Raw genomic sequence first — 57,671 nt, 5'->3', positions numbered from 1 at the left:
CATACGGTTAAAATTATCAGAATGTGGACACATTACGAATGACTTATGGTATAAAAACGCTATTTAGGACTTGAGTATAATTATCGGCAGAAAAGGGAACATTGTGAAAGACAAACGAATATATCAAATATGAGGCTTAAACAGGGAACCAGGATGGTTCCTGTTTAATGACCTCGCCAATGCTTTACCGCAGCTGACCGGCTAGCTTCCTGCCTGTACCGCTGCAGATAAGGCAGCGGAAAACAGAAAGGGGGCCAGGATTGGTCGTCAAATTCAAGACCGGTTATCAGACAAAAGGATTCTCTTATATGGGGCGCTTCAAAGTTCCCTGCAATATTCATGTCCCAAGATAATCCGGCTTCACAAATGATGAATCAGACCGGATAAAAAATGAACTCTTATTTTTTCCGGTATAAAATTATTAAAGGAGATTGCATTATGAAGAACATCAGGTTTTATGCGGTTCTATTGGCGATGATGGTTGTTTGTGAAGGGGCAGCGTTCGGTTCACCCAGGGCTTACTTCGAGATGCCAATGTATAATGCAGGCAGCATTTCTCAGGGTACAATGATTATGCATGATTTTGTTGTCATGAACAAAGGCGATCAGCCGCTTACACTTGCTGCAAAGGACTGCGGCTGCGGAGGCGTCAAGGCAAAAACTCCCTATTCCATTGAACCGGGCAAATCGGATGTTATAAAGGTGAGCATCCCGACAGCAAACATTAGGGGGAATTATAAAAGGGAAATAAAAATCGAGACAAACGACCCGAATAACAAGGAAGTTGTAATCACGATAACTGCCATCATAAACGAAATACTTTCTATAACGCCGCCATATATAGATTTCGGCAGGCCCATTACCGGTTCGAAGTTAACAAGGGAGTTTATAATCGCGAACAGCGGCAAGGATAATATCACACTACTGGGTATAAGTGTGAATCCTGTAGGCGCCGGGTCAATAAATCCCGCCTTTAAAAAAACGGTCTTAAAACCCAATGAAAAAAAGAGATTTGAACTCAACCTGACGCCACCTAACAAATCCGGATATTTCCAGGGTCAGGTTATTGTTAATACCGATATCAAGAATCTTAAAGAAAAGCGGATATTCTTCGGGGTCGAAATTGATGCAAATTGACTGTCACGTGAAGTTATCAAAGGACGCTGATTGGAACAATCAACGTCCTTTTAATTTTAATAGTTATCCCTGGTTCAATCCTTAGAAATAATAGTGAGCACCTATGCCTACGTTAATCCCGTACATGTCAATTTTGGCATCGACATCAGAATCATCAACACTGGCCTTGCCATTGTTCAGCATGTAGCCGACTTCAAAATTGAAGCCAACCTCTGGTACTGCATCAAAATTGAACTCTGAGCCTATGAATGGCCCGTATGTCCATAAAGAACCTTTTCCGCTGCCTGCATCGGCATCTACCTTGAAACTCGCATAGTTGACGTTTGCACCGGCATAGAAATTACTGTTCTTGTTCTGAACAAATGCATACATGGCTTTCAGTTCTCCTGCCCATATATTCGCCTTTGTTTCCGTGCTTTGGCCATCATCAGGATAATTATTAACTTTAAGCTTTGCATTACCCTGTAAGAGATCTGCCTCCATCCCCAGAGGACCTGTCCAAACCCGTGCGCTGAGTCCGTTCAGAAGCGGACCTGCGTACATGCTCTCGAATCCAAGACCAACCTTCCAATCCTTTCCGATCTCAGCAGCCTGCGCGCAGCTGGCAAAACCTAAGATCATCAGCGCCACAACTATACCTGTTACCTGTAGTTTCTTCATAACTCCTCCTTTGGTTTGTTTATTACTATTTACCGTATTCGGAATTTCAAAATTAAAACTTTAAAAAATTTCATAAAATGTTGATATTCTTTCAGATACAATTACAGTAATATTATTCAGTGGTTACGTGCAGGGCATTTAGCACTTTTATAGATTAGTTTATTTTAATGGATTATACAGGCAGGCCGTGCTTTTTCACCCACTTCTCGAAAGGCGGGAAAGTGGGCCTGATGAACGTTCGCCTGTCGATATCACCGGTTATCGGGTATGCGCCGAACTGCTTAACCGCCTCGACCGCGGCATGGACATTTTCAACCGGCGTATCCACGGAAACCATGTTGATGAGAATGCCGAATCTGCCTTTTCCCGCGCCTTCCCTGATAATCCTGCGCACCCTCCCGGCGATCTCTTCCGGAGAACCTTCCCTTAAGATATCGTACTGTACATTCAGCATAAGGCAGACCTTTTTCTCATCAGCAAACGAGCGGACAAGCGGGATCCCGATCTTCTCATAGTCCTCATGCCAGACCAGCAGGTAATATGGCCGCATAAAATTGAGGTTATTTCCCGAAAGCATCATATCCATCTTGATATCGAGCACCTCACGGGGATCTTTCACATGACTCTCGCCCCATGTACCCGTGTCTATAACGGTGCATTGAGGCGTCGATGTCGCCCTTATGACCTTCTCGACATAGGGAAGGCAGAACTCACGGATCATTGCCGGGGATACAATTGGAGGGCTCGCCTGTGCATCGGACATCGCTACCATGGAGGCACCCGTCAGGCTGACCATGGTCTCTATCCAGGGGACAACGACTTCCATGCCGAGAAACTCCATGAGATCATGCACGAAGCGCGGGTCCCTGTACATATCGACAATGAGCTTTCTAAGCCCGCGGATCAGCACCGCCAGTGTAAACGGTGCACAGCTGTAACATATGGGCGGCATACCCATGATTTCCTTGAAGCGTCCGTAGGCCTCAAGTACAAAGGGCATGCGGCCGCTCTTTCCAGGAATGGGCGGTTTGAGGGAACCAAGGTCCTTTTTCTCTTTTATCAGGGGGTCATGGGTATCGACGAAAGGCTCCCTCTGCTCATCCCAGACCAGCCTCTGTCCTAGCGCCTCGGCCTCGATGTTGTAAAAGTCAAACACCGGGGACCATGAATCAACCCCGAAATACCTTACCGTATTGTATGAGGCATTGATGAAGGGGACCGGCTCGCTGAAAAATTTCCTGCCGGACAGCCCGTTCAGCCTCATGGCATACAGATAAGGCTGTAGCAACACAGGCACCCTGTCAGGCGTACCGTAGATCGCGGCAATAAGACGTTCATAACCGTCCAGACTTCCAAGTTTTATACCTTTCCCGTACAGGATTCCCTTGGTAAGTTTCCACATGACATTGGCCACTGTGTTCCCCCAGAAATTTTTTTCAAAAAACACGTTTTCTTATATTTGAAGTTTGCACAGGATTGAACAGGATGCAATAAGGCTCTTGAGATAATAATCAGTTCGTCCGTGACATAGATAGCTTATGAAAGCCAGAACAGCAATTGTGTGACAACCTGTACGATTACGGGAACAGGAATTCCCGGTTAATGTTTTTTGAGCGCCCGGCTTTAAAACCGGGCGCTGATTCTGGAAGGCTCAACCAAGCCTTTTTGCCAGTTCCTTGAGCTGCTTTGCCAGCCTTTCAGGCAGACGGTCGCCGAATTTAGCATAGTGTTGTTCAATATCAGGAATTTCAGCCTTCCATGCATCAACATCCACTCTCAGGAGTTCCCTGAGGTCTTCGCCAGAGATAGCAAGACCGCTCAGGTCGAGGTCTTCCGGTTTCGGCATGAGACCTATCGGGGTCTCAACAGCTCCGACCTTGCCGTCTACCCGTTCGCACATCCATTTGAGTACCCTGCTGTTCTCGCCGAAGCCCGGCCACAGCCATTTTCCTTCCGCTGTCTTTCTGAACCAGTTCACATAGAATATGCGGGGCGCCTTTGCACCAAGCTTATCACCCATGTCAAGCCAGTGCTGGAAATAGTCGCCCATATTATATCCGCAGAACGGCTGCATGGCGAACGGGTCGCGCCTTAAATTTCCGACAGCGCCGATATTTGCCGCTGTTGTCTCGGATGATGCAGTCGAGCCGAGGAATACGCCGTGGTCCCAGTTGTAAGCCTCATTGACAAGCGGCACCACGCTGCCGCGCCTTCCGCCGAATATCATGATATCGATTGCAACACCTTCCGGCTTTTCCCAGTCGGGACAGATTACAGGACACTGCCCTGCGGGTGCGGTGAACCTGGCGTTAGGGTGGGCTGCCACGGCCTTTTCATCATTAGGCCAGTCATTTCCCTTCCAGTCTATAGCATGAACAGGTGCCGGTGCATCGATACCTTCCCACCAGATATCCCCGTCATCGGTAAGGGCACAGTTGGTGAATATGGTGTTTTCCTTGATTGAATCCATCGCAGCCGGATTGGAACTGTATGAAGTGCCGGGAGCAACACCGAAAAATCCTGATTCCGGATTAATGGCATATGGCCTGCCGTCAGGTCCCATCTTTATCCATGCGATGTCGTCGCCTACGCACTCGCATTTCCAGCCCGGGATCGTAGGCGTCAGCATTGCAAGGTTCGTCTTGCCGCAGGCCGACGGAAACGCCGCGGATATGTGATAGCGCTTCCCTTCAGGGTTAGTAAGCCTCAATATAAGCATGTGCTCGGCCATCCAGCCTTCGCGTCTGGCCATTGCCGAAGCTATGCGGAGCGCGAGGCATTTTTTGCCGAGAAGCGCATTCCCGCCGTAACCGCTGCCGTAGGACCATATCAGGTTCTCCTCCGGGAAATGGCTTATGTATTTTTTATCGAGAGGCGCGCACGGCCATGACGCGTCCTTCTGGCCAGGTTCAAGAGGGGCGCCAACAGAGTGCATGCAGGGTATGAATTCCCCGTTAGATCCTAGCTTCTCTATGACCTTTGTACCGACCCTTGTCATTATATGCATGTTGCATACAACATAGGGGCTGTCTGTAATTTCAATGCCTATTTTTGCAATCTGGGAATCGACAGGCCCCATGGAAAACGGGATAATGTACATCGTCCTGCCCTTCATGCATCCTGTATACAAGCCTGTCATTATTTTTTTAAGTTCGTCAGGGGCCATCCAGATATTGCTCGGGCCTGCGTCTTCCTGTTTTGTCGTGCTTATATAGGTCCTCGATTCAAGCCTTGCCACGTCGCTCGGATGCGAACGGAACAGAAAGCTGTTCGGCCTTTTCTTAAGAGGCGTAGCCTGGCCGGCATCTACCATTTCCTTCATGAGACGGTCATATTCCTCTTTAGTGCCGTCACACCAGTGGATGCCATCCGGCCTGCACATCTCCGCCATTTCCTTAACCCATGCGTTCAGTTTTTCATGACCCACCGAATAACTCATTTTTATTCCCCCTTTCTTGTGTACTCAGCCGGACACTATACCCAGAAATCATGGATGTTATCAACTAAATTCAGGAGGGATAACCGGTCATTTATCAAGCATCAAGTGGCGGGTAAAATTGCAGAATCAGGTCGGTATTGATATTTCTCCGATGCCTTCAGCTCTGCTTTGAACCCGCCACTTTCAGGCTATCACTGAACATTCTTTATAAGCTGCGAATAGAACTGTATCATCCTCAGATAATTTTTTGCCTCAATGCTTTCGTTTGTACCATGAATCATATCAAGCTGTTTTTTATCCATATAAACAGGAAGGAACCGATAGGTGTCGGGTGAAATTCTGCTGAAATGCTTGGCGTCAGAGCCCCCCAGCATCAGATATGGCGTGATGGCTGTTTCTTCCTTGTCATCAAGCGTCTGCCTTACGGTCTTGACAATCGCAAAGAACCCTGCCGAAGATGTGCTTGAAACAGGAGATGCCTCGAAATTGGGCGTCATTGCAGTTACCTTAACTTCAGGGTCGTCAATCACTTTCTTAACTTTTTCTACAACTCCGGCCACTGTGTCCCCGGGGAAAAGTCTGAAGTTTACGACTGCGGTAGCTTTTGTCGGAAGCACGTTAGATTTTGAGCTGCCCGAAGCCTGTGTCGCGGCTATGGTCGTATGGATCGAAGCGGCGGTGTCAGGTGATTTTGACATCATGGATTTTACCAGAGGTCCGGTAAGCCATGTGTTTGTAACCACGAACCTGTTCAGACCGGGCATTTTCGGCGCAACGGGTTTTATTGTCTTTTCAAGCATGGAGAGGCTTTCAGGAAATGAATAATTTTCAAGCCTGGTGATGGCCCGGGCGATCTTGCCAAGTGCTGTATGCCTTGGAGGCATGGAGGAATGGCCGCCTTTGTCATCTACCTCAAGAAGCATATTAAGGCTGCCTTTTTCAGAGATGCCGATCAATGCAATCGGGGTCTTTACTCCTGCAATACCGTCGGTCTTTACGCAGCCCCCTTCATCTATCACGAATTCCGGTGTGACGCCCTTTGCCTTCAAGAATTCAACAGTCTTTGCCGCACCGTTCATGCCGCCGATTTCTTCGTCATGGCCGAAAGCAAGGTATATCGTCCTTTTGGGAATCAACCCGGCCCGAAGAAGCGTTTCCACGGATTCCATTATAGCAACCATACTGTGTTTGTTATCGAGAGTACCGCGGCCCCATATAATGCCGTCGACAAAATTGCCGCTGAACGGTGGCTGCTTCCAGTCTTTAAGCGTGTTTTCATCGACGGGCACGACATCATAATGCGCCATGAGCACTACGGGCCTGAGTGAAGGATCACTCCCCTGCCATGTATAAAGCAGGCTGTAGCCGTTGATCATATCGAGTTTAAGATTTTTATTTATCAACGGAAATGCGCTTTTGATAAAAGCCAGATATCCGTCAAAGGGTGCATAATCGATCATCGACGGATCATCATAAGAAATTGTCTTGAATTTTATTGCGCTGCAGAGTCTTCCTATTGCTGCATCCTCATTTATGGATACAGGTTCGGCCTTTTGAACCGGGATGCTTTTCGGTGCATGTGAACACCCGCAAACAAGCAGTATAATTATAATGAGTGCTATCCTGAGTTCTGTCTTCATAAAACCTCCTTTTTAAGTAAGTGTTGATTATCGAATAATTTAAGAATCAGGTCAATTGCTTACCTGTTGATCCTAATCAACAAGGAATGGAGTGTACCAATTGTCTATAAAGAAGGCTTATGTTAGTATAATTGTTATGCTCAATGAAATAACGGACAATAATATCGATGAACTCTCAAGGAACAGGCTGGTGGTCCTTTTTACTTCCCCGTGGTGTTCGGGCTGCAAGAAGGTGGAACCTTTCATGGAACACCTTTCTTTGACATATCCCGAAATTGTTTTCGGAGGAATGGACATAAGCAAAAACACAAAAACCCCGTCAAAAATGGGTGTGTTGAGCCTGCCTACGGTTATCGCATTCAAAGATGGGACCGAGTTTGAACGCATTGCAGGAGAGCCCACAAAACATGAAATGGAAAGGCTCCTGAAGGACCTGGCATGATTGATGGGTTTATAAATAATATAGATATTCATCTTCGCTCTTCAATGCTGATGTCATATCTGGCTGTCTACCTGGGAGGGTTTCTTGTAAGCCTTACGCCATGCGTTTACCCTGTAATACCCATAACCGTTGCATATGTAGGAGGCAGCGGCACAGGACGCGGCGAAGCAGTAATCAAGACATCAGTATATATACTCGGCATGGCGATCACATACACCGTGCTCGGCGCAATAGCGGCATTCACGGGAACCTTCTTCGGCAAGATACAGTCAAACCCATGGACATATTTTATACTGGCGAATGTTTTCATACTATTCGGGCTTTCCATGCTGGGCGTTTATACTTTTTACATACCCGGAATAAAGATGACAGGCACCCACGGCAAAAAGGTGGGCATCATCGGCGGGCTGTTCATGGGAATAGTCTCGGGGCTCGTGATAGGCCCGTGCACAGCGCCTGTTCTCGGAGTCGTTCTGGGTTATGTGGCGGCCAGGCAGAATGTCGTCTATGGCATGAGCCTCCTGTTCGTATTTGCAATCGGCATGGGGACAATACTGTTTTTTGTAGGCATTTTTACCGGGCTTATGAAAAGTCTTCCAAAACCCGGTAATTGGATGGTATGGGTACAGAAGATTTTCGGTCTGGTAATGCTCGGGATAGGTGAATATTTTCTGTTCATGGCAGGCAGGCTTTCAATATAAAAGGAGACCTAATGAAATGAAAAAAAGGCTTATTGTAACTCTGGCAACCTTATTCCTGATGTCCTTCATGGCAGCATCCGTTTTTGCAGCCAATAATCCGAAAGCGCCTGATTTCACGCTTCAGGATATGAACGGAAAGAGTGTTTCACTGAACAGCTTCAAGGGTAAAAACGTGCTTCTTTATTTCACGACCACATGGTGCCCCTACTGCAAGAAGGAAGTACCCGAGCTGAAGGAAATGCACAAGAAATATAAGGGCAAGCTGGAAATAATGGCGATTGACATGAATGAGAGCAAGGCAAAGGTCTCATCCTACATAGAGAAATACCAGATACCTTATACGACCCTGCTTGATTCCGATGGCAGCGTCGGTATTGACTACAGCGTAAGGGGAGTACCCACAAAAATACTCATTGGAAAGGATGGCCGGGTATTCTGCTACATGTGCAGAGACCTGCCCAATCAGATCGAAGAGCTGCTCAGGAAGAAGTGACCTGACGGATCAGTCCTTCAGCAACCTTCACGGCTTCCACCCCGTCTTTTGCATATGCCGCATTGATTGATGCGGCATATTCGGCTGTCACAACCGCACCACCAACCATGAACGGACAGATAATACCCCGGTCACGAGCAAGCTCAATGACTTCTTTCATTACTGTCATGGTGGTGGTCATCAATGCAGATAAGCCTACAATATCAGGCCTGTATTCATTTATCGCCTTGATGATAGCCTCACTCGGAATATCCTTGCCCAGGTCAATCACCTCAAACCCGTTGTTTCTGAGCAGAAGAACGACAATATTCTTTCCGATGTCGTGTATGTCTCCCTTTACGGTCGCCATGAGAATACGGCCTTTACTGGCGTTTGATGCCTGATCAAGCATGGGTTCAAGAAAGGCAAATCCCTTCTGCATGGTTTCGGCGCTGGCGATAAGCTGAGGCAGAAAATATGTGCCCTTTTCGTACAGGTCGCCAACCTGTCTGATTGCAGGGATCATGACATCGTTTACAAGACTGCCTGCATCAGACCCTGCTGAAAGCGCCTTTTCAATAAACATTGCCACATCATCCCTGTCGCCGTCCAGAATAGCCCTGGCCACCTGACGGGAAGGGGACAGAACGTCGGCCTTCTCAGGTACATTGTTCCGGGAAGAGGCATATCTGGATATGTAGAACCTGGCCCCTTTGTCGCGCCCGGTCAGGACATCAGAAGAAAGCTTAATCGCCATCAGCTCTTCACTTGACGGATTTGCAATCGCCATGCTCAAGCCCCTGGAAACGGCCATTGCAAGAAATGATGCATTTATCCACCTGCGCTCGGGCAGGCCGAACGAGACATTTGACAGCCCCAGCAAGGTACGGACATGATAAACATCAGTACACCATTCTATTGTATCGAGAGTCACCCTGGGAGCATCCTGCTCTGCCGAGACGGTCATGGTGAGGGCATCAACAACGATATCATCTTTTGTGAACCCATAAGACTGTGCCTCGCCGAAGATAGCTTCCACAACCGCTTTTCTATCATCAAGCGTCCTCGGGATACCGCTGTCGGTGAGCGGCAGCAGTATGAACATGGCCCCGTATTTCGCCGCCACGGGTAGTAACGCCCTGATCTTGGCCTCTTCACCTGAAATCGAATTTATCAGGGCCCTGCCCGGATAAAGCCTTAATGCAGCTTCGATTGCCTCGGGTTTCGAGCTGTCAATTACAAGCGGCAGGTCAGTGATGGATGAAAGCAGCCCTACCACCGATTTCATGACGGCAGGTTCATCAATCCCCGGGACGCCTACATTGACATCGAGAAGGTCTGCTCCGGCATCATTCTGTTCACGGGCAAACTGCCGAACCATGCTGAGACTGCCCTGCTTCAATTCGGCCTGCAGCATCTTTTTCCCTGTAGGGTTGATGCGCTCACCGATGATGGCAACCGGTCTTTCATTATCAAGTATTATATGGGACCTGGCCGAACTGAGCGCAGAAATAGCATTAATGAGAGGAGGTCTGGGAACCGTATCCTTTTCAGCCTCCGCAACAGCCTTTATATGTTCAGGGGTCGTGCCGCAGCAGCCTCCCAGCATATTGATGCCTGCCTCGGTAAAGGCCCTTCCGAATGACCCGAACTCGGACGCATCCATGTCGAAAACGGTCTTGCCGTTAACCAATTTCGGCAAACCCGCATTGGGTTTAGCCACAAGGGGCACCTTGGCGAAAGGCTTCATCATGGCGATTATCGGAAGCATCTGCTCCGGACCGGATGAGCAATTGCATCCGACTGCATCGGCGCCAAGGGCCTGAAGGGTTATCAGTGCAGTAACAGGATCTGTTCCGCCCAGGGTCTTTCCGCCCGGTTCATAGGTCATGGTCACTATCGTAAAGGCGTCGGTGAGCTCTTTTACAGCAATAAGCGCTGCCCTTGCCTCCTGTATGTCCAACATGGTTTCGATAACAAAAAGGTCAACGCCGCCGTCAATAAGACCTTGAGCCTGCTCCTTGAATATATCCACTGCATCTTCGAAAAGAAGGCTGCCGAATGGTTCCACAAACAGGCCGGTCGGGGCGATGTCGCCGGCTACGAAAATATCGTTGCCGATGGCGCTCCTGGCAATCTCCGCCAGTTTCTTATTTGTATTATATACATCGGTTATGCCGTATTGCTTCAGTTTAGGTCTGCTTCCCCCGAAGGTAAATGTATAAATGACATCGGCGCCTGCTTTGACATATTCTGAGTGAACCCTTTTCAATTCTCCGGGATTTTCAAGCCCCCATGCCTCGGGACAGACCCCTGCCGGCATACCTCTTGATTGAAGAAGGACACCGTTTGAACCGTCAAGTATGACGACTTTCTTTTTGATCAGTTCATTAATTGCATTCTTTTTGTCCATCAAACTCTCCGGTCCTATGAAATGACCGCTGAAAGATAACCCACTACAGAAGACCTGTCGCCGGTTATATCGGCGGATGTTGCATATTTCAGGACGTTAACGTCCGTCCTTCCTTTTGCCTTTGCATAAAGCATGGCGGCCATGATCGGGCCCCCGCCGCATGCTTCACTCCTGCCCGAATCAATTGCATCGCTTAAGCCTTCGATATCATACCCGCTGATAAGTTTTGCCAAATTTTTGTCCATTACGTGAGCGCGTTCGGCATGATGGAAGTGCGAAAGGTCGGAGCTTGCTACAACAAGCGTTTCTTCAGGGTCCGGAATAGCCTTTTCGAGAGCTTCTGAAAGTTCCCTGCACATTGGTAGAGACTGCTCTCCCATAATCAGGGGACACAAGCTGAACTCTCCTAGAACATGCTTGAGGAAAGGCAGCTGGATTTCCAGTGCGTGCTCTGTAACATGAGGAGATCTTTCATCACGGATATACCGTGAAGAATTCATGAGCGAACTGCAAAGTTCTGTATCTATGTCAATCCTTCCCAGAGGCGTCTCGAAGCCGCCCATCGCCCAGACAGAGACAAACGGGAAAAATGCCTTGTGCGACGGGCTTATTACCACAACATTTTTATACCTATGGCCTGATACGGCCTTGTAGGCATACCCGGCGACAGGCCCTGAGTACATGTACCCTGCATGGGGACATATGATTACTGCAGGTTTTTTTACTGACGGACTTATACTGGCATTATCCAAATATTTCCTTATATCCCTTGTAAGCACTTCCGGAGTCCCCGGGTACCATGACCCTGCAATGGCAGTTTTTCTTATATTATCTTCCATGGCCGTCCTCCTTTTTCGAATATGCGCGCAACGTTATGCGCAAAAACAACATCGAGTCAAGGTTGAGGTTTTTAAAAGGGTTCCGGCATGTATGGAAATATCATTATAAGTGCCGAACGGTGCGGATTTCTGAAACGAAAATGCAGCAGGCTTTTTCTGCCTGCTGCATCATGGATATTATAAGAGTTCTGAAAAAAACTACCTCTTGGAGTACTGAGGTCTCTTTCTCGCCTTGTGCAGACCGTATTTCTTTCTTTCGACCATTCTGGGGTCGCGTGTAAGGAAACCCGCCGCCTTGAGTGCAGGCTTGAGCTTTTCAGGGTCGAATTCGGAAAGTGCCCTTGAAATTCCGTGGCGGACAGCGCCTGCCTGGCCTGATATTCCGCCGCCGGCAACTGTCGCATATGTATCGAACTGTCCGGAGGTCTGCGTAACATCATAAGCCTGCAGTGCGATCAGCTTTAACGATTCCCTGTCGAAATACTCGTCAATCGCCCTGCCATTGACTGTAAACAAGCCTTTTCCCGGCTTGATCCACACGCGGGCTGCTGCATTCTTCCTTCTTCCCGTTGCGTATATTTTCTGTATCTGTGCCATATGTTCCCCTCTTTACAGATTAATCGCTTTTGGCATCTGGGCCTCGTGCGGATGGTTGGAGCCTGTATAAACCTTCAGTTTCTTGAACATGGATTTGCCGAGGCTGTTTTTTGGCAGCATGCCTCTTACCGCATGCTTCAGTATTTCTTCGGGATTTTTCGCCATAATGCTTTTAGCCGAAGCCGCTTTGATTCCGCCCATATAACCGCTATGGCGGTAATATGTCTTCTGCTCGAGCTTGTTTCCGGTCAGCTTTACCTTCTCCGCATTGATGACAACTACAAAATCACCGGTATCTACATGCGGGGTAAAAACCGGTTTGTTTTTTCCGCGGAGAATGGAGGCTATCTCAACCGCAACCTTGCCTACCACCTTATCGGCGGCATCAATTAGGACCCAGTTTCTTTCGGCCTCTTCCTTTTTTGCTATAAACGTCTTCATGTATACACTCCTTGGCCTGAATAGAGGCTCGGATATAACCGAAGCAAATTCCCGTGTCAAGAGCAGATACGCACTATTTTAAAGGATAATGTTCCGGCCTGAAAATAAACGCTTTTATTACTTAGATAAAGAAGTATCCGGATTATAAATAATTCTGTTATCAATTATATCTATCACAGAGTTCCCTTTATCCTTGATATCCGCATACGGGTCAGGTTTCGCCGCCTTCATTTCAGCCGCCACCCCCGGTTTGAGCATCCATCCTTCGATTTTTATGCGTCCGTAATCGTCCTTTGTTTCAAGTATGGTTACCATGACATCTTTCTGGAGTGTTGCGATTTCCTTTTTATCTCCGGGGATATTGAACACATTTGTCTTTTTTCCCACTACCAGATTATATGGCGGCTGCTGGGAAGAAATCCCCTGAACAGGCACCCATCCACCTGTGCTTATCTGCAGATATTTGTCTTTTTCCCCTGAAACCCATACCATCAGTTCCTTTGCCAGAACGGTTGTCTTTGTCCCGTCAGGTTTGTCAAAAACAGCAGTGTTGACACCGAGCTGAAGCATATAACCAGATGGCTTGCTTTCAGGGACACCCTGCTGCGGATCCGCAGCATATCCGGCTGCCGCCAATACTGAAAAGCATATTGATATTAATAGAATTTTTTTAATCATCCGGCGCCTCCTGTTTTGTCTTTATAACTTATCGGTACTTGGATATAGACCATTATATCAAAATCATCTATTGAACACTTACAAATAATTTTTCAGTGAGGACGTTCTCATGAATGATGTTCTTGCAGTTATTGGAAAATTCAGAATCCTTCCGATTGTGGCAATAAAAAATGCAAAAGATGCCATCCCTCTTGCGGATGCGCTTATTGCCGGCGGGCTGCCTCTGGTCGAGGTCACGTTCAGGACCGATGCTGCAGAAGAGGCGATCAGAGCAATTGCCGCAAGAGGCGACATGCTTGTTGGTGCGGGAACAGTCATCACCGTGAATCAGGCCGAAAAAGCGATCGCAGCAGGGGCACAATTCCTGGTCTCCCCCGGGTTTGACGCTGAAATCGTCAGGTTCTCACTTGAGAAGGGAATCCCCATTACTCCCGGAATATGCACGCCCAGCGAAGTGATGGCCGCAATGAAACTTGGGCTGACCACGCTTAAGTTCTTCCCGGCCGAAGCCTATGGAGGACTCAAGACCTTAAAGGCCATCAGCGCCCCGCTCGCTTCGGTCAAATTCATCCCGACAGGCGGTGTGAACACAAAGAACCTTGCCGAATATCTTGCCTTCCCCAAGGTGCTTGCCTGCGGCGGCACATGGCTTGCGACTTCCGAGATGATAGAACAGGAAAGGTTTGAAGAAATAACCGGTTTTTGCGAAGAGGCCGTCCTTATTGCGGCAACTGTTTAAGGAGACAGTATGTTGAAAATAAAATCCGCAGAGACGTGTACATTTGATGAGGTATCGCTGGGTGAGGTCATGCTCAGGCTTGACCCTGGCGAAGGCCGGATTCATACGACCCGCAGTTTCAGGGTCTGGGAAGGAGGCGGCGAATATAATGTGGCACGCGGCCTCAGACGCTGTTTCGGAATGCGCACTGCCGTTGTCACCGCGTTTGCTGAAAATGCCGTTGGACGTCTCATTGAAGACTTCATCCTCCAGGGCGGTGTGGATACCCGCTTCATCAAATGGATACCCTTTGATGGAGTCGGCCGCAATGTCAGGAACGGGCTTAACTTCACCGAGCGGGGCTTCGGGATAAGAGGTGCTTTGGGTGTTTCCGACAGGGGAAATTCCGCTACAGCCCAGATGAAAAAAGGCGACATTGATTTTGAAAACATCTTCGGCACGATGGGTGTTCGCTGGCTGCATACGGGCGGCATCTTTGCCGCACTTTCGGACACGACGGCAGGTGTTATCGAGGAGGCCTTCAATGCCGCTAAAAAGCACGGCACTATAATTTCATATGACCTAAACTACCGGCCGTCTTTATGGAAATCCATCGGCGGAAAAGATGCTGCACAGAAGGTGAATCGGCAGCTGGCAAAATATGTGGACGTGATGATAGGCAATGAAGAGGATTTCACGGCCTGCCTCGGCTTCAAGGTAGAAGGCGTGGATGAGGGTCTTTCTGCACTTGATACTGCAGGATACAAAAAAATGATCGATGATGTCGTAAAGGAATTCCCTGATATCAAGGTTGTGGCGACCACACTGCGCACAGTGAAGTCGGCGAGTGTCAATGACTGGGGTGCTATATGCTGGGCAGAAGGTAAGTTCTATGAGGCACAGCATAGAGAAAACCTTGAAATCATGGACCGGGTCGGAGGCGGCGACAGCTTTGCCTCCGGGCTCATCTACGGCCTCATGACCAAGGGAGACCCGGCCTATGCCGTCGAATGCGGTGCTGCCCACGGGGCGCTGGCAATGACCACTCCCGGCGACACCTCTATGGCAACGCTGGCAGAGGTAGAGAAGATAATGAAGGGGGGAGGGGCAAGGGTCGAAAGGTAATGATACAGGACGCCAGAACTTCCCATACTTTTGTCGCTTAACGAATAAGCTGTTGAGCGAAACCTTTTTATTTCTTTGATTCCGCTTACCAGCTTAATAGCTCATCAGCTATATGTTGAATTGATTCTATAATCATCAGATGAAATCGAGTAAATCTTATAATAGAATTGACATGTAATATTTTTTTCTGCAAATTGGTAAGACCAATTTAACCGGGATAAGGTGAAATCATGCATAAGGGTTACATATTAGGAGTAGTCCTTGCAATATTGAGCGGTGTCCTCAACCAATTCGGACAGCTTTTGCAGAAAAAGGCCGTGAACAACCTGCCTGAGGAGATCAGGAAATCAAAATTCATGAGGACTCTGCTCAGGAATCCCATGTGGATCACCGGACTGGTGATGTCTATCGGAGCGGGAACCGCCTGTTTCATGATCGCGCAGGATTACATCGGGCCTGCTCTGGTGCCGGGTCTTATGGCGTCAGGGCTTATCGTGCTGGCGCTGGGTTCGGTCTGGATGAACGGTGAAAGTCTTGATACATTCGAGATCACCGGGATTTTTCTCATGATTATCGGCATCACCCTTCTCGGTTTCAGCAGGCTTGAGATAAATGGTGAAACGGTCATTGCGAGCCTTGAAACAAATTCGGCGCTCATGCGTATTGCAGTTTTCAGCCTGAGCCTTACCACGCTCTGGGTCATATTTCATTTCATATCGCTTAAGTCAGGAGGAAGGAAGGGCATTGTAATGGGTTTTTCAAACGGCTTTCCGTTCGCCATTTCAAACCTCTGGATAGCCCCGCTTGTAGCCGTTATATTCCTGGTGCTCGAAGGCAAGGGTTCGACTTCTCAGATAGTAATCTTTATAACGGCAAGCATCATCCTTGTAGGAACAAATGTAATAGGCATGTGGCAGACCCAGGAATGTTTCCGCTACGGACAGGCCAGCAATATCATACCTGTCCAGCAGGTCCCTGTTCAGATCGCACCCGTGCTTGTATATTTCTATGTATTTGCGCTCAGAGCGCCCGATTCCGCATCTGTCGCATATATGCTCTCAGGCGTTTTGCTTATTATAATCAGCGGGTTCCTGCTCGGGCGGAGGCAGGAAGAGGCGGCTGCAGAAACAGATATTATCCAGGAAACAGGAGAATAAAAAATGGAAAAGCTCATCATTACGGCTACAACGGCAAATTCATGGATTCACCCTGATGTCAGGAACTGGTCCGACAACGATGAGGACCTTATAAAAGACGCCATAGAATGCGCAGAGGCAGGCGCTTCCATTCTGCATGTCCATCTGCCAAGAAGTCCTCAGGCTACATACATCGTCGATAAGATACGCGCCAAGACCGACGCCATCATTCAGGCCGGCATGTCCAGCTTTCCCATAGAAGAGCGCCAGACCGATTTTGACTGCAAACCGGATATGATGTCCATCATACTCAATCATCATGCCGAGGAATTTACGGCGGTCACGGTCGACAAGCTTCACCCTTTGACCGAACTCGAGGCATATGCTCTCAAATGCAAGGAATATAGCATCAAACCTGAATGGGAAGTATGGCATACAGGGTCCTACTGGAACTTGAACTGGCTTTTTAAAAAAGGCCTTCTCAACCCCCCGCACATCATAACAATGTTCTTCGGCTGGCCCGGAGGTACATGGTGTCCGCCCGAGGTCGAAAGCTATCAGTACCTTATGCGATTCAAGCCCGATGGCTGCCTGCATACCGTCAGTACAATGGGCGAAGAACAGACCAAGATGGCTGCGCTAGCAATAAGCACGGGGGGCAATATCCGGATCGGCACCGAAGACAACCCCTTCATGGAAGATGGCCGTCCTGCGAAAAACAACGCCGAGCTCATCGAAAGGGCGGTCTGGCTGTCTAAAAAGATGGGAAGACCTGTAGCAAATGCAGCAGAAGCAAGAAAGATAACGGGTATATCGAAATGAAACTGGAAGGCAAGGTTGCAATAATCACCGGTGCAGCGGCAGGCATAGGCGAGGCGACAGCCTTACTGTTTGCCAGGGAAGGCGCAAAGGTCGTCTTAAGCGACATCGTGCCCTGCAATGGGGTTGAAACAATAAACGCCTCCGGCGGCGAGGCCGTGTATGTCAAATGCGACGTGTCCAGAGAGGAAGACGTCAAACGCCTTATTGATGAAACCATAGCCGGATTCGGCCGTTTGGATATCCTGCATAACAACGCGGGCATTGTAGTTGCGGGCAGTGTAGATACTTCCTCAATCGATGACTTTGACAGGACAATGGCAATCAATGTACGAGGCACATGGCTCTGTTCTCTTTATGCAATACCGCATCTGAAAAAAACAAAAGGCGTCATCATCAACTGCTCCTCATCGGTTGCCATAAGAGGCGTTACCAGCCGTGCCGCATATTCGGCATCCAAAGGCGCAGTGCTTTCGCTAACAAAAGCGATGGCGATGGACCACGTATCGGAAGGCATCCGGGTTAATGCAATCCTGCCAGGGACTACGGATACCCCTTCTCTTGCAGTACGCCTGGCTCAGACAGGCAATGCCGACGAGGCAAGAAAACAGATTACTGCCCGCCAGCCGATGGGCAGACTCGGCAAATCCGAAGAGATAGCCGAGGGCATACTACTGCTCGCCACAAACGAGTTCTGTACAGGCACATGCCTTTCAATAGACGGCGGGATGACGATTTGAGAATAATGCAGGATTATCAATCATCCATTCCGCCTGGCAGGAAGAGATAAAGAAAAAGGAGGAATTCTTCATGGCTTTCAAGGCGGGAATTATAGGAGCGGGCAATGCCGGCAACTGGCATGCGAATTCAGTGAAGAAGATACCTGAGCTTGCTGAGGTTGCAGCAATTGCCGACCTTGACGATAAATGCCTCAAAAGAGTGGGCAGGAAGAACCCCGGTGCCGACTTGTGCACGGACTACCATGATATCCTCAAGAGACCTGACATAGACTGTATCCACATATGTCTGCCGCATCACCTGCATGCAAAGATATGCGTCGAAGCCTTTGAAGCCGGCAAGCATGTACTGTGCGAGAAGCCGATAGCAAACACCCTTGAAGAGGCCGATGCAATGATAGCCGCAGGCAGGAAGGCTGGGAAGATCCTCATGATCGCCGAGAACCAGCTGTTCCTTCCGGCACACCGGAAGATGAAGGAACTGATCGATGCCGGCGTCATAGGCCTGCCGAAACTCGTAAGGACCTATGAGGGCGGCTCGGAAGTAAACAATATGAGCGACCCAACATGCTGGAAGGGCAAAGTGGAGGAGTCAGGCGGAGGGGCCTGGATAGACAGCGGTATACACAGGGTCGGTGTCGTTCTTTATCTCATAGGGGACATTGACAGCATCAGCGGAAGGGCCGCACGGTGCATGCCCGAGATGAACTGCACAGCCGACGACAACTGCTCTTTCTCGGTCGGTTTCGAAAAGGGCGCTATTGGAAGCATAGACTGCAGCTTCACCGTCGCCAGCGAATGGAACAACACTATCGAGATTTACGGCACAAAAGGCACCATCCTGGAAGACCACAACCGGGAACAGCCTCTTAAGCTGTTTTCAACACTTCCCGGACCTGACCAGGGCAAATGGGTCTGCCCGGAAGTGGAGCACAGGCCATATCCGGGATATTACCCGCTCACATTCGAACTCGAGGTGAAGCATTTCTATGAATGCGTTTCAGAGGGCAGGGAACCGTTCGTGACAGGCGAATTCGGCAAGAAGGCGCTTGAGGTGATCCTGCTTGGCTATGAAGCATCTGAGACCGGCAGGACCATATACAGAAATAAAAACTGAGGAGGTTTATATGGCAGGATTAGATGAACTCAAAAAGGGATTGTCAAAATGGAAGGCGATAGCCGAAGACCCTGAGATGGCTGAGCATTTCAAAGGCTACAACAAGACCATGCAGCTAATCTTTCCTGATGTGAACGTAGGACTTCAGATGGTATTCAGGGGTTCCGATGTCGATATAGTGGAAGGCATCAGGGAAGATGCCGATATGAGCCTTTCCCTTGATTCGGAAATGTTCATGGGCATTATAAACGGTGAAATCGATCCTATCGATGCATTCATGGAAGGAAAGTTGAAACCCACAGGTTCGATGGAAGATCTGGAAAAACTGCAGGTGCTGATGGATATTGAGCTATAGCGATGCATCAGAAACCTTTTTATCTCCCTATCTCCCACCCCTTTTTCCCTCAAGGGAAAGAGGGCCGCAGATTTATTTTAATCCGCATGAAATACGGATTAAAATAAATGCATAACCTCCTCCTGCGATAAGGAGGGGTAAGAGAGAGGCCGAGGTTATAACGGAGGTTAAGATGGAAACAGATGATACCACAAAACCGGTTCCAATAGGTTTTTCCGCCGACAAAGCTTCAAAAGTTCTTTCGAACTACGGAATAGACGTGCTTGTGGCTGCGACGCCGGTAAATATCTTTTATACTACCGGTATGCCGACGCTTCATGTAGCGCCGAATCCGATACTTTATGTGCTGTCGAACCAGTTCCCAACGATGGCCATCATAAGGAAGGACGGCATCGAATTCGCCGCCACCTGGATGGTCTATCAGAGCACAAAGAGGTGGACATGGCTCGACGAAGTTGCAGGAACCGTAAGCCCCCAGCAGACTCTTGAAGAGATCGGCAAAAAGATCGAGGAATGGGGGTTAGGCGCAGGCGCGATAGGCATAGAAAGCCAGATGCCTCGATACCAGGCAGATTTTCTGCGCCAGCGTTTCCCTCAGGCAGCTTTCATTGATGCCGACAGGGCCTTTCTCGATATGAGATTTCTCAAGACCGGTGAAGAAATAGCCAGAATAAAGGAATCAACCCGCATTGCGGAAAAGGCGATAATGGCGGTGATTGACACGGCCAGAGACGGCATCACGGATGTCGAACTGCTGAAGATTGCGAAGAGGACCGTGGTTGAAGAGGGTGCCGAAGGATGGGATCACATGACAATGGGATTGGGTGCATCCGACCCGGAGGCGCCAGGCGTTGGCTATACGGTCAGCCCGGGACAGTTCAACCGTATCGATATAGGTGCGGTCTACAAAGGTTATGTTTCTGATATAAGCAGACAGTTCGTTGTTGGAAGCATCCCTGAAAACGGCACGGAACACATGGAGCGCATGATAAAGGTGCAGGAGTTTCTGGAGGCGAATCTCAAGCCAGGCGTCAAGGCCCTTGAGCTGTACAAGGAGGCCAAGGCCTATGCAAAGTCGCTCAAGAAACTAGGAATGACTTTCATCACTGCACACAGCATCGGCCTTGAATGCGAAGAGGCGCACATCTTCAGCCCCATGCGTCAGCTAGACATAGAGTTTGAAGAAAACATGGTGCTCGATCTTGAGGTCTGGCAGTCATTTCCTGCATCCAATCTGGTCGGCGCGGAAGACTGCTATCGCGTAACGGCAAGCGGCGTGGAAAGGATTTCCACTCTGGATAAAGGGATATTTGTAAAATAAAGGAGAATAGAACTTATGAGGGTAAAAGATAAGGTCACAATCCTTACAGGCGCCGGGTCGGGCATCGGAAGAGCGACCGCCATACTGTTCGCCAGAGAAGGGGCAATCGTATATGCATCCGATATAGACGAGGCTGGTCTGAACGAAACGTTTGACATGATCGGTGAAGGCAAGGAAAACGTCCACATATCCAGGGTCGATGTCACGAAATATGCGGGAATAAAAAAGCATATCGATGACGTGGCAGCAAAGCACGGCCGCATAGATGTGCTCATCGCAAATGCCGGAGTCGTAAGGGTAGGACAGGTTGAGGACTTTTCCGAAGAAGACTATGACCTCCTTCTCAACGTCAATATGAAGGGGACGTTCTTTTCATGCAAGGCGGCCATTCCCTATTTCAAGAATCAAAAGTCAGGCACCATCATAACACTTGCATCTGTTGCATCACACATAGGCCAGAACAATCATGCGAACTACTGCTCTACAAAGCACGGCGTGCTGGGATTCACAAAGGCCCTCGCCCTTGACATGGCGCCATACGGCGTGAGGGTAAACAGCGTGAGCCCGGGTGCCACCGACACCCCGATGCTGAGGAGCGATGTGGCGAAAGAGGCATCGCAGAGGGGTATAAGCTTCGAGCAAGTAAAAAAGGAATTCGAAGAGCAGGGTGTGCTCACCCGTTGGGCAGACCCCATGGAAATCGCCACGGGGATCTTGTTTCTTGCAACGGATGACGCATCTTACATGACCGGCTCCGACCTTCGCATTGACGGAGGCTGGACTACAAGATAGTTAATTCCCATGCCGCAGGATAAAGACACCATCAGCTCAATAATTGCCGAGGCAAGAAAACATCAGCAGGAGCGCGAGAAGACCTACCGCGAACGCGCTCTGAAGCTTTTCCCTCATGTCTGCGGCCGATGCGGCCGCGAGTTCGAGGGCAAAAAGCTCAAGGAGCTCACGGTCCACCACAAGGACCATAACCATGACAACAATCCGCCGGATGGGAGCAACTGGGAACTCCTTTGCATCTACTGTCATGACAACGAGCATTCGATACTTTCCGGCGAAGGCGAATACGGAAGCCAGACCAAGGACAGGTCTGCCGGTAGTTCCACAACATTCAAGGCCTTTGCCGGACTCGACAAACTGCTGAAAAACGGAAAATAGGAAAGCTTATTTCTTGCCAGGATATCGATAACCTGGATTGTATTTTCCTTTTTTAAAAAGTGACCATAAAAAGAACTCGATCCCTTCTCTGACTGAACCTATGCCCTGGTTAATAAAAATCCTCTTAAGCCCGAAAGGATTGAACGTCCCGTAGTAAATCTTGTCGAATTCCTTCAGGGCCTTTTCATATGGCTCAAGAGATCGGCATACGTGAGTTTCCGTTACAAGCCCGGCAAGTCTGGTGACAATCGTATCAAGGGCAAGATTTCCGAGCCCCGTTGAGGCGCCTGATCGCGGGTGCCTTCCGAATACCCCGTGGGCTATTGCCCGTTCGGCAAAATTAAGCCCTTCCGGCAGGTTTTCAAGATGCACCAGGGAAGGATCGATCGCCATCATCATCGACGTCTCCCACATGGCGGCGTGATCACCCAGATAGTCGATGTCGCCTGCAAAGACAAACTCAGGCAGTCCCAGTACATAAAAGCCGCTATGCTTTTTCGACAGCCGCCTCGACATTCCCTTTAGGTGCCTGATCTGGGTTGGCGGGTAGTGGCCGGAAAGAAAAACAGCCAATTCAAATCCCATGTCCTTGAGCTGCACGGCCAGGTCTTCAAGCATCCTGCGCATGAGGCATCTCGGAAATCTGAATGTATAGGGAAAATTGAGCGGGTCATAAGCCCCCCACTGGATAACCGGGAAGACCACACCGCCCGTCTTTTCAGCCGCGCGCTCACAGATGAATTCAGCCTTGATGCTGTCGAGCCCGAGCACATTCTGCTCGCCGTGCCATTCAAGTGCGCCGAGCGGAACATAGGCAAAAGGCGCCCTTTCGATGGCTTCCTTCATATCCTGAGGTGTCGCCCTCATATAACGGATAAAAGCCTCTGGCATGACCGCCTCCTTTGAATAAAACTTGAATGCTTCGGACTGTATTATACAGTTACGGCATCTCTTTTCAATTCGGTTTCGGCAAAAGCCTCATTTGATGTTTAAGGAATTATATGCTAATCCTGCAATCCGAATAATCGACAAGGAGCGGATAATGCCTGGAATCTCACTTCCAAAATATAAATTCTCAGAGGAGATAGCTCACAGCATAACTCACGGCATCGGCATTGTGCTGGCAATAGCTGCGCTCGCCATACTGACTGGATTTGCTGCCGTCTTCGGCACTGCCCGGCATATTGTGGGATGCAGCATATTCGGTGCCACTTTGATTATACTTTATACAGCATCCACCCTTTATCACGCCGTTCAGAACAAGAAGGCGAAAAAGGTTTTCAGGGTATTCGACCATTCGGCGATTTTCCTTCTCATTGCAGGTACATATACCCCTTTCACGCTCGTAACGCTTAAGGGCGGCCAGGGCTGGGCGCTCTTTGGCATCATATGGGGACTGGCCGTACTCGGTGTCCTGCTTCAGACCCTGACAAAGATGAAATTCGAGATACTGAGCCTCATACTCTATGTTGCGATGGGATGGATAGGGGTGGTTGCATTCAAGCCCATGTTCGCAATCCTTCCGACTTCCGGCATCATATTCCTTGTCGCAGGCGGCCTTTCATATACCTTCGGCGTAATCTTTTATGCCTGGGAGAGATTGCCTTTCAACCATGCGATATGGCATATGTTCGTATTAGGCGGAAGTGTGTCCCATTTTTTTGCGGTGCTGTTCGCGGTGATACCAAGACTGGCGTAACCAGACCGCTAAGCTTGTCCCTTGCAGGCTGAAACCATTAATTAATATGTCCGCGGTTTTATACGATACAATCGGCAGGAATTATTCCGTCCACCGCAGGGCGGATTACAGGATTGCGGATTGCCTCATTAATTATCTGAACATCCCTGAAAACTCCATAATCGCCGATATCGGCGCAGGTTCAGGAAATTACTCGAATGCACTGGCGGAACGCGGATTTTTTGTGAAGGCAATCGAGCCCTCGGATATAATGAAAAACCAGTCCGTAAAGAAAGATAACGTTGAATGGATAAAGGGTGCAGCTGAAAACATACCTTTAGAGGATGCATCAGTCGATGCAGTTGTCAGCATAATGGCCAGCCATCATTTCACTTCTCTTTCGGAGGCGCTGGCAGAGATGAACCGCATATGCCCGGACGGGCCCATATTATGGTTTACCTTTGATCCGCGTGAAGCCGATAATCCCTGGATAGCCGATTACTTCCCTAAGATATGGGCGGACGCCATGAGGATATTCCCGTCTCTCAATGAACTTAAAGACTTATTTTCAAAAGCAACTCATAAAACAGTCAGGATACATTCATTCAAACTGCCGCCGGATCTGGATGACAAGTTCCTGGCTGCCTGCTGGAGAAAACCGTCAGCTTATCTGAACGAAGATGCAAGACAAGCAATGTCGGGCTTTGCAGTTGCCGATCCGGTTCAGGTTGGACATGGCATTGAGAAACTCAAAAATGACCTTATTGATGGCACTTGGACACAAAAATATGGATATGTACTTAATTTTGAAGAAATAGACTGGGGTTATCGGTTCATTATTGCCGGAAAAGCGCATAATTAAGAATACATTTCGCTTAATTCTTGCACATGTTAACCGCGTGTGGCAATCAGGGCATTCATGAATCAAAGCCCTGCAACTGTTGTAATCCATGATGCATCATGCGGGAAATGGCTCAGGTTCTTGAACCCCTTAATGATTTTAAAAGCGGAAACTGAAAACGATGTGCTCCCTGTCCTTAATGAAATCCAGACCGAAACCGAGGGCGGGCGATACGCAGCGGGCTTTGTCAGTTATGAAGCATCTCCTGCCTTTGACAGTGTACTCAAGGTTAAAGAGGGAAGCGGTTTTCCCCTTGCTTGGTTCTGCATTTACGAAGAAGTTGAGAAAATTGAATTTCCATTAATAACCGGCACCGGATGCAAGAGACATGACAATAACCATTCAGGATGGCTGCCTTCGGTTTCTAAAGAAAAATATTCAAATGCGCTCGAAAGGATAAAGGATTATATACGCGAAGGAGAAACATACCAGGTCAATTACACAATGAGGCTCAAAAGTATTTATAAAGACGATCCATGGCAATTCTTCCTTGAAATCAACAACGCCCAGAAGTGCAGTTACGGGGCATATATCGACACACCAGAATGGACCGTCTGTTCGGCTTCACCCGAGATGTTCTTCGAATATGATAAAGGGGTACTGTCAAGCAGGCCCATGAAAGGCACTGTCAAACGCGGGCTTACGGATAAAGATGACAGGGGAAAGGCTTTATGGCTCAAATCATCAGAGAAGAACAGGGCGGAAAACCTGATGATTGTGGATATGGTCAGAAACGATCTTGGCAGAATAGCGGCCACCGGGACAGTAAAAGCGGAATCACTGTTCGAGATCGAAAAATACCCTACCCTCTGGCAGATGACTTCAACCCTCAGTTGCCTGACAGACGCCGGATTAACAGGAATTTTCTCAGCCCTTTTCCCGCCAGCCTCTATAACCGGAGCTCCGAAGGCCCGGACCATGGAGATAATCGAAGAACTGGAGGACAGTCCCCGAAAACTTTATACGGGAACGATAGGCTTCATTACACCTGAAAGAAGGATGCAGTTTAATGTGGCAATCAGGACGGTAATAATTGATAAAGAAGAAAACTCCGCCGAATATGGAGTAGGCGGTGGAATCATATGGGACTCGGAAATTGAAAACGAATATGAGGAATGTGCTGTGAAAGCGAAAGTGCTGACCCATAAACAACCGGATTTCAGGCTGTTGGAATCGATACTGTTCACGCCAGAGGACGGGTATTTTCTACTTGATGAACATATGTCAAGGATATGCGCATCGGCCGGATATTTTTCTTTTCCTTTTTCAGGGGAAAATGCCCTTGCAATGCTTGAAGAATATTCCCGAAGTCTTGAGAAAAAGCCCTGCAAGGTAAAGATGCTTCTGGCTCATGACGGGGGGATCGAAATATATTCCGAACCAATCAAGCCCGTCGCCCCCATCAGGGTCGCCCTGGCGGAATCACCTGTCGATTCCGGCAATGTGTTCCTTTATCATAAGACAACAAACCGCATGTTTTATGAAGATGCAAAATCCTCCCGGCCCGGTTTTGACGACGTCATCTTATATAACGAGCGCGGAGAGGTTACCGAGGGAAGCTCTTCCAACATAGTCATCGAACTGGATGGAAAGCTTTTCACACCACCTGTTTCCTGCGGGCTTCTGGGCGGCACATTCAGAAGTTCACTAATAAAAGCAGGTGTAATTTCCGAAAGGATTATCAGTATCGACATCCTTAACGAATGCAAGCGTATATATTTCATCAACTCGGTAAGAAAATGGCGGGATGCAAGCTTGGAAAAAATCATGAATAAAGACGGAGGCGCCCATGAAAGCACGTGATATTATGGTTCCCGTTACGCTTTACCTGAAGCCAGGTCAGGAGATACGGGATTTTGTAATAATGCTGAGAACCCACCGCGGACAGGACAGGACATCTTCATCGAAGAGCCTTCCCGTGCTCAATGAAAAAGGAGAATTCGCAGGCATAGTTTCGATAAAAGATGTATTGAGGGCTGTTTACCCGTCATATTTTTCTCTGTCCGACCTGGGTTCGTTCACCTGGGACGGCATGCTTGAGACACTTGCGAAAGAGGCCTCGGGGAAAAAGATATCAGAGATAATGAATCCCCCTGCTACCGCTGTAAAAGAAGATGACCCTCTCATGGAATGCGTTGACCACATCCTCAGGTATTCTATTTCGACCCTGCCGGTTGTCGATGAGGACGGCAGACTAAAGGGCATGATATATGAATCAGACATTTTTTTTACTATCGCCGATGCGATTGCGGGAAATACCGGGGAATAGGATATGGGGGATACGTTATCCGTTTCTGATGCAGTAAGGTTCACGCCTGCATTTATCACTGCAACCCTCATCTTTGTTTTGGCATATGTATTGATAGTCTCGGAAAGGATTCACAAGACCATTATTGCTCTCACTGGTGCCGCCATAATGATAGGACTCGGCATTATAACCCAGGAAGAGGCCTTCAATTCCATCGAGTTCGGTGTGGACTGGAACGTCATATTTCTGCTGTTCGCCATGATGGTTATTATAAACATAATGAGGCCGACAGGCGTTTTCGAATACATCGCAATCAAAAGCGCAAAACTTGCAAGGGGAAGACCTTTCAGGATAATGGCCATATTCTCAATCGTGACAGCCGTTCTTTCCGCCTTTCTCGATAATGTAACCACCGTGCTGCTGATCGCACCGGTTACCCTTCTCATATGCCAGGCGCTTGAGATTGACGCCGTGCCCTATCTAATTACTGAGGCGGTAGCCTCGAATATAGGGGGCACGGCAACTCTTATCGGAGACCCGCCTAACATAATGATCGCATCGAAAGCTGACCTGACATTTATAGATTTTATCTTCAACCTCTCGCCTGTAGTAATCGTCATACTCGCAGTCTATATTCTTACCCTCTGGCTCGTTTTCGGCAAAAGGCTCTCTGTCAGAGAAGAGCTCAGGCTGAGGGTCATGGCCATGGATGAAAATGAGGCCATCAGGGATAAAAGGCTTCTTATAAAGTCTCTGGTTGTGATTATCCTTACTATGACCGGGTTTGTCTTTCACGGTATGCTTCATATGGAGCCCGCCACAATCGCCCTGTCCGGGGCAGCACTGCTGCTTCTTATTTCCGGGACTGAAAACCCCCACAAATTATTCGCCGAGGTGGAGTGGAGCACCTTATTTTTCTTTATCGGTCTCTTTATAATAATCGGGGCCATCGTAAAGGTGGGGCTCATCAAATGGCTGTCGGTAAAGCTTCTTATGCTGACACAGGGCAACCTTTTCGGGACCAGCATGGCGGTTCTCTGGTTCTCTGCATTCGCCTCGGCTTTTGTGGACAACATCCCTTATGTGGCAACCATGAACCCGCTTATAATAAACATGGCGAAACAGCTCTGGCCAGACCTCACCGGCACGGCCCTGCTTCATAATCCCGGTCTCATGCCCGTATGGTGGTCTCTTGCGCTCGGCGCATGCCTCGGCGGCAACGGCACTGCAATAGGCGCTTCCGCAAACGTCATCGTCGTCGGCATCGCTGAAAAGATGGGCAGGCCAATCTCTTTTGCACGATTTATGCTCTATGGCATGCCCCTCATGATCGAGTCCGTGATCATATCAATGCTTTATATCTGGCTCAGGTATTATGTCTTTCAATAAGAGCTCTTCCGTGCCACATGCCTTTAAACAGAAGTGTTACTTTATATCCTTTATAGCCTGTCTCAGATCGAGTTTGCCCTCATATATGGCTTTGCCTGTTATCGCGCCGAAAAGGCCTTTTATCCTGTTGAGTTCTATCAGGTCTTCAATGCTCGATACGCCGCCCGATGCTATAACCGGCGTGTTAACCGATGATGCGAGATTTTCCGTCGCTTCGACATTCGGGCCTGTCAGCATGCCATCGCGGCTGATGTCGGTATAGACAATAAAAGCGGGGTTCAGATCCTCGTATTCCTGTGCTACGTCAAGGGCGTCCCTTCCTGAAGTCTCGGTCCAGCCCGCCGTGGCGACCTTGCCGTCCCTGGCGTCTATTCCGAGGCCTGCTTTACCGGGATATGCTCTCAGTATTTTTTTCGCTTCCCCGGGTTCCCTGATAATGACCGTCCCCAGAATGACATATGAAACTCCCAGCCTGAACGCCTCATCGGCATCGGCCAGAGTCCTTATCCCGCCGCCCAGCTCAACTTCCACATTCACCGCATCGCATACGGCCTTTATCGAATCGGCATTTATGCGTTTTCCTTCAAGCGAGCCGTCGAGGTCGACAACATGAATGCGACTGGCGCCGGCCTCTTCAAAAGACCTTGCTATTTTTGCAACCGACTCGCTGTATATGGTGACCGCATTGAAATCGCCCTTTTTTAGCCGGACTACCTTTCCGTGGTGCAGATCAATTGCAGGTATGACGATCATTCCTTGCACTCCTTGAGCCACCAGCTGTCAAACAGCGTATTGTACATGAGAATATACTTCTTTCCCAACACCTTTATCTTCCAGTATTCGCTGGGATAATCCTCAGGGTCTTTGTGCGCTGAAACCCAGCGGTCAATTATGTCCTCGACCTCGGCCATAACACCGTCCAGTTCAACCTTGACCGGCCAGCCCGGGTGCCTGTCGGAATCTTTTGTGCTGACCCTCGTATGCGAATATCTTAAAGGACTTCCTTGGTTGATGGCACATCCTCCCCGGTGATCGCCGCCGCATCCCTTATCGCCCTTGCAAAGGCCTTGAAACAGCACTCGGCCAGATGATGCGCGTTGCCGGATGAGATCACGCTCATATGCATGGTGATGCCTGCATTGAAAACGAGCGCCCTGAAAAACTCCGGAACAAGGTCAAGCTCCATGTCACCCACCTGCCCGAAAAAGTCCTCATCGCCGTGTATCATGAAATAGGGCCTGCCCGAGAGGTCGAGCGATACCTCGACCAGCGCCTCGTCCATGGGGAGTTTTGCAAAACCGTACCTGTTTATGCCTTTCTTGTCTCCGAGCGCATCCTTTATAGCCTGCCCGAGCACGATGCCGATGTCCTCGACCGTATGGTGCATATCCACCTGGATATCCCCCTGCGCCTTTACATTGATCCCCATGCCCGAATGTCTGGCAAAGGAATCGAGCATGTGAGTGAGAAACCCGGCCGGAATGTCGATCTGGCATTTCCCTCCGTCAAGGTTCACGGTTACTGCAATATCCGTCTCTTTTGTGCTTCTTTTTACTGTCGCCTTTCTCATCATGCCCCCTTTAAGGCTGTTTTAAAGACATCGATCGCCTTATCTATCTTATCGGCATCGGCGCCGCCCTGGGCAAAGAGTGCCTTTCCACCTCCGCGGCCTCCGACCTCGGCCAGAATTGTCTTCATTATTGCACCTGCATCGAGCTTTCCCGAAAGGTCATTCGTGAGCATAATCATGAATGTTGACTTATCCCCTGTGGACGCAGCGAGGAATACGACACCGGATTTAACACGCTCCTTTATCCTGTCTCCCACTTCTCTCAACTGCGAGATATCCCCGGCAGAAATCCTCTTTATAACCGCCCTAAAGGCACCAATGCTCAACTCTTCTTCGTCGCCCGCACCTGTGCCGGTTGCGATTTTCACGTTAAGCTCTTTAATCTTCGTATCCTGCTCCCTGAGACGCGACTGCAGGAGAGCTATCCTGTCCGGAATATCCGCAGGGGCGCACTTGAGCGCATCCGCAGAATTTTTCACCAGGCTGTCCAGCTCCCTCAGATGTCCGAGCGCTGCAAATCCGGCAAAGGCCTCTATCCTCCTGAGCCCAGCCGACACGCTCGATTCCGACACTATCTTCACAAGGCCGATCTCACCGGTAGTTTTGACATGCGTGCCGCCGCAGAGTTCCACGGAAACATCCTCTCCCATTGAAACCACTCGCACTTCATCCGCATACTTTTCAGTGAACAGCGCCATGGCGCCTTTTGACATGGCGTCTTCCCTGGCCATGAGATTCGTGCATACCGGAAGGTCGGCCATTACAAACCCGTTCACTATATCCTCGATCCTTTTGATCTCGTCATTCTCAAGGGCGGCGAAATGCGTGAAGTCGAACCTTAGCCTTTCTTCGCTTACATATGACCCGCTCTGATGCGCGTGCGTCCCGAGAACGTCCCGGATCGCCTTCTGCAGCAGGTGAGTCGCGCTGTGATGTCGTGCAATAGCCTTTCTTCTTGCAGAATCGACAACAAGCCTTATACCGGCACCGCTGTTAACGGAGCCTTTAATAACCTTAACCTTGTGAAGAAATACGTTGTCCTTCTTGAGCGTATCGATGACTGCGGCCTCAAAGCCCTCGTTCTCTATAATGCCCGTATCGCCCACCTGGCCGCCTGATTCTCCGTAGAACGGGGTTTTCCCGGTTATCAAAAAGCCCGTCTGACCGGCCGACAACGTCTCAAGGGGTTCCATGTCCTCGGGTGACAGGATCAATGTCACAGTCGAATCTTCAATCAGGGCTTCATAACCCGAAAACAGGGTCTTTTCCATTGCGCCGAATATGTTTTTCCCTGCACCCGCATCCGCAAACGAACTTCCTGCGCGGGCCTTTTCGCGTTGCATTTCCATCTGTACTTCAAATCCGTCCCTATCTATACCGAAGCCTTTTCTCCTTGCAATGTCCTCTGTGAGATCGACGGGAAAACCGAAGGTATCATAGAGTTTGAAAACCGTTGAGCCGTCGATAAAATCCCCCGGCTTAAGACCGGTCATCGTATCAGACAGAAGCGCGAGCCCCTTATCCAGTGTAACAAGGAAGCGTTCCTCTTCATTGGTAATGACCTTGTCGATAAAATCCCTTCGCTGAGCAAGGTCGGGGTATGTTTTTCCGAATTCTTCAACCACTTTCATGGCAACCTTATGCAGAAATGCGCCTTCTATGCCCAGGAATCTGCCGTGGCGCGATGCGCGTCTGATTATGCGCCTTAATACATATCCGCGGCCTTCATTGGATGGCAGTATTCCGTCACATATAAGAAATGCGCAGGCCCTTGCATGATCTGCAATGACCCTTATGGATGTATCCATTTCCTGATCTGACCCGTATTCCCTTCCGGCTAGAGTTGAGGCGAAACCGATGATGGGCATGAAGAGGTCAGTCATATAGTTGCTGGGTACTCCCTGAAGTATAGCCGTTATCCTCTCAAGCCCCATACCCGTATCTATGCTGGGTTTTGGAAGAGGCGTCATCACGCCGTCCGCATCCCTGTTATACTGCATGAAAACCAGGTTCCATATCTCGAGGAATCTGTCGCAGCCGCATTCAACATTGCATTCCGGCCTGCCGCATCCTACCGTCGGACCCTGATCGTACAGTATCTCTGAGCATGGCCCGCACGGCCCGAGATCACCCATGGACCAGAAATTATCCTTATCACCCAGTCTGACTATTCTTTCTTCGGGTACTCCTATCTTGTCGCGCCAGATTCCATATGCCTCGTCGTCAGTGTTGTGAACACTCACGATAAGCCTTGAGGCATCGAGTTCATAGACGTTTATCAGGAGATCCCAGGCGTAAACGATTGCGCCTTCCTTGAAATAATCTCCGAAGGAAAAATTGCCCAGCATTTCGAAGAATGTATGATGCCTGGCCGTATAGCCGACGTTTTCCAGATCATTGTGCTTGCCGCCCGCCCTCACGCATTTCTGTGCGGAAGCGGCCCTATTGTAAGGCCTGGTTTCACTGCCCAGAAAAACAGGTTTGAACTGGTTCATGCCTGCATTGGTGAACAAAAGGCTCGGGTCGTCTCCCGGCGGCACCAGTGATGAACTCTTGATAATCGTATGACCTTTTTCCTCGAAATATTTTAAAAACTTATCCCTTACTTCTGAACCTTTCATGTTTCTACTCCGTAAAATCCCGTTGTTTTATAAATGCTGTCAAAGGAGAATCCGCGGCTGGCAAGCACCTTGACAAGGTCTTTCCGGCGGTCTTTCATCTTCTCTTTATAACATTTAATTCTTTTTTCCTCGGAAAGCATATCCGGAATTGCCGCAATGGCCCTCTCGGCCATATCTTCGGGTATACCTTCACGAACAAGCTGATACCTTATGTAGTAATTTCCGTAAAGCCTTTCGGCAAGGAGCTGTGCGCGACGGTTTGAATATGCCGCATCGTCGATGTATCCAAGCTCATTTATGCGTTTTAGCGCAGAAGAAATTATCCTTTCGTCAGCGCCCCGGGCTGAAAGTTTTTTTTTAATTCAAACGAACTGACAGCCCGCCTGGACAGAATATTCAGGCAGTAGCTTACAGCCTCTTCCTTCGTATCAAAGCTTTTCATGCCCCCCGTCCTGATTGGGCGCCTCATCTTCCGTCTGAGCCATACCGCCTATTTCGAAGGCATCCCACTTGCCGTCGCTTGTTCCCATGACGCCTTTCATTCGGAGAGCAAAGTCGTTCGGGTTTGTCGAGTATCTCACCGCATCATGATAGTGAACCAGGTCGTTCTTGACGAGAGTCATAAGAGACTGATCGAACGTCTGCATCCCGTAGTTAATATGGCCCTGGGCAATGGCATCCGGAATCTCGTTGGTCCTGTGCTCTTCCGTTATGCACTCCCTTATGAGCGATGTCGATACTAGAACCTCGACTGCGGGTACCATTCCCTGGCTGCTTTTCTTGGGAAGGAGCCTCTGTGAAATGATCGCCTTCAGAACGCCCGCTATCTGAAGCCTTATCTGCTGATGCTGATGCGGCGGATAGACAGTTATTATGCGCATGATGCTTTCAACCGCATCGAGCGTATGCAGTGTGGACATGACAAGATGGCCCGTTTCGGCCGCGGTCAATGCGATTTCAATGGTTTCCTTGTCGCGCATTTCTCCGACCAGTATTACATCGGGATCCTGCCTGAGTGCCGCTCTCAGGGCCATCGAAAACGAGTTCGTATCCGTGCCCACTTCCCTCTGGTTAATTATGGACTTCCTGTCCTTGTGCAGAAACTCTATCGGGTCCTCAATCGTCAGGATATGGCAGTTCCGGTTCGTGTTGATATGGTTCACCATTGCCGCGAGCGTCGTCGATTTACCCGAACCCGTGGTGCCTGTCACCAGGATCAGCCCCTTCTGCTCCATGCTTATCTTCTTTATGATTTCCGGAAGGTTGAGTTCGTCTATCAGGGGGGCGTTGGTTGGCACTATCCTGAACACCATGCCGAGGTGGTCCCTCTGGCGGAAGCAGTTCACCCTGAACCTTGCTATTTCCTCAAGGCTGTATGCAAGATCGATCTCGTTTGTCGTGTCGAATTTTGCCCTCTGGTAGGGATTCAGGATCGAATCGATAATGGATGACAGCATCTCGTTTGTCATCCTGGGATAGTCTCTCAGCGGGATAAGCGCGCCGAATTTTCTTGTGACAGGCGGCAGGCCCACCTTGAGGTGAATATCGGATGCATTCATCTGAACTGCCGTGTTCAGTATCTCATCAATATTTATGCCAAGGAACGGATCGCCGCCTTTCATATCACTCCTCGCTTAATGTTGATGGTGAAGGTGCAGCCGTCGCCAGCTTTGCCTTGATTGCTTCCCTTATATCGTCGTACACTGCGGGATTGTCTTTAAGGAAAGTCTTAGCCATTTCCCGGCCCTGTCCCAGCCTTTGTTTATTGAAGCTGAACCATGCGCCGCTTTTTTCCACTATGCCAAGTTCGGCCCCGACATCCAGCGCCTCACCGTGAGCTGATATGCCTTCCCCGAACATGATGTCGAATTCGACTTCCTTGAAGGGGGGCGCCATTTTGTTCTTTACCACCTTTACCCTTGTCCGGTTTCCAACCACCTGGCTGCCGTCCTTTATCGGCCCTACATTCTTTATCTGGAGCCTGACCGAGGCATAGAACTTGAGAGCATTGCCGCCCGTCGTAGTTTCCGGGTTGCCGTACAGGACGCCTATCTTCTGTCTTGTCTGGTTTATGAATATCGCTGTTGTGTTGGTTTTGGATATCGCACCCGAGAGTTTCCTGAGAGCCTGAGACATCAGCCTTGCCTGAAGCCCCATATGCGCGTCTCCCATGTCGCCCTCGATTTCAGCCCGTGGAACAAGCGCTGCAACCGAGTCGATCACGACTATGTCTACCGCGTTTGAGCGCACCAGCGTCTCGGCAATATCAAGGGCCTGTTCGCCTGAATCAGGCTGCGACACGAGCATATCGTCGATATTGACGCCCAGAGCCTTTGCATAGTTTATGTCAAGCGCATGCTCGGCGTCTATGAATGCCGCCGTGCCCCCCGCCGCCTGGGCCGAAGCGATGCATTGAAGCGCAAGTGTTGTCTTTCCCGATGATTCGGCGCCGTATATTTCGGTCACGCGGCCCCTTGGAATCCCGCCTATGACAAGTGCCCTGTGGTCGAGCAGTATGGAGCCTGTTGAAATTACCGGTACCGCCTGTACGGTATCTGATCCGAGGCGCATTATCGTACCTTTGCCGAATGAACGTTCTATTCGTGAGATCGCATCTTCAAGCGCCCGTTTTCTTCCGTCTTCCATGTCATCCTCCCGGTCTGCCCGTGAAAGGGCTTGAATGAAGCAGGGTATATCTTGCCCCCTGCGGCGTCAGATCACTCTTATAAAAATGCATTCCATTTATTATGAAAGTAATCTTCTCTATCCTTACGTCAAGGTTTATCATAGAAGGTTCCCTTAGTCTAGCAAGGGTAACGTGTGCAGTGAAGGGCCTGCCCTCTTTTGTAATGCCGTAATCCAACGCCATATTGTCTATTGATGCAGCGAGATTTCGTAATCTTGAAATGTCGGCTTCGATTCCCGCCCATACCACGCGGGCCTTTTTCGGTGACGGGAAGGCCCCCAGTCCGCCAAGGCTCATTTCAAACGGCTGACACGGTTCAGATAATTCATCGAGCTTTTTCGCCATGTCCTCGATATTTTTCTCATCGATATCGCCAAGGAATTTCATTGTGATATGCATGGCTTCAGGACTCACCCACCTTGCATCCATGGTTTTTCTTAGCGTTGCGGAGACTTTTAAAAGCTCTTTTTTAACTGCTTCAGACAAAGGCAGAGCTATGAAGGCCCGTATCATAAATATATGACCTCAGCATATAGAGCGCCACCTTGGCGCTTATGAGCTTATTTCCAGGACGATCGAAGAAGAAATTGAATTTCCTTATAACCCTTTCATTCATACTGCCTGCCGCTATCCATACTGTTCCGACCGGTTTTTCCGGCGTTCCGCCGTCAGGACCTGCAATGCCTGTTGTCGCTACACCTACATCCGCTCCGGTAAGCTTTAAAATGCCCGACAGCATCTCGCCTGCAACCTGTTCGCTGACTGCGCCGTATTCGTTGATCATGTTTTCAGGCACTCCGAGAATGCCTGTTTTAATGTCATTGCTGTAAGCCGTTACCGAGCCGAGAAAATATTTCGAACTTCCCGGTACATATGTGACAAGGTGGCCGATAAGGCCGCCTGTGCAGGATTCGGCCGCAGCGAATTTGAGCCCTTTCGATTCGAGCAGCCTGCCAACGGTCGTAGTCAGGTCAGCCTCCTCCAGGGCATGTCTTCCGAGTATGTCCCTGATTTCCTTTTCAAGCTCTACCGGCGCCACAACAGTTATCTCCATGTCCTTCGGCAGATAGCCGCAGCGTTCAGCCAGTGGGCCGATCTGTTTTGCTATTTCCTGCTCCCTCATGCCGAATACCGGTATGTTTACAGTTGGCAGTGTCACATCCGGCATTCCTTCAAGGATTAAATCGATCATGGCGTATGCCTCGCGCGGAACTCCGGGGAAAAACACCACGCGCTTATCTTTGAATTTAAGGTCGATACCTTTTGCCGATCCCGCCGGATTATGGATCTGGCCTGTGCTTATGATATCAGGGATTACACCAACCGCCTTTCTGGTCGTGTCGTCGGGCGTTTCGCCGAGACCGCCCGTAACAATAACCAGGTCGGCTTTGATGTCAGCAACAGTCCCGGCAAGGTCCGCCGGGCTGTCGCCCAGAATCCTGATCTCGGAAACAGGTATTCCTTTTGCCAGCAGCTTGACTGCAAACGGCTGGACAATTGCGTCCTGACGTTTGCCCGTGATTATTTCCGAGCCCGTGATTATCAGCGCCGCTTTCATATGACTACCTTCTTATCCTGCGGATTATCTTCATGCAGGCTGCCGTTAAAACGCCCGCAGCAACATCGTCGGCCATTATCCCGAGTCCGCCTTTGACCTTCCTGTCGAGTATTCCTACTATTCCCGGCTTGATGATATCAAAAGCGCGGAATATCAGGAAAGCAAGTGCGATTTCTTTGGGGTCTCTGGTTCTTGAAACAAGACCGACAAGCATGCCTGCTACTTCGTCAATAACCGCTTCCGGCGGGTCCTCTCCGTATTCCTTCTCCGCCTCAGTGCAGGCCCAGACCCCTGCCGCCACGATCTTGCCGATAGAAAAAAGATACAGCGGCAATGAAAGTTTTCTAAGCAGAAGATATAAGGGAATTGCAGCCAGAGAGGCGATTGTCCCGGATGCCTTGGGGGCAAACCCCACCCCAAAAAAAGTGACTATATGCTTTTGGATTTTATTCATTTTAACAAGATAGCATGCTAAAACAGCGTGATCAAATATTCTTTATTATTGCCAATACCGCGCATGTTAAGATAAATTTGTTTATTATCCGCACCATGCGGTCAACATAAGGAGCAGATCATGGCAGAATGCACTATCAGGGAATTCGGTTCGCACACAGGCGAAGAAGTCACCATAAAAGGCTGGGTCTACAACCGCCGTTCGAGCGGCAAACTTTCGTTCCTTCTCATGAGAGACGGTACGGGCATCTGTCAGGTGATAGCCGAAAGGGAAACATTCGGCGATTTCTACGAGGAAATAAAAAAACTCCCGATCGAATCGTCGGTAATCGTGACGGGCAAGCCTGTAAAGGAAGAACGCGCCGCAGGCGGGTATGATTTTGTCGCAAGCGGCATTCAGATAGTTCAAAAATCCGAGGAGTTCCCGATCACGAAAAAAGAGCATGGCCCCGACTTCCTGCTCACGAACCGCCACCTCTGGGTGCGATCGCCAAGGCAGATAGCAATATTAAGAATCAGGAACGTCCTTGTCCACCATGTCAGAGAATATTTCTTCAAGAACAACTTTACCCTGATCGACACGCCGATATTCACAACGACCTGCGGAGAGGATTCGACAAACCTTTTCTCGGTGGAATATTTCGACATGGGGAAAGCCTATCTCTCACAGACAGGACAGCTATATCTGGAAGCCTGCATCGCTTCATTCGGCAAAACCTACTGCTTCGGCCCGACATTCAGGGCGGAAAAATCTAAGACACGCCGCCACCTGACCGAATTCTGGATGGTCGAGGCAGAAGTGGCGTTCAACGACCACAAAATGAACATGGCGCTTCAGGAAGATTTTGTCTCATACATAGTCCAGAACACGATCCGCGACTGCGAAGCCGAACTGAAATCATTGGGACGCGACCTCGAACCACTTAAAAAGATCACTCCTCCATTCGTTCACCTCATGTATGATGAAGCGGTTGAAATCCTTTCCAGAAACGGCTCAGAAATAACATGGGGAACAGACCTGGGCGGAGGGGACGAGACCATACTCACGAAGATGTATGACAAGCCGATATTCGTGGAATGCTACCCAAAGGCGGCCAAGGCCTTTTACATGAAGCAGCACCCCGAGAGGCCCGAGATCGTACTCTGCGCTGACCTGCTCGCACCCGAAGGCTATGGCGAGATCATAGGCGGCTCCCAGCGCGAGGAGAACATCGACGTGCTGCTTGCTGCAATAAAGGCACAGGGTCTCGACCCCGGGAGATACGCCTGGTACATAGACCTGAGGCGTTATGGCAGCGTCCCGCACTCCGGCTTCGGCCTAGGCATAGAAAGGACGGTCACGTGGATATGCGGGCTTGAGCATCTGCGGGAAACTATACCTTTCCCGAGGATGATGTATAGAGCCTACCCCTAGACAGGTCGACAGAATTTCGCATCCCGTTGTCGCTTCCTCGGTTCGTCGTTGCGACGTACGCTTATGTACGTCTCTCTCCTCGCCTTCGTCGCTCCCTGGCCTGCATAATTCTGACGCCCTGTCGTTTATTTATGATGATTGATCAGGGAGTTTTGACCTCAATGCATTGATATTGATATTTAAAAATGATGGTACTATTAACGGGCAATAAAGACCTGAAAAAGTTGTTAAAAGTAAAACAATGAAACTAAATATGAGACGATATATTTATACAATCCTCATTACAGTGATGTTCCTTGTGATGAATACCAGCGCAGCAAATGCTGAAGAAAAGACCTGGACTGTCGACTATCAGAAGGATTACCACAGCGAGGCCGATCTAACAGGCCGCTTTGTTATAAAGGACGATGATCTGTTCAAACCGTACCTGATAACAGGAGGAAATCTCCAATGGGATACCCTGCCGAAAGCAAATGGCAAAGAGCCTTCCATTAAAGATATTTACCGCTACGACGTGGGCGTAAATTTTGGCGCCGGCGTTTCATGGAATGTCTCGAAAGGCGTTTCCTTATATGCAGAACCGTACCTGAAATACACATTTTTTGAAAATGACATCAACCCTTCCACGGACACTAAAACCGGTGAGAAAGTCGATAAGAATCTGAAATTCGGAATCCATTACGGATTCTGATTTCTTGATATAGAGTTAATTTGTCTTTAAAAGAAGCTCTTTGCCATGCCTTACAGTTCAGCTGGAATTAACAGGTATGAACATCTTCACAAGAAATCATATTCACCACCAAGGACACGAAGAGCACGAAGGTAATAAATGTTAAAAGGTATAATCGGTTTTCTATTAATCCTTACAGGCTTTACTTCGTTACTTTCGTGCTCTTCGTGGTAAACAATTATTTTGATATATGGCTTTGAAAAACATTTTCTAGCATACAGTTATGATGGAATCCGGATTCCTGTAAGAAAAAGAAGTTATTTTCAAAATCCAAATCATACCCTCAGCCGGGTGCGGGAAATGATTTCCAGCTTGCTGTCTTCCGGCAGATCGTCGAAATAGGCGCAGTAGCCCGCCACCCTCACCACAAGCCCGGGATACTTTCCGGGATGTAATCTTGCGTCTTCGAGCTTTTCCGCATCAAGCACATTGAGCTGCATTTCCATGCCGCCCTGCGAGAAGAACCCTTTTACAAGCGACGACAGGATGTCTACTCCCTTTTCGCCCGAGAGCGTGGAAGGATCGAATCTGAGATTAAGCGCATAGCCATTCATGGCCAGTCTGGAATCGACATGGGCCACTGAATTGAGAAGGGCTGTCGGGCCCAGGCGATCTCTGCCGTTTGATGGCCCCAGACTGGACGCAAAAGGCTCTCCTGCAAGTCTGCCGCTCGGAAGCGCCGGCGTCCTTTTGCCGAACGCCACATGGCAGGTAACTGAATAGAAACCAGGCACATAGCGCCCGCCGCGAGTGTTATCATGTCTATTGAGTGCGTCGTGAAAAATATGCGCAGCCATGTTGGCATAATTGTCCGGCAGTGGATCATCATATCCGAATTTAGGGGCCTTCAAAAGTTCAGAACGCAATACTCCCGCACTGTTGAAATTATTTTTAACGGCATTTATGACTTCAGCCATGGTATATTTTTTCCGTGTAAATACAACATCGTCAATGGCGGCCAGTGAATCAGCCACATCGGCCAGACCCACACCCTGCACGCCGCTCGAATTGTAGAGGGCCCCTCCCGCGGTCACGTCCCTGCCGCTTTCAATGCATCCGTCAACCAGCATGGAGGAAAATGGCGTAGGGTGATGGTCGCGGTTCCCCGTCTCCATGACTCTGAGATCGTCAATCATCCTTGCCGCCATGAAATCCACCTGCCTGCGGAAGGCGTCTATGACCTGCTCCATGTTCGTCATTGTCAACGGGTCGGGCGTATCGGCACCAAGCCTGGCTTTTTTCCCGAACCTCCTGCCTTGATTGAGGGCAAGCTCCATGCAGAGCGGCAGGTTCAGAAGACCGGCATCGGTCGAGAAGAAACTTTTGCCCGGAAGCGCAAGCTCCACGCAGCCGACAACGGCATAGTTTCTGGCTTCTCTCAGGGGAAAGCCGTGCGATGTCAGTGCCTCTATGGCCGCTTCATCGCCGAAGACTGCAGGGGTTCCACCACCCTTTCTGACAACGTCGGTAACACGCCTGATGTAGTGTTCAGGGGAGCCTTTGTGTATCCTGGCCTGATAGTTCGGATCCCTCAGCCCCAGCCGCTCCATGACATCCAGGAATATGTAGGTAAGTTCGTTTGTAGCGTCATTACCTTCTTCATCCATACCACCTACGATAGCGGCCTGAACCACAAGATATCCTCCGTGATACTGGCTGGTCCTTTCCGAAAGAAGGAAGACATGCTCTACAGCCTTGGCTGAAAACAGCAGCAACAGTTCCCTTGCCTTATCAGGTGTTATCCTCCCTGCATCCATGTCGGCTTTGTAGAACGGGTAGAGATACTGGTCTATCCGACCGAATGATATCGCGGAGTTGAGTCCCTCCATGTTTACTGCCATGTGTGCGATCCAGAGGGCCTGGAGGGCCTCATGCAACGTCTCCGGCGGATTCATCGGTACCCTGCTGCATATGCGGCCTATTTCCCTCAGTTCGGCAGCACGGTTCTCATCCGGTTCGGCCGCAGCCAGAGCGCGTGTCTTGGCAGAAAGCCTTGCCGCATAGACACCAACCGCCTGGCAGCATATTCTTGCAGCCCTGCTGAAATCATCTTCTCTTCCGTCAAGTTCCTTCAGGTATCCGTTTAATCCCGACTTCAACAGCCTCTCGTAGTTCGGCAGGAAATGCCCGATGCCGCCTGCCTCGTTTATCAGATAGTAGGTGGCGTTCAGCTGCTCCTTTGTATAGCGCGCCATTCTGCCAAGATTGGGGAAAAAGGCCTTGAAGGCCAGATTCCGCGTCAGCCAGTAGGGGTTTACCTTCAGGAAAAGATTGAGCCGCTCCCTAAACGGCATTTTAAAGGGCGTGGTCTTCCGCCTGTCTATCCACAGGAGTTCCTCGCTCATGAAGACGCTGGCCAGCTCCGGCTGCATGATCGCCGAGATGCGGCTGGTACCCATATTCCCTGCAATCAGCTCACCGGGAAAGATATTGATCTTTTTATTTGCAAGCAGATATTCAAGGGCCCTGGCCCTTCGTATGACCATAGGCTCTTTTTTGTTGTCATGCTTCTTGAAATATTCCGTAATCAGCAGGGCACGCTCCGGGCACAGGCACACAGGGGTGGAAAGCAGGGTTTTCCTGATCTGCTCAAAACGCTGAGACGTGCCGGCATCTTCCATATCAACATTAAGCTTTGGCGCCTGCATGAAGGATCTCCTTTGCAACCGTATTGGGTGGTGCTCCCTGAAAAAACATCTTCAAATCCGATGAGTATTATATCATCGGGGAAATTCTTTTGCCATTCATTAAATGAATTATGATATACGACGAAAATCATGGAAACTGAAAGGGAACTGATATTGAGCGAGACAAAGACAAACCTTCTCGGTCTCGACAGACAAGAGCTTGCAGACATTATCGGCGACAAGCCGTTCAGAGGCGCGCAGGCCTTTCAGTGGCTCTATCAGAAGGGTGCCAGACATATCGAGGAGATGACCAATATATCGCTGCCGCTTAGAAAGAAGATAAGTGAAGAGGCTTATATCGGGTATCCCGAAATAAGAGCCCGTCAGATAAGTTCCGACGGGACAGAAAAGCTTGCGTACACCCTTGGCGATGGTGAAGTAATCGAAAGCGTGCTGATTCCAGATGAAGACTATTTTACCATCTGTGTATCTTCGCAGGCAGGATGCGCCATGGGATGTGATTTCTGTTGTACGGCCACACTGGGGTTTAGAAGAAATCTACTGCCTGCCGAAATACTTGCCCAGGTGCTTATTCCGAGAAGGCTTTATCCGGAAAAGCTTTTCAGGAATATCGTGCTTATGGGCATGGGAGAACCTCTGCTCAATTATGAAAACGTGCTGAAAGCGGTAAAGATCCTTCTGGATTCCAACGGACCCGGCTTCTCGACACGCCGCATCACCATATCAACCTGCGGCATTATCCCCAAGATACCGGATATCTGGCCGGATATGGGAATCGGCATCGCAGTATCCCTGAATGCCGCAACCGATGAAAAGCGCTCGGCCATAATGCCGATAAATAAAAAATATCCCCTGGCGGAACTTAAAAAGGCTCTCATGTCCATAGAGCTGCCGCCAAGGCGCACGATTACGATCGAATATGTAATGCTGGGCGGCTTCAACGACACACTTGCCGACGCCAAAGCGCTCGTGAGTTTCCTCCACGGGATAAGGGCAAAAATCAATCTTATACCATTCAACCCGTGGCCGGGGGCGAAATTCGTCGCGCCGTCGGATAATGATGTATTCACTTTCCAGGAATACCTGAAGTCAAGGCACTTTACCGTTGTAATCAGAAAGGAAAGGGGAAAAGACATAATGGCCGCATGCGGCCAGCTTGCAGGAGGAAAAGGCTGAAATGGAACTGATTTCTTTTATGAACGATCCGGCCGTATATCCGGAAAAGACCTTGAAAGTTGATTTTGTCCAGACGCATCATTCATGGGTTTTCATCTGCGACGACTTTGTTTACAAGCTGAAGAAGCCGGTAAATCTGGGTTTTCTTGACTTCACAACACCGGAAAAAAGGCGCTTTTATGTGGACGAGGAATTAAGGCTTAATTCGCGGTTCTCGCCCGATGTCTATCTCGATGTGGTGCCTATATCGAAAAAAGGAGATAGTTTTCTAATAGGTGATAATTCCGACATCGTCGAGACGGCTCTCAGAATGAAGCGCATAGACGAAAACGGCATGCTGCTTAACCTTCTTAAAAAAGGGCAGGCCGGCACTGGCGACATAAAAAGACTGGGAGAGCGCCTTGCAGAAATATACGCGGCGATACCGTCAGACGGCAAGGCCAGGTCTTATGGTAAAATGGATACCATCAGCTTCAACATAATCGAGAATTTCGACCAGACAAGGGGTTATGTCGGCGGACCTGTTTCGGCTGAGGATTACATGCTGATCGAATCGTGGAGCCGCAAATTCATGGAAAATAACGCAGGAATTTTTGAAGCAAGGCTTGAGGGTGGATTCATAAAAGAAGGTCACGGCGACCTCCACCTTCAGCATATATTCCTTTTTGACGACAGAATCACGATACTCGACTGCATAGACTTCAACGAGCGCTTTCGCTACGGCGATGCGGCTCAGGACATAGCCTTTCTGGCCATGGATCTCGACTATAACGGATATGACAGCCTTGCACAGGAATTTGTCGAGACATACATAAAGGCGTCAGGGGACAGCACCATGCATGACGTGCTTTCCTTCTATAAAATATACCGCGCCTATGTCAGGGCAAAGGTCAATTCCTTCATGTCGGGTGATACCGGGATGGACGATGCGGGAAGAAAGGCGGCATTCGACAGGGCATCCGAATATTACAGGCTGGCCGCAGACTATGTCAGACAGTCTAAATGATAAAGATAGACCTGCATATACATTCTAAAGACGGTTCGGACGGCAGATGGCATCTTGAGGAAATATTCAGGGAGGCGTCCATCAGGGGCATTAATCTCATCTCGATAACCGACCACGATTCGATCTCATCACAGAGAGAGGCGGCCGGTCTGGCTCAAAAATACAGGATGTCTTATATTACCGGCGTAGAGCTTAACGTTACGTTCAACCACCCGGAGTTTACTGAAGGCAAGGACATATCGCTTGATTTCCTGGGCTATAATTTCGATCCCGACAACAAAACACTGGTGTCCAAACTTGCCGAACTCAGTTCGTACCGTAGAAAAAGGGCACTGATCATTCTTGAAAATCTCAACAGTGAGCTTTCAGGAGAGGGCAAAAATATACTGGGTGAAGATGATATCAGAAAAATCCAGGAAAGGACCGAAGGTGCCATAGGCAGGCCTCATATAGCTGACTATCTGATTGAAAGGGGCATTGTGAAAAACAGGCAGGAGGCCTTTGACAGATACCTTGTCAGGCTTAATTTACCTAAAATGCACCTGTCCCTTGAAGAAGCCTCTAACCTTATAAGGGGTGCGGGAGGGCTGTTGTTTCTGGCACATCCGGATGACCCGAACGGCACTTCTTTAAGGGCGGTTTCTGCCGATCTTTCAATTCAGCAGAAAGCAATAGAATCATCGATGCTTGATAATATCAACGGAATCGAATGCTGGCACTCAAGGTTGACTCCGAAGGCAACGGATTCTTACCTGGCTTTTGCAAGAAGACATGGCCTGCTTGTGAGCGGCGGGTCTGATTGCCACCAGCAGCCGGTGCTTATGGGCAATCTTGAAATACCCGCTTTCGTTGCCGGTAACTTCGGTATAAACTCATTTTGAGAAAAGGACTGGAGATTGTATTAATGAGAGAGCCGTTTAAAGAATATATGAGCAGGGAACTGGGAAACGATATTATTCTGATATCATGCGGTCTGCCGGCATCATACAAGACCGAGACGACCGAAGTGATAGCAAGGATGAAAGGCTATGTCATCCTGAGGACAGACCTCATCCGCCTCGAGGTGCTAAAGGGGGAAGACATATTCGATGAGAAGGTCGCATCGAGCATGGACAAAAGAAACCTTGTCTATGACGAAATGTTCAGGAGGGCTTCAGAACTTGCTGCTAAAGATAAGGGGGTCATACTCGACGCAACATTCATCACGCAGAAATTGAGGCGAAGGGCCGCCGAAGTGGCCGCTCTGAACAATAAGACCTTTGTCATACAGCAGACCGTCTGCCCCCAGGAAGTCTCCCTGAACAGAATTTCCAGGAGAACCAGGGAAAACTACGAATCGAATGCAATTACCGAGCAGGCATATCTGAACAATAAAAACAGGTTTGAACCGGTTGACCTTGCCGACCTGAAGGGCCTGTATCCAAATCTGAAAATAATCCATCTGACAATAGATACAACCTCGGATTCGGAAGACGAGTGGAAAGTAATCGAACGTAAAGATATGTGATTTAATTTTCACTACTATCGACACGGAGGCATGAATGAAAAAAATAATCATAATTCTTGTGATACTGGCAATTGCAGGGTGTGCTGGAACATTCGCAAAACAGAGGAAGATTTCGAGCCCGTCATACCAGCTTGCGATGGAAAAGCTTTCCCAGAACGATATGCAGGGCGCGCTGGTCGAGCTCAAAAAGGGGCAGAAGGCAAACCCTGCTGATCCTGAAATCTATTATGGATATGCGCTCACTTACAGGCAGTGGGACAAACCTGCTGAAGCTATTCCCTATGTCGATAAGGCGATAGAGTATGCCGGCAATCTCGAGTACGATCATCCAGGCATGAAGAGCGAGGCATACAATCTCAAGGGAGATCTCCTTGCAAAGCTCAACAAAAACGAGGAAGCCCTGAAATATTTCAAGAAGGCCCTTGATGACGATCTTTACAAGACGCCTGAAAATACACTTTATAATATGGCCCTTGTTTATATCACCATGGGCAAACTGACAGAGGCTAAAGCAAGTCTGTCCAAGGCGGTCGGCATAAGGCCAGATCTTACGCCGGCCTGGGATGCCCTGGGAGTGGTTTATTCCAGAACAGGCGATAATGCTTCGGCTGTTACCGCTTTAAATCGCGCTCTGGAACTGTACCCGGATTACATCGAGGCACACTGGGACATCGCTCAGGTTTATATCGAAACAGGGAATACGGAAGAAGCCAGAAAGCACCTTCTTGATATTATCCGTCTTGACAAGACAGGAGGTTTTTCCGCCAGGGCAAGTGCAAAACTTGCTGAAATAGAAGGCTTGCAGTAAATTTATTTTCCCAGGCCTACTCTTATCGCCTGCAGACCCGCAGGCGTCATGCCTTCGATAAGTGCAGCCTGGGCAAGCGTGGAAGGCCTTATTTCGGAAAGGCGTGATTTCAGTTCGTTGGAAAGGCTCTTTAATGCATGATAGTCGAACTTGTCCGGGATTTTAATCCTCTCCTGATTTTTAAACCACTCGACCTCTTTTTTCTGCCTTTCTATATATCCCTCGTATTTTATCGAGGTCTCGGTCTCCAGCATGACAAGCTCGGGAGCTGCCTTTACATGGCCGTCCTCAACCAGCTTCTCAAGCGTTATCTCCGGTCTTTTCAGATATTTTTCAAGCGTTACCTGTCCCGGGTTGTCCTGACCCGAATCCTTACCTGAAGAAATGACAATCGAAGTCTTCTTCAAATAGCTGGTAAGCCCTTCTATTTCAGCCATTACGGACCGGATATGTTCCATTCTCTCGGCACTTATCAGCCCCAGCTCATAGGCCTTGTCCGACAGCCTGAACAGTGCGTTTGTTTCCCTCAGCATGAGCCTGTATTCTGCGCGCGAAGTGAACAGTCTGTACGGTTCGCTTGTGCCCCTTGTCACAAGGTCGTCAATCATGACCGCAGTATAGGATTCGGACCTGTCCGGCATGAACGGCTCCATTCCTTTAACCTGCAAGGCCGCATTTATTCCGGCGATCATTCCCTGCGCCGCCGCTTCTTCATAGCCCGAGGTCCCGTTTAATTGTCCTGCAAGAAAAAGCCCCCCGACCTGCTTCGTTTCAAGTGTCCTTTTAAGCTGTGTCGGAAGTATGTAATCATATTCTATGGCATATGAAGGTCTTATAATTCGGGCATTTTCAAGCCCGGGTATCGAACACACAATCTCCTGCTGAATTTCGGGCGGCATTGAATTGCCCAGTCCGGATGCATACACCTCTATGGTATCCACTCCTTCCGGCTCTATTATTACCTGATGCCCGGTCCGCTCTCCGAAACGCATCACCTTGTCTTCAAGGGAGGGGCAGTATCGCGCCGGGGTTCCTGTGATGGCGCCTGAATAAAGAGGGCTCTTAAGGATGTTCTCTTTGATTATTTTATGTGTTTTTTCCGATGTGCGCCCGATATAGCAGGCAAGCTGGTCAAGCCTTGATCCGCCGGATTCAAACGCAAGCGGCATGATTTGCTGCTGCGGCTCCTGGCGTTCGAATTTTGAGAGGTCAATAGTGTTGATATTCAATCTCGGAGGCGTTCCAGTTTTGAATCTGCCCGTTTTCAGCCCAAGGCTTCTAATGCTTTCTGAAAGCGTGATCGAACTTTCTTCACCTGCCCTGCCGGATGCGAATCTTACGTCCCCTATGTGGACAAGCCCTGAAAGGAATGTCCCTGCGGCAATCACCAGCGCTTTTGCACCATATTCAACGCCGGTCAGGTCTTTTATTCCGGAAACCCTTCCGTTTCTGACAATGATATCCTCGACCTTGGCCTGCCTTAGTATCACCCGGGAGTTTTCCAGCCTGGTCTTGATTGCAGATTCATATTTTTTTCTGTCATTCTGAGTTCTGGTTGCCCTGACTGCAGGGCCTTTTTTTGTATTAAGAATGCGGTACTGGATTGCAGTCTCATCGGCGGCTTCCGCCATTATACCGCCCAAGGCGTCGATTTCCTTTACAAGGTGGCTTTTGGCCAGCCCCCCTATCGAGGGACTGCAGGGCATGCGGCCTATCGTATCGATATTTATGGTAAGAAGCGCGGTTTTCACTCCCATTTTTGCAGATGCGTATGCGGCCTCGGCACCGGCATGACCGCCGCCAACAACAATGACATCGAAGCTCTCCATAGGACTGTCCTGATTCGCTTTAAGGTATTTTTTCAAAATATTTTGTACACCCTTGACTCTGATATCAATGGCATTAACATATTATCCAGACCCTGGGCATAAAGGGCAAGTGAGTCTTCCCCCATAGACCCAAAACAGCCTCTTACGTTCAGGGTCATTCCTTTAAATCTACTTCATCGGCTGCATTGCTGTCAAAAGAATTGTCAGATTCGGACCTCTCGTTCTTTTTTCCTTTGAACTTTATTAGATCTGATAATAAGCCTATCTGCCAGTACTGGGGATTGTTCTCGAATGACACCAGGAATGAGAGCGCCCATCTCATGAACTCTGCGTTTTTTTCAATGTAAAAGGTTTTCCACAATATATCAAAGTATGCCTTGTCCTGTTTTTTCTCGTAGCTCACAAAAGTGAAAATAGGGGCCCAGTTATTTTCAACACCTTCATAATCAAACGGGAAGACACTCGGGAAATGCCAGAAAGTTTCATCCTCGTCTTTTGTTATATAATAAAGAGGCCAGAGGTTCATCTGATAGCTCTTGCTTCCCTGTTTTCTTGTTTCCCTTCCAGAGACAAGGATCATGAAACGGACGTTTTTTTTGTAATATTCATTTGCCGGGTCCGATGTCACGGCCTGAAACCAGATCGGCCACATATACATATCAGTTTTGTACATGTTTGCCCTTTCATAATTATAATAGAAGGGGAATACCATTGTCTGATCATATTCCCCCCTCGCATATTTTATCAAAGGCCATGGAGCGTCTATGCTCGTCTGGTTCCTGCCATTATCCCTGCCGAATGAAAAAAAGGGCCAGAGGACCGATGCGGACCAGGCGTCGCTCCATGTGGTGTACTGGAAAAAGGGCAGAAAGGCGTCCATGTGTTTATCGCCCCTTTCCCTGAACAGGAAAGGCCAGAACATGTACTGTGTTACACTACCACGATGTTTTTCCCAGCCATAGACAGGAAACATCTTGTAGCTGGTCCCTTTGCTGTACGTGAATACGGGCCAGAACATGGTGTACGTGTTTTTTTCGGAAACCGACGTCCTCATATAGACAGGCCAGAGGCAGAATTCAGCCTCATCCTTGCCAAACCGGTGTATCATCTTTCCATACAGCGGGAATACGCCTCCATAGGACTTTTCATAATATTTCCCCCAGAAGACCGGGAAAATGGTTGTATGTTTCTCGGGCCATTTATTCTCGGAATAGTATATCGGGATAAAGCGGGTAGCACCGTCATGGGACCTGCCCAACGGGTAAAGAAAATCCGTTTCGTCTTTATCCCTGAAGAACAGCGGCCTTACCGCAGTAACTTCACCGGTTTTCTCAAAAACAGGCCCCAGTGCATTTAATGTTTTCCCTTCATCATTGCTCCGGTAATAAAAAAGAGGTGCGATATTGATTTCAAGGGCCATGACGATGGCAGGGACAAGGGTAATGGCAAATATCAATGCCGCAGCCGATGTCTTTTTCATCCTACCTTATCATCGGGGCAAGCAGTGAACCCATAACAGTGATCGGAGTCTGTTCATGTATGCCCTGAGCCGCCCTGTTGGTGTTCTTGATCGCTTCGAGCAGCGCCTGATACAGCTCTTCATCAGTAAGGAGTTTGCCTATGGTACCGTCACCGGCGGCTATATGTTCACTCACCTGTTTAAGGTTGTCCGACAGCGCCACGAGGTCATAATAAATTGTTGAATCACTTAACAAGAGAGTCAGGTTGTTGTCTTCCTGTATTCTGGAAGTCACCACCTGAAGCTTCTGAACCGAATCCGCAAGGGATACATAAAGCGTATCGTCTGTGAACAGTTTGCCGATATTGCCTTCACCTGCTTTGACAGAAGCCACAATATAGGAAATATCCTCACCGGTGCTTGCAAGGCTTTCGGAAAAGTCGGTCAGATTTACAGCCGTATTGTTCAGCTCGGTTATCATGCTGTTTATGCCTTCCCTGTTTTCTATTGCCATATCATTGAGTTCTGCTGAAAGGCTGTTAAGGTTCTCCATCATCTCGGTAATATTGGCCATAGTTTCTTCACTTCCGAGAGATGCATTAAGGGATCTGGTCAGATCCGAAAGGTTGGAAGCTATATCTCCGAGCCTGGTCAGCAGAAAATCGAGAGACGGCGGCACTTCAGTCCTTGCCAGCATACCGTTGGGCTTCAGGTATTCCTTTGACATTCCCGGTGACAACAGGATGACCTTGTCTCCCAGTACACCCTTCGTACCGATTGATGCGACACTGTCTATAGGAAGTTTGATATCATCATTGACATTGGCGGTTACGGCAACGGAGTAGTCCTCTCCAAGTGATATCGAGCTGATCTTTCCGACAATTACGCCTGCAAGCTCCAGTGTTGATCCTACTTTCAGCCCTTCCACTGTAGGGAATCTGAGTGTAATCGGATAAGTGTCCTTTTTGTTAAAGCTCAGTTCACCAATTTTTATCGACATAACAATAAAGACCACAATTATACCAACCACGAAAAGGCCGACTTTTGCTTCATTAGTCATGTCATCTCCCGGTCTTGCGAATCTCTTTAATTAGTTCGGTGATTTTTTTCTCAAGTGCTGGCGAGACGCCCTTTTTGGAGTTTGCCTTTGCCTTCTGATAATATTCGAGGGCGGTTTTATTTCTGCCGAGCTTATACTGAATATCACCCATATGTTCGTTTATCAAAGGCTCGTCCGGATACTTTTTCAGCGCCTTTTCCATATAGGGTACAGCCTCGGCGGGCTTACCCGATTTATACAATACCCAGCCCATCGAATCCATAATGAATCCATCATCCGGTCTTGCCGTAAGGGCATCGCTGATCATTTTCTTCGCCTTCTCAAGATTTCTGCCCTGATCCGCCCACAAATAACCGACAAAATTGAGCATCATGGCATCATTGGGATCGGCTGAAAGAATACTCTCGGCAACGGCAAGGCCTTCATTGATCATTCCCTTTTCTTCAAGTGCTGTGGCCAGACGGTATCCCACTTCCCTGCATGACGTTTCCTTTGATACCTTTTCCCAGGTATTTTTCAGCTCATCAAATGCTTCGCCGCTTTTTCCCATGTCTTCAAGAATTGAGCTTTTCAGTATCGACACGTCACATTTAAGCTGAGGGTCGTTCTCAATCTCCTTAAGAAGGGCAATGGCTCTGTCAAAGTCCTTCTGGCCTGAATATGCAATGGCCAGGTAATATTTCTCTTCCGGCATCAGTTGTGTCTGGGTATTCAGGAGCTCAATCGCATCGGCATACATGCCGTCATCAATCTCAAGTATTGCCAGCTTATGCATGACCTCACGGTTGGGATAGATTTCAAGCAGTGCCTTAAGTTGTGCAATGGCATCCTTGTTTCTTCCTGTCAATATATACAGGTCGGCCAGAGCAAGCCGCGCCTCCTTGCTTGAAGGATCTATTTCACACAGTTTGGTGTATATGCTGATAGCCTCATCCAGATTCCCATCGCTCTCATAAACCCTTCCGAGATCAATGTATGCCTGAGAAAAATCAGGTGCCAGTTCTATTACTTTTTCCAGGGATTTAATTGCGCAGGCTTTGTTTTTTTCTTCAAGACACGCCCTGGAAAGTATGTATAGCGCTTCTATGTCTTCGTTCCCCGGGGGTATCTTCTCCAGTATCTTTATCGCCCCTTCAGGATCCGATGAAAAAAGCCTGAGTTTGGCAAGAAGAACGATTATCTGAACATTACCCGGGTATTTCTTATAGTATTTTTCAGCTTCTGCAACGGCTTCGTTAACCTTGTTCGAACGGACATATATATTGACTTTCTGATCAAGGGCATCCTCTATGTAATCCCCGGAATCAAGGACCTTGTTAAGATATTCCAGAGCCTTTTCATCATCGGATTTCTGGATATATATCATGGCGATATTAAGCCATGCGTAAGAATTGTTCAATTCCTGGTAAAGCTTTAGCGCGCTGTCAGTGTCTCCGCTGTCTTCTGCCTGTCTTGCAAGAATCATTGTAAGATATGGGCTGGTCTGATTTGCATCTTCCTGCACCGAGGCGGCGGTATTTGCATTGGCACAGCCTGCGGCCGCTGCCGCAACAAAGAGTCCGATCAATATTCTAACAAACTTCACATTCTGCAATTTCAAGCATCTCCTTTACCGCCCCAGCAGGGTCGCTGCTTCCAAATACGCTTGAGCCGGCCACAACAGAGCCGACACCTTTTTCCCTGAGCATTCTTACATTTTTTCTGTCAACTCCGCCGTCAACCTGAAGAATGATGTCTCTGCCCGATATCATATCTGATGCTTTTTCTATTTTCGGGATCATCGCTTCGATGAAAGACTGTCCGCCGAATCCCGGATTCACAGTCATAATAAGAAGGAGATCGATTACATCAAGGCAATATTCAATCACCGGTAAAGGACTTGAGGGATTCAGGGCAACTCCGGCTTTGAGGCCCTTCTCCCGTATCGTGGCCAGAGCCCTGTGAAGATGGTGTGTAGCCTCTGCGTGAATGGTTATGCCGTCGGCACCGGCGGCTGCAAATGCATCTATATATCTTTCAGGCTGGTTTATCATAAGGTGACAGTCCAGGTAGGCATTTGTCGCTTTTCTTATATCCTTTACAACGACAGGCCCGATGGTGATGTTGGGCACAAACATCCCGTCCATGACATCCACATGAACCCACTGTGCCCCGGCTGAAACAACCATATCAATATCCTGGCCCAGCCTTGTAAAGTTTGCGGAAAGTATTGACGGTGCAATAATCATCTGGATAAGCCTCCAAGAATTATTTCTTTAACTTTAAGCCCGTTGGCAAATGACTTTGCATCCATAGCCTGTTTGCCTTCAAGCTGCAGGGTTTGCGGAATGACGAAACCGTTACCGCATGCTATCCTTAAACGGGATGCCTCTTTAATCATTGTTCCTGGCGGAAAACCGTGTGGGGTTTCTTCAATCTGAGCGCTCAGAATCTTCAGCATCTTTCCCTGCATGTCTGTGTATGCACAGGGCCAGGGCAGAAGACCTCTTACCATGCTTTCAATCTTTGTTGCATTCCTGTTCCAGTCTATCAGACCGTCCTCTTTTTTCAGGAGCGGGGCATATGTCGCAGCGCTTTCATCCTGAGGTACAGGTTTTATCGAACCACTTTCAATCCTGTCCAGCACAGACTCCAGCAGTTCCGCACCTGTTGCCGAAAGTCTCTTGGAGAGCGCTATCGCATCGTCCCTGCCTATTTCAATTTCTCGGCTTTCATATACAGGTCCGGTATCGAGACCTTCATCAAGCTTCATTATGCTTATACCGGTCTTTTCTCCGCCTGAAAGGATGGCATGGTTTATCGGGGAGGCCCCCCTTAGTGCAGGCAAAAGGGATGCATGGACATTGATAAATCCTTTGGGCGGTATACTTAAAAGTTCAGGTGGAATCAGCCTGCCGTATGCAACAACAATGGCGGCATCGGGCCTGAGCTGTTCAAAAGCCTTAATGACCTCCATGTTCCCTTTTATTTTCTGAGGCTGCATAACGGGTATATCATATTGAATAGCCATGATCTTGACCGGCGGGTGCTCAAGATGAAGCCCCCTGCCCTTTGGCTTGTCAGGCTGCGTTATCACAAGGGCTACTTCATGTTTTTCCGATTCGGCAAGTATTTTAAGGCTTGGCAGTGCGAATTCAGGGGTACCCATAAAGATAAGTTTCATATCTTGCCTTTTCTGGCCTTCTTTAAATAGATCGCCCTTTTCAGACTTGAAGCAAATGCCAGGATAACCCTTCCGTCAAGATGGTCTATCTCATGCTGGAAAACCCTTGCCAGAAAACCTTCCGCCTCGATTTCAACATCTTTGCCCTTGATGTCAACGCCTTTTACAAGTATCCTCTCGAATCTCGGGACATCAACCGTGACTTCCGGCACGCTAAGGCAGGCCTCGCTGTCAACGACACGGCCTTCTTTTTCTGCGATTACCGGATTAATCATCGTTATAAGCCCGCCGTAACCTGTTTTCGGGCTAGCATCAACAACAATGACCCGCTCTGATACGGCCACCTGGGGGGCGGCCAGACCGACTCCGTTTTCCTGATACATGGTCTCTACCATGTCTTCGACAAGGGTCACCGTGCCGAAGTCTATGTTCTTGACTTCGAGCGCTTTGAGCTTCAAGACATCTTCAGGCCATTTGCAGATTTCACGGATTGCCATGACTTCTAATTGTTCTAAATACTATAATGTGTCAAGGATTTATGGGAAGCTACAGATGTTTATAAAATTTTCTTGTAGAGCCGAGGGTGAAAAGCTAAACTTCAGAAGCCATGCATCTGAAAATATCAGGGAGGGGATGATGGAAGTGTACGGCAGTCTCACCAGAAAGGTCTCAGGGCAGGATTCAAAATTGCTTGAAAAAATCTGGTCAATCCTTGCAAACCCCGAAGAAGCAGCCATACTTGACATGCTGCCGAAATCAGCGGAAGAGATTTCCGTTGCCCTGGGAACAGGCATTGATAAGGCAGAGGACATACTTGACAACCTTTTCCACAAGGGGGTTGCCTTTGACGGCATCAAGGACGGCAGAAAGATATTCAGAATGCCGCGCCACATAATACAGTTTCATGACGCATCCCTTCTGTGGGCCGAGGCGCCGGATGAGCTGTTCACGCTCTGGGCCGAATACATGGAAACCGAATACAGGGCCATGGTCGAGCAGATGACAGAGCTTAAAATACCTTCATTCATGAGGGTGCTTGCCATAAACGAGACCGTAGAGAAAAAAAGCAGCGTGCTGGGCTATGAGGACGCTGCGGACATACTGAAAAATGCACGCTCAATTGCGGTAACCTCATGCGTCTGCCGCAAATCGGTAAAAAAATGCGATAACCCCATAGAGGTATGCCTGCAGGTGAACCGGGGGGCGGAATACAATATAAAACGCGGTACGGGCCGGGCAATCGAGCTTGCCGAGGCGCTTGATATCCTGAAGCTCTCCGAGGAAAAGGGGCTTGTGCATATGACGGAAAACGTTGCAGGAGGCTCTAATGTCATATGCAACTGCTGCACATGCTGCTGCGAGATGCTCCGATACGCCATCGTTCCTAAAACCAGAAACGTTGTCGCTCCGAGCAGGTTCGCCGCATCAGTAGATGCCCCGGAATGTATCTTATGCGGCCTGTGCGCGGATGTCTGTCCGATGAAGGCCATTTCATCGGACGGCGATAATCCGGCAACTGTAGATATTGAATTATGCATAGGCTGCGGGTTGTGCGGGTCGGCCTGCACGTCCGGTGCAATCAGACTTGTCGAAGTAAGGGCAGAGGATTTTATCCCGAAGAAGGCGTGAGGAACCTTGACAAGGACAGCCGTACTGCTATTATTTCACGTCAAGTATAATTTTTTATAAAATACTTTTTTTGATATATGCGGAGGCTTTTCATGAAACATTTAAAGTGTGTTTTTGTATTCGGTCTGTTTGTTTTGCTCCTTTCATCCTGCAGCGGGTCATCGACGGATAATCCGGTACAGACATCACTTAATAATGATGTTAATAGCGATGAGCTCACATCGAGTGATACGACTCAGGAAGAGTTGATATACGAACCCAATCCGAATGCAAAAGCGGATGCGTTCAAACTCTATTACAGGGAGCGCACCGAAAGGCTTCTTAAAAGCATAAACCGTTTTGCATTAACCGGTGATGCCGTTCCGGGTGCCATCATAAACAAGATGTACATCTCAAAAGAAGGGAACAGGTACGAAGTGATTCCCGGCCCCGTGGACAACAACAGCCACGGCTATACGACCTTTGCCACGTGGAAGCTCTATCAGGCCATGGGCGGCCGCAGCCTTGAACTTACACTTATCCGCATGTTCGAAGGCCTGGCATTTTATGAGTCAGTCACCGGGCACAAAGGGCTTACCGTCCGCGAGGCTCTTCCGGGATGGACGAGGACGATGGACGGGGTGAACAAGACCGTATCAAGAACCAATAACGGCATCTTTGTTGCTGACCCTGAACCTTTTCCCGCAGGTCTTGAAAAAGAAGTCCTCGATACATTCTTCGACGGGGTTATTGTCAACTATCGAGAAAATCCGGAAGAGTTCTTCTATAGCTTCAAGCCAATCAACGAACTTGAAGATTATGCGGTAACTTATGTGTTCGACCATGTAGGCGAGGCCCTGCCGTGGATTCCTGTTTCAAACTGCTGCTCGTCATTCATGAAAACGCAGCTAGGCCCGTGGAAAGACCTCGGTTGGTGGGGCAACCACAATTCCAGGGATAACTTTACGGATTATGTGATGGGTTACCTGGCCGCATTCGAGGCTGAAAAGACCCCCGGACTTCCGGCAGACCTGGCCCTCGCAGCACATCATGCAGCAGATGCCGCGCGCAGGGTGGGAGATACGACGACTTTTTTCGGCAACATCCTTATGACTGTTGATGAAAGAAACGATTATTATACACTTGCGCCTGCGGGTGAGGTAAGGCCGGACGGCCGCACCGAGTGGCAGGACCTCGGCAGCATATCGTCGTGCCAGATGGCGTATCTTGCAAAGGCGCTTTCAAAAGAAGGTCTTCATTCGCCTGTTCCAAGGGTGCCGTTGCCCGGCGACCTGGCGCATGAGGCAATAGAAGCCCTCTTCAAATCGGTAGGTATTACACTCACAACACGGGTGAAAAAATGCAAATGCCTTGACGAGGCATGGTTCGGCCTGACTTTCGGAGACCTGCTGCGGTTCAAGATTTTAGGAGAACCGTGGTATGAGAAGATGGAAAGACTGACATTCTTTTATCCCGACCTTTTCTATGTCCTGATCGGCAGCGCAATGGACGATTTTCAGGAGCTTATACTGGGGTCCGTTGGACTCTGCTATTATGCGAGAATCTCTGGGGATACCGCATTGTATGACGAGGCGTACGAATCGCTCGGCAACCTGATTAAAATTCAAGTCATACTTGCCAAGCTGGTCTATGGAGTTGACCGTGACGCATCTCTTAAAAGCAGCACCATCAAAAAGCTGGGCAAGACAAAATATTATGCCAGACTCGATGATGCAAAAGAGATGCTCTACAAAGGCGCAATCTACGAGCGCATGTTCGGTTTCGATTCGCCACTGAAAGACCTAGACGGTTTTAATGCTGCGGAAAGCCAGATCGAATGGGCCGCATCACCGCTATACTGGACTGATACTGCACCGGCGGCTCTTATCACCGATGAAAAGATAAAAGAAAGGATCATGAACGAACTTAACGGCAAGAAAGAGAAAGAACCCTGGATTTATGAAAGGTATGTCCAGAGGTTTTTCGATGAAGATGGCAACCATAATCCCCCTGTGAAAAGGACAGCTGACGGCTATGAATTCATTGACCAGTACGGCAACTGGCGTGCGGCTGAAAATCCTCATCACAGATATTACGGCGGGCTTCACTACTGGCTTGAGTCGGCACTGGCCGTCTGGTCGCCGCAGACTCTCAACTGCGAGTGGGCGCGCCTGGGCTGCGCACCTGCCGACTTCGATGGCA

General features: G+C 49.0%; 58 protein-coding genes (1 of these 58 running past the window's edge). 29 read left to right on the top strand and 29 right to left on the bottom strand.

Going from position 1 to position 57,671, the window contains the following annotated elements:
• Positions 1-42, top strand: partial view of a Txe/YoeB family addiction module toxin gene (locus tag VIS94_10970; GenBank protein HEY9161594.1) — the 3' portion only. It extends 222 nt beyond the left edge of the window; the window shows 42 of its 264 coding nt (coding positions 223-264); its start codon lies off the left edge, out of view; it ends in the stop codon at positions 40-42.
• Positions 43-438: 396 nt separating this feature from the next.
• Positions 439-1,137 (top strand): DUF1573 domain-containing protein, encoded by a 699-nt coding sequence (locus tag VIS94_10965; protein HEY9161593.1) that lies wholly within the window; start codon positions 439-441, stop codon positions 1,135-1,137.
• A gap of 81 nt (positions 1,138-1,218) precedes the next feature.
• Here VIS94_10965 and VIS94_10960 read toward each other — a convergent pair whose 3' ends face one another.
• The 4 genes from VIS94_10960 to VIS94_10945 form a co-directional block, all read right to left on the bottom strand.
• Positions 1,219-1,797 (bottom strand): hypothetical protein, encoded by a 579-nt coding sequence (locus VIS94_10960; protein HEY9161592.1) that lies wholly within the window; start codon positions 1,795-1,797, stop codon positions 1,219-1,221.
• Positions 1,798-1,969: 172 nt separating this feature from the next.
• Positions 1,970-3,211, bottom strand: a complete 1,242-nt coding sequence (locus VIS94_10955; GenBank protein ID HEY9161591.1) for a uroporphyrinogen decarboxylase family protein — start codon at positions 3,209-3,211, stop codon at positions 1,970-1,972.
• A gap of 237 nt (positions 3,212-3,448) precedes the next feature.
• Complete coding sequence (locus tag VIS94_10950) at positions 3,449-5,236, bottom strand: phosphoenolpyruvate carboxykinase (GTP) (protein HEY9161590.1); 1,788 nt, start codon at positions 5,234-5,236, stop codon at positions 3,449-3,451.
• A gap of 191 nt (positions 5,237-5,427) precedes the next feature.
• Entirely contained in the window at positions 5,428-6,876 is a 1,449-nt protein-coding gene (locus tag VIS94_10945) for a M20 family peptidase (protein ID HEY9161589.1), read from the bottom strand.
• A gap of 100 nt (positions 6,877-6,976) precedes the next feature.
• On the opposite strand from VIS94_10945, the gene VIS94_10940 reads away from it, so the two are divergent.
• Genes VIS94_10940 through VIS94_10930 form a run of 3 tightly spaced genes read left to right on the top strand, consistent with a single transcriptional unit; the run spans position 6,977 to position 8,512 of the window.
• Entirely contained in the window at positions 6,977-7,318 is a 342-nt protein-coding gene (locus tag VIS94_10940) for a thioredoxin family protein (GenBank protein ID HEY9161588.1), read from the top strand.
• Positions 7,315-8,019, top strand: coding sequence for a cytochrome c biogenesis protein CcdA (locus VIS94_10935; protein HEY9161587.1), 705 nt, complete (start codon positions 7,315-7,317; stop codon positions 8,017-8,019). Before VIS94_10940 ends, VIS94_10935 begins: the two co-directional genes overlap by 4 nt.
• A gap of 16 nt (positions 8,020-8,035) precedes the next feature.
• The gene (locus VIS94_10930) at positions 8,036-8,512 is read left to right on the top strand and encodes a TlpA disulfide reductase family protein (GenBank protein ID HEY9161586.1); all 477 of its coding nucleotides are present in this window, start codon (positions 8,036-8,038) and stop codon (positions 8,510-8,512) included.
• Here VIS94_10930 and VIS94_10925 read toward each other — a convergent pair.
• The 5 genes from VIS94_10925 to VIS94_10905 all read right to left on the bottom strand — a co-directional run bounded on the left by VIS94_10925 (position 8,499) and on the right by VIS94_10905 (position 13,459).
• Entirely contained in the window at positions 8,499-10,904 is a 2,406-nt protein-coding gene (locus VIS94_10925; GenBank protein ID HEY9161585.1) for a homocysteine S-methyltransferase family protein, read from the bottom strand. The genes VIS94_10930 and VIS94_10925 overlap by 14 nt on opposite strands.
• A 14-nt stretch (positions 10,905-10,918) precedes the next feature.
• The gene (gene amrB, locus VIS94_10920; protein HEY9161584.1) at positions 10,919-11,743 is read right to left on the bottom strand and encodes an AmmeMemoRadiSam system protein B; all 825 of its coding nucleotides are present in this window, start codon (positions 11,741-11,743) and stop codon (positions 10,919-10,921) included.
• Positions 11,744-11,941: 198 nt separating this feature from the next.
• The gene (gene rpsI, locus VIS94_10915) at positions 11,942-12,340 is read right to left on the bottom strand and encodes a 30S ribosomal protein S9 (GenBank protein ID HEY9161583.1); all 399 of its coding nucleotides are present in this window, start codon (positions 12,338-12,340) and stop codon (positions 11,942-11,944) included.
• Positions 12,341-12,352: 12 nt separating this feature from the next.
• Positions 12,353-12,781, bottom strand: a complete 429-nt coding sequence (gene rplM, locus VIS94_10910) for a 50S ribosomal protein L13 (protein ID HEY9161582.1) — start codon at positions 12,779-12,781, stop codon at positions 12,353-12,355.
• Between the two features lie 117 nt (positions 12,782-12,898).
• Positions 12,899-13,459, bottom strand: coding sequence for a hypothetical protein (locus VIS94_10905; protein HEY9161581.1), 561 nt, complete (start codon positions 13,457-13,459; stop codon positions 12,899-12,901).
• A gap of 109 nt (positions 13,460-13,568) precedes the next feature.
• Between VIS94_10905 and eda the strand changes: the two genes are divergently transcribed.
• The 10 genes from eda to VIS94_10855 all read left to right on the top strand — a co-directional run bounded on the left by eda (position 13,569) and on the right by VIS94_10855 (position 21,957).
• A complete protein-coding gene (eda, locus tag VIS94_10900; GenBank protein ID HEY9161580.1) occupies positions 13,569-14,198 on the top strand; it encodes a bifunctional 4-hydroxy-2-oxoglutarate aldolase/2-dehydro-3-deoxy-phosphogluconate aldolase in 630 nt (209 codons plus the stop codon).
• 9 nt (positions 14,199-14,207) lie between these two features.
• Positions 14,208-15,302, top strand: a complete 1,095-nt coding sequence (locus VIS94_10895; protein ID HEY9161579.1) for a sugar kinase — start codon at positions 14,208-14,210, stop codon at positions 15,300-15,302.
• Positions 15,303-15,532: 230 nt separating this feature from the next.
• On the top strand, positions 15,533-16,459 hold the full coding sequence (locus VIS94_10890) for a DMT family transporter (GenBank protein HEY9161578.1): 927 nt from the start codon (positions 15,533-15,535) through the stop codon (positions 16,457-16,459).
• 3 nt (positions 16,460-16,462) lie between these two features.
• Positions 16,463-17,260, top strand: coding sequence for a 3-keto-5-aminohexanoate cleavage protein (locus VIS94_10885; GenBank protein HEY9161577.1), 798 nt, complete (start codon positions 16,463-16,465; stop codon positions 17,258-17,260).
• Positions 17,257-17,997 carry an SDR family oxidoreductase gene (locus tag VIS94_10880; protein ID HEY9161576.1) on the top strand — a complete coding sequence of 247 codons (741 nt, stop codon included), beginning with the start codon at positions 17,257-17,259 and terminating at the stop codon, positions 17,995-17,997. Before VIS94_10885 ends, VIS94_10880 begins: the two co-directional genes overlap by 4 nt.
• 70 nt (positions 17,998-18,067) lie before the next feature.
• A complete protein-coding gene (locus tag VIS94_10875; GenBank protein HEY9161575.1) occupies positions 18,068-19,111 on the top strand; it encodes a Gfo/Idh/MocA family oxidoreductase in 1,044 nt (347 codons plus the stop codon).
• A gap of 10 nt (positions 19,112-19,121) precedes the next feature.
• The gene (locus tag VIS94_10870; protein ID HEY9161574.1) at positions 19,122-19,466 is read left to right on the top strand and encodes an SCP2 sterol-binding domain-containing protein; all 345 of its coding nucleotides are present in this window, start codon (positions 19,122-19,124) and stop codon (positions 19,464-19,466) included.
• 172 nt (positions 19,467-19,638) lie between these two features.
• A complete protein-coding gene (locus VIS94_10865) occupies positions 19,639-20,787 on the top strand; it encodes a M24 family metallopeptidase (protein ID HEY9161573.1) in 1,149 nt (382 codons plus the stop codon).
• Between the two features lie 15 nt (positions 20,788-20,802).
• Positions 20,803-21,579 carry an SDR family oxidoreductase gene (locus VIS94_10860; GenBank protein HEY9161572.1) on the top strand — a complete coding sequence of 259 codons (777 nt, stop codon included), beginning with the start codon at positions 20,803-20,805 and terminating at the stop codon, positions 21,577-21,579.
• 9 nt (positions 21,580-21,588) lie between these two features.
• Positions 21,589-21,957 carry a YajD family HNH nuclease gene (locus VIS94_10855; protein ID HEY9161571.1) on the top strand — a complete coding sequence of 123 codons (369 nt, stop codon included), beginning with the start codon at positions 21,589-21,591 and terminating at the stop codon, positions 21,955-21,957.
• 6 nt (positions 21,958-21,963) lie between these two features.
• Here the strand turns inward: VIS94_10855 and VIS94_10850 are convergent, their stop codons facing one another.
• Positions 21,964-22,848 carry a creatininase family protein gene (locus tag VIS94_10850; protein HEY9161570.1) on the bottom strand — a complete coding sequence of 295 codons (885 nt, stop codon included), beginning with the start codon at positions 22,846-22,848 and terminating at the stop codon, positions 21,964-21,966.
• A 151-nt stretch (positions 22,849-22,999) separates the two neighbouring features.
• On the opposite strand from VIS94_10850, the gene VIS94_10845 reads away from it, so the two are divergent.
• From VIS94_10845 to VIS94_10825, 5 genes are read left to right on the top strand one after another with little or no spacing between them, the layout of a single operon-like run.
• A complete protein-coding gene (locus VIS94_10845) occupies positions 23,000-23,656 on the top strand; it encodes a hemolysin III family protein (GenBank protein HEY9161569.1) in 657 nt (218 codons plus the stop codon).
• A 46-nt stretch (positions 23,657-23,702) separates the two neighbouring features.
• A complete protein-coding gene (locus VIS94_10840; GenBank protein ID HEY9161568.1) occupies positions 23,703-24,497 on the top strand; it encodes a class I SAM-dependent methyltransferase in 795 nt (264 codons plus the stop codon).
• 57 nt (positions 24,498-24,554) lie between these two features.
• Entirely contained in the window at positions 24,555-26,339 is a 1,785-nt protein-coding gene (pabB, locus tag VIS94_10835; GenBank protein ID HEY9161567.1) for an aminodeoxychorismate synthase component I, read from the top strand.
• On the top strand, positions 26,326-26,805 hold the full coding sequence (locus VIS94_10830) for a CBS domain-containing protein (GenBank protein ID HEY9161566.1): 480 nt from the start codon (positions 26,326-26,328) through the stop codon (positions 26,803-26,805). Before pabB ends, VIS94_10830 begins: the two co-directional genes overlap by 14 nt.
• 3 nt (positions 26,806-26,808) lie before the next feature.
• On the top strand, positions 26,809-28,173 hold the full coding sequence (locus VIS94_10825; GenBank protein HEY9161565.1) for an ArsB/NhaD family transporter: 1,365 nt from the start codon (positions 26,809-26,811) through the stop codon (positions 28,171-28,173).
• Between the two features lie 36 nt (positions 28,174-28,209).
• Here the strand turns inward: VIS94_10825 and hisA are convergent, their stop codons facing one another.
• The 11 genes from hisA to VIS94_10770 all read right to left on the bottom strand — a co-directional run bounded on the left by hisA (position 28,210) and on the right by VIS94_10770 (position 37,062).
• Positions 28,210-28,926 (bottom strand): 1-(5-phosphoribosyl)-5-[(5-phosphoribosylamino)methylideneamino]imidazole-4-carboxamide isomerase, encoded by a 717-nt coding sequence (gene hisA, locus VIS94_10820; protein ID HEY9161564.1) that lies wholly within the window; start codon positions 28,924-28,926, stop codon positions 28,210-28,212.
• A complete protein-coding gene (locus VIS94_10815) occupies positions 28,923-29,084 on the bottom strand; it encodes a hypothetical protein (GenBank protein ID HEY9161563.1) in 162 nt (53 codons plus the stop codon). Before VIS94_10815 ends, hisA begins: the two co-directional genes overlap by 4 nt.
• An 80-nt stretch (positions 29,085-29,164) precedes the next feature.
• Entirely contained in the window at positions 29,165-29,746 is a 582-nt protein-coding gene (gene hisB / locus VIS94_10810) for an imidazoleglycerol-phosphate dehydratase HisB (protein ID HEY9161562.1), read from the bottom strand.
• Positions 29,743-32,364, bottom strand: coding sequence for an alanine--tRNA ligase (alaS, locus tag VIS94_10805; GenBank protein ID HEY9161561.1), 2,622 nt, complete (start codon positions 32,362-32,364; stop codon positions 29,743-29,745). Before alaS ends, hisB begins: the two co-directional genes overlap by 4 nt.
• Positions 32,361-32,663 carry a RecX family transcriptional regulator gene (locus VIS94_10800; GenBank protein ID HEY9161560.1) on the bottom strand — a complete coding sequence of 101 codons (303 nt, stop codon included), beginning with the start codon at positions 32,661-32,663 and terminating at the stop codon, positions 32,361-32,363. The genes alaS and VIS94_10800 overlap by 4 nt, the downstream gene beginning before the upstream one ends.
• Before the next feature lie 20 nt (positions 32,664-32,683).
• Complete coding sequence (locus tag VIS94_10795) at positions 32,684-32,806, bottom strand: hypothetical protein (GenBank protein HEY9161559.1); 123 nt, start codon at positions 32,804-32,806, stop codon at positions 32,684-32,686.
• Positions 32,793-33,986, bottom strand: a complete 1,194-nt coding sequence (locus VIS94_10790) for a type IV pilus twitching motility protein PilT (protein HEY9161558.1) — start codon at positions 33,984-33,986, stop codon at positions 32,793-32,795. The genes VIS94_10795 and VIS94_10790 overlap by 14 nt, the downstream gene beginning before the upstream one ends.
• 1 nt (position 33,987) lies before the next feature.
• Positions 33,988-35,010: a recombinase RecA gene (gene recA / locus VIS94_10785; GenBank protein HEY9161557.1), complete on the bottom strand. Its 1,023-nt coding sequence runs from the start codon at positions 35,008-35,010 to the stop codon at positions 33,988-33,990.
• Position 35,011: 1 nt separating this feature from the next.
• Positions 35,012-35,563: an RNA 2',3'-cyclic phosphodiesterase gene (thpR, locus tag VIS94_10780; GenBank protein HEY9161556.1), complete on the bottom strand. Its 552-nt coding sequence runs from the start codon at positions 35,561-35,563 to the stop codon at positions 35,012-35,014.
• On the bottom strand, positions 35,529-36,608 hold the full coding sequence (locus tag VIS94_10775; protein HEY9161555.1) for a nicotinamide-nucleotide amidohydrolase family protein: 1,080 nt from the start codon (positions 36,606-36,608) through the stop codon (positions 35,529-35,531). The genes thpR and VIS94_10775 overlap by 35 nt, the downstream gene beginning before the upstream one ends.
• A gap of 4 nt (positions 36,609-36,612) precedes the next feature.
• The gene (locus tag VIS94_10770) at positions 36,613-37,062 is read right to left on the bottom strand and encodes a phosphatidylglycerophosphatase A (GenBank protein ID HEY9161554.1); all 450 of its coding nucleotides are present in this window, start codon (positions 37,060-37,062) and stop codon (positions 36,613-36,615) included.
• Positions 37,063-37,182: 120 nt separating this feature from the next.
• Between VIS94_10770 and asnS the strand changes: the two genes are divergently transcribed.
• Complete coding sequence (asnS, locus tag VIS94_10765) at positions 37,183-38,475, top strand: asparagine--tRNA ligase (protein HEY9161553.1); 1,293 nt, start codon at positions 37,183-37,185, stop codon at positions 38,473-38,475.
• 253 nt (positions 38,476-38,728) lie between these two features.
• A complete protein-coding gene (locus VIS94_10760; GenBank protein ID HEY9161552.1) occupies positions 38,729-39,166 on the top strand; it encodes a hypothetical protein in 438 nt (145 codons plus the stop codon).
• Between the two features lie 314 nt (positions 39,167-39,480).
• On the opposite strand, the gene VIS94_10755 is transcribed toward VIS94_10760, so the two are convergent.
• Positions 39,481-41,853 carry a pyruvate formate lyase family protein gene (locus VIS94_10755; GenBank protein HEY9161551.1) on the bottom strand — a complete coding sequence of 791 codons (2,373 nt, stop codon included), beginning with the start codon at positions 41,851-41,853 and terminating at the stop codon, positions 39,481-39,483.
• A gap of 129 nt (positions 41,854-41,982) precedes the next feature.
• On the opposite strand from VIS94_10755, the gene rlmN reads away from it, so the two are divergent.
• Genes rlmN through VIS94_10730 form a run of 5 tightly spaced genes read left to right on the top strand, consistent with a single transcriptional unit; the run spans position 41,983 to position 46,350 of the window.
• Positions 41,983-43,029, top strand: a complete 1,047-nt coding sequence (gene rlmN / locus VIS94_10750) for a 23S rRNA (adenine(2503)-C(2))-methyltransferase RlmN (protein HEY9161550.1) — start codon at positions 41,983-41,985, stop codon at positions 43,027-43,029.
• A gap of 1 nt (position 43,030) precedes the next feature.
• Positions 43,031-44,035 carry a hypothetical protein gene (locus VIS94_10745; protein ID HEY9161549.1) on the top strand — a complete coding sequence of 335 codons (1,005 nt, stop codon included), beginning with the start codon at positions 43,031-43,033 and terminating at the stop codon, positions 44,033-44,035.
• A complete protein-coding gene (locus VIS94_10740) occupies positions 44,032-44,916 on the top strand; it encodes a PHP domain-containing protein (GenBank protein ID HEY9161548.1) in 885 nt (294 codons plus the stop codon). The genes VIS94_10745 and VIS94_10740 overlap by 4 nt, the downstream gene beginning before the upstream one ends.
• A 23-nt stretch (positions 44,917-44,939) precedes the next feature.
• Entirely contained in the window at positions 44,940-45,542 is a 603-nt protein-coding gene (locus VIS94_10735; protein ID HEY9161547.1) for an AAA family ATPase, read from the top strand.
• Positions 45,543-45,576: 34 nt separating this feature from the next.
• On the top strand, positions 45,577-46,350 hold the full coding sequence (locus tag VIS94_10730) for a tetratricopeptide repeat protein (protein HEY9161546.1): 774 nt from the start codon (positions 45,577-45,579) through the stop codon (positions 46,348-46,350).
• Between the two features lie 2 nt (positions 46,351-46,352).
• Here VIS94_10730 and mnmG read toward each other — a convergent pair whose 3' ends face one another.
• The 7 genes from mnmG to def all read right to left on the bottom strand — a co-directional run bounded on the left by mnmG (position 46,353) and on the right by def (position 54,358).
• Complete coding sequence (gene mnmG / locus VIS94_10725) at positions 46,353-48,179, bottom strand: tRNA uridine-5-carboxymethylaminomethyl(34) synthesis enzyme MnmG (protein ID HEY9161545.1); 1,827 nt, start codon at positions 48,177-48,179, stop codon at positions 46,353-46,355.
• A gap of 154 nt (positions 48,180-48,333) precedes the next feature.
• Positions 48,334-49,659, bottom strand: a complete 1,326-nt coding sequence (locus VIS94_10720; protein HEY9161544.1) for a hypothetical protein — start codon at positions 49,657-49,659, stop codon at positions 48,334-48,336.
• A gap of 1 nt (position 49,660) precedes the next feature.
• Complete coding sequence (locus tag VIS94_10715) at positions 49,661-50,698, bottom strand: MlaD family protein (GenBank protein ID HEY9161543.1); 1,038 nt, start codon at positions 50,696-50,698, stop codon at positions 49,661-49,663.
• 1 nt (position 50,699) lies between these two features.
• The gene (locus VIS94_10710) at positions 50,700-52,283 is read right to left on the bottom strand and encodes a tetratricopeptide repeat protein (protein ID HEY9161542.1); all 1,584 of its coding nucleotides are present in this window, start codon (positions 52,281-52,283) and stop codon (positions 50,700-50,702) included.
• Positions 52,270-52,926: a ribulose-phosphate 3-epimerase gene (gene rpe, locus VIS94_10705; GenBank protein HEY9161541.1), complete on the bottom strand. Its 657-nt coding sequence runs from the start codon at positions 52,924-52,926 to the stop codon at positions 52,270-52,272. Before rpe ends, VIS94_10710 begins: the two co-directional genes overlap by 14 nt.
• A complete protein-coding gene (gene fmt / locus VIS94_10700; protein ID HEY9161540.1) occupies positions 52,923-53,861 on the bottom strand; it encodes a methionyl-tRNA formyltransferase in 939 nt (312 codons plus the stop codon). The genes rpe and fmt overlap by 4 nt, the downstream gene beginning before the upstream one ends.
• Positions 53,858-54,358, bottom strand: a complete 501-nt coding sequence (gene def, locus VIS94_10695; protein ID HEY9161539.1) for a peptide deformylase — start codon at positions 54,356-54,358, stop codon at positions 53,858-53,860. The genes fmt and def overlap by 4 nt, the downstream gene beginning before the upstream one ends.
• A 55-nt stretch (positions 54,359-54,413) precedes the next feature.
• Here def and VIS94_10690 point away from each other — a divergent pair, with 55 nt between their 5' ends.
• Positions 54,414-55,490 (top strand): 4Fe-4S binding protein, encoded by a 1,077-nt coding sequence (locus VIS94_10690; protein ID HEY9161538.1) that lies wholly within the window; start codon positions 54,414-54,416, stop codon positions 55,488-55,490.
• A 92-nt stretch (positions 55,491-55,582) separates the two neighbouring features.
• Positions 55,583-57,671: hypothetical protein (locus tag VIS94_10685; GenBank protein ID HEY9161537.1), on the top strand; the 2,089-nt coding region annotated here is incomplete at its 3' end.

The sequence above is a fragment of the Desulfomonilia bacterium genome, assembly GCA_036567785.1.
Taxonomy (GTDB): domain Bacteria; phylum Desulfobacterota; class Desulfomonilia; order UBA1062; family UBA1062; genus DATCTV01.
This window is presented reverse-complemented; position numbering and strand designations above follow the sequence as displayed.

What these genes read in the sequence shown, in the direction of transcription:
- asnS (HEY9161553.1), top strand. Translation starts at nt 37,183, where the DNA reads ATGGCAGAATGCACTATCAGGGAATTCGGTTCGCACACAGGCGAAGAA.
- VIS94_10890 (HEY9161578.1), top strand. Translation starts at nt 15,533, where the DNA reads ATGCATAAGGGTTACATATTAGGAGTAGTCCTTGCAATATTGAGCGGT.
- VIS94_10825 (HEY9161565.1), top strand. Translation starts at nt 26,809, where the DNA reads ATGGGGGATACGTTATCCGTTTCTGATGCAGTAAGGTTCACGCCTGCA.
- VIS94_10760 (HEY9161552.1), top strand. Translation starts at nt 38,729, where the DNA reads ATGAGACGATATATTTATACAATCCTCATTACAGTGATGTTCCTTGTG.
- VIS94_10945 (HEY9161589.1), bottom strand. Translation starts at nt 6,876, where the DNA reads ATGAAGACAGAACTCAGGATAGCACTCATTATAATTATACTGCTTGTT.
- amrB (HEY9161584.1), bottom strand. Translation starts at nt 11,743, where the DNA reads ATGGAAGATAATATAAGAAAAACTGCCATTGCAGGGTCATGGTACCCG.
- VIS94_10720 (HEY9161544.1), bottom strand. Translation starts at nt 49,659, where the DNA reads ATGAAAAAGACATCGGCTGCGGCATTGATATTTGCCATTACCCTTGTC.
- VIS94_10925 (HEY9161585.1), bottom strand. Translation starts at nt 10,904, where the DNA reads ATGGACAAAAAGAATGCAATTAATGAACTGATCAAAAAGAAAGTCGTC.
- thpR (HEY9161556.1), bottom strand. Translation starts at nt 35,563, where the DNA reads ATGATACGGGCCTTCATAGCTCTGCCTTTGTCTGAAGCAGTTAAAAAA.
- hisB (HEY9161562.1), bottom strand. Translation starts at nt 29,746, where the DNA reads ATGATGAGAAAGGCGACAGTAAAAAGAAGCACAAAAGAGACGGATATT.
- VIS94_10865 (HEY9161573.1), top strand. Translation starts at nt 19,639, where the DNA reads ATGGAAACAGATGATACCACAAAACCGGTTCCAATAGGTTTTTCCGCC.
- rpsI (HEY9161583.1), bottom strand. Translation starts at nt 12,340, where the DNA reads ATGGCACAGATACAGAAAATATACGCAACGGGAAGAAGGAAGAATGCA.
- pabB (HEY9161567.1), top strand. Translation starts at nt 24,555, where the DNA reads ATGAATCAAAGCCCTGCAACTGTTGTAATCCATGATGCATCATGCGGG.
- VIS94_10875 (HEY9161575.1), top strand. Translation starts at nt 18,068, where the DNA reads ATGGCTTTCAAGGCGGGAATTATAGGAGCGGGCAATGCCGGCAACTGG.
- hisA (HEY9161564.1), bottom strand. Translation starts at nt 28,926, where the DNA reads ATGATCGTCATACCTGCAATTGATCTGCACCACGGAAAGGTAGTCCGG.
- VIS94_10755 (HEY9161551.1), bottom strand. Translation starts at nt 41,853, where the DNA reads ATGCAGGCGCCAAAGCTTAATGTTGATATGGAAGATGCCGGCACGTCT.
- VIS94_10885 (HEY9161577.1), top strand. Translation starts at nt 16,463, where the DNA reads ATGGAAAAGCTCATCATTACGGCTACAACGGCAAATTCATGGATTCAC.
- VIS94_10830 (HEY9161566.1), top strand. Translation starts at nt 26,326, where the DNA reads ATGAAAGCACGTGATATTATGGTTCCCGTTACGCTTTACCTGAAGCCA.
- VIS94_10860 (HEY9161572.1), top strand. Translation starts at nt 20,803, where the DNA reads ATGAGGGTAAAAGATAAGGTCACAATCCTTACAGGCGCCGGGTCGGGC.
- VIS94_10795 (HEY9161559.1), bottom strand. Translation starts at nt 32,806, where the DNA reads ATGAAAAGCTTTGATACGAAGGAAGAGGCTGTAAGCTACTGCCTGAAT.
- VIS94_10895 (HEY9161579.1), top strand. Translation starts at nt 14,208, where the DNA reads ATGTTGAAAATAAAATCCGCAGAGACGTGTACATTTGATGAGGTATCG.
- VIS94_10715 (HEY9161543.1), bottom strand. Translation starts at nt 50,698, where the DNA reads ATGACTAATGAAGCAAAAGTCGGCCTTTTCGTGGTTGGTATAATTGTG.
- alaS (HEY9161561.1), bottom strand. Translation starts at nt 32,364, where the DNA reads ATGAAAGGTTCAGAAGTAAGGGATAAGTTTTTAAAATATTTCGAGGAA.
- VIS94_10930 (HEY9161586.1), top strand. Translation starts at nt 8,036, where the DNA reads ATGAAAAAAAGGCTTATTGTAACTCTGGCAACCTTATTCCTGATGTCC.
- def (HEY9161539.1), bottom strand. Translation starts at nt 54,358, where the DNA reads ATGGCAATCCGTGAAATCTGCAAATGGCCTGAAGATGTCTTGAAGCTC.
- rpe (HEY9161541.1), bottom strand. Translation starts at nt 52,926, where the DNA reads ATGATTATTGCACCGTCAATACTTTCCGCAAACTTTACAAGGCTGGGC.
- VIS94_10855 (HEY9161571.1), top strand. Translation starts at nt 21,589, where the DNA reads ATGCCGCAGGATAAAGACACCATCAGCTCAATAATTGCCGAGGCAAGA.
- VIS94_10845 (HEY9161569.1), top strand. Translation starts at nt 23,000, where the DNA reads ATGCCTGGAATCTCACTTCCAAAATATAAATTCTCAGAGGAGATAGCT.
- VIS94_10960 (HEY9161592.1), bottom strand. Translation starts at nt 1,797, where the DNA reads ATGAAGAAACTACAGGTAACAGGTATAGTTGTGGCGCTGATGATCTTA.
- VIS94_10790 (HEY9161558.1), bottom strand. Translation starts at nt 33,986, where the DNA reads ATGAAAGGCGGCGATCCGTTCCTTGGCATAAATATTGATGAGATACTG.
- VIS94_10730 (HEY9161546.1), top strand. Translation starts at nt 45,577, where the DNA reads ATGAAAAAAATAATCATAATTCTTGTGATACTGGCAATTGCAGGGTGT.
- fmt (HEY9161540.1), bottom strand. Translation starts at nt 53,861, where the DNA reads ATGAAACTTATCTTTATGGGTACCCCTGAATTCGCACTGCCAAGCCTT.
- VIS94_10950 (HEY9161590.1), bottom strand. Translation starts at nt 5,236, where the DNA reads ATGAGTTATTCGGTGGGTCATGAAAAACTGAACGCATGGGTTAAGGAA.
- VIS94_10770 (HEY9161554.1), bottom strand. Translation starts at nt 37,062, where the DNA reads ATGAATAAAATCCAAAAGCATATAGTCACTTTTTTTGGGGTGGGGTTT.
- eda (HEY9161580.1), top strand. Translation starts at nt 13,569, where the DNA reads ATGAATGATGTTCTTGCAGTTATTGGAAAATTCAGAATCCTTCCGATT.
- VIS94_10690 (HEY9161538.1), top strand. Translation starts at nt 54,414, where the DNA reads ATGTTTATAAAATTTTCTTGTAGAGCCGAGGGTGAAAAGCTAAACTTC.
- VIS94_10880 (HEY9161576.1), top strand. Translation starts at nt 17,257, where the DNA reads ATGAAACTGGAAGGCAAGGTTGCAATAATCACCGGTGCAGCGGCAGGC.
- mnmG (HEY9161545.1), bottom strand. Translation starts at nt 48,179, where the DNA reads ATGGAGAGCTTCGATGTCATTGTTGTTGGCGGCGGTCATGCCGGTGCC.
- VIS94_10775 (HEY9161555.1), bottom strand. Translation starts at nt 36,608, where the DNA reads ATGAAAGCGGCGCTGATAATCACGGGCTCGGAAATAATCACGGGCAAA.
- VIS94_10850 (HEY9161570.1), bottom strand. Translation starts at nt 22,848, where the DNA reads ATGCCAGAGGCTTTTATCCGTTATATGAGGGCGACACCTCAGGATATG.
- VIS94_10965 (HEY9161593.1), top strand. Translation starts at nt 439, where the DNA reads ATGAAGAACATCAGGTTTTATGCGGTTCTATTGGCGATGATGGTTGTT.
- VIS94_10740 (HEY9161548.1), top strand. Translation starts at nt 44,032, where the DNA reads ATGATAAAGATAGACCTGCATATACATTCTAAAGACGGTTCGGACGGC.
- VIS94_10735 (HEY9161547.1), top strand. Translation starts at nt 44,940, where the DNA reads ATGAGAGAGCCGTTTAAAGAATATATGAGCAGGGAACTGGGAAACGAT.
- VIS94_10905 (HEY9161581.1), bottom strand. Translation starts at nt 13,459, where the DNA reads ATGATTAAAAAAATTCTATTAATATCAATATGCTTTTCAGTATTGGCG.
- VIS94_10745 (HEY9161549.1), top strand. Translation starts at nt 43,031, where the DNA reads ATGGAACTGATTTCTTTTATGAACGATCCGGCCGTATATCCGGAAAAG.
- rlmN (HEY9161550.1), top strand. Translation starts at nt 41,983, where the DNA reads ATGGAAACTGAAAGGGAACTGATATTGAGCGAGACAAAGACAAACCTT.
- rplM (HEY9161582.1), bottom strand. Translation starts at nt 12,781, where the DNA reads ATGAAGACGTTTATAGCAAAAAAGGAAGAGGCCGAAAGAAACTGGGTC.
- VIS94_10935 (HEY9161587.1), top strand. Translation starts at nt 7,315, where the DNA reads ATGATTGATGGGTTTATAAATAATATAGATATTCATCTTCGCTCTTCA.
- VIS94_10870 (HEY9161574.1), top strand. Translation starts at nt 19,122, where the DNA reads ATGGCAGGATTAGATGAACTCAAAAAGGGATTGTCAAAATGGAAGGCG.
- VIS94_10815 (HEY9161563.1), bottom strand. Translation starts at nt 29,084, where the DNA reads ATGGCCGAGGTCGAGGACATAATTGACCGCTGGGTTTCAGCGCACAAA.
- VIS94_10840 (HEY9161568.1), top strand. Translation starts at nt 23,703, where the DNA reads ATGTCCGCGGTTTTATACGATACAATCGGCAGGAATTATTCCGTCCAC.
- recA (HEY9161557.1), bottom strand. Translation starts at nt 35,010, where the DNA reads ATGGAAGACGGAAGAAAACGGGCGCTTGAAGATGCGATCTCACGAATA.